The sequence below is a fragment of the Sphingomonas sp. dw_22 genome (assembly GCF_018449795.1).
Classification (GTDB): Bacteria; Pseudomonadota; Alphaproteobacteria; order Sphingomonadales; family Sphingomonadaceae; genus Sphingomonas.
Genome location: NZ_JAAVVE010000031.1, coordinates 1 through 50,018, shown reverse-complemented (window position 1 = coordinate 50,018; position 50,018 = coordinate 1). Strand labels below are relative to the sequence as shown.

The 50,018-nt window shown below is 66.8% G+C and carries 43 protein-coding genes, 1 tRNA gene and 1 pseudogene; 19 read left to right on the top strand and 26 right to left on the bottom strand.

Features of this window, described 5'->3' with window-relative positions:
- Both HB724_RS13860 and HB724_RS13855 read left to right on the top strand, forming a co-directional pair.
- A partial coding sequence (locus HB724_RS13860; protein WP_346344729.1) for a DUF6504 family protein occupies nt 1–677 on the top strand: 677 nt, incomplete at its 5' end.
- The gene (locus HB724_RS13855; protein WP_218625190.1) at nt 674–4,024 is read left to right on the top strand and encodes an error-prone DNA polymerase; all 3,351 of its coding nucleotides are present in this window, start codon (nt 674–676) and stop codon (nt 4,022–4,024) included. The genes HB724_RS13860 and HB724_RS13855, both read left to right, overlap by 4 nt.
- 12 nt (nt 4,025–4,036) lie before the next feature.
- Here the strand turns inward: HB724_RS13855 and HB724_RS13850 are convergent, their stop codons facing one another.
- Together HB724_RS13850 and HB724_RS13845 are read right to left on the bottom strand one after the other, a co-directional pair.
- Complete coding sequence (locus HB724_RS13850; RefSeq protein WP_213981531.1) at nt 4,037–4,870, bottom strand: GIY-YIG nuclease family protein; 834 nt, start codon at nt 4,868–4,870, stop codon at nt 4,037–4,039.
- A 6-nt stretch (nt 4,871–4,876) separates the two neighbouring features.
- Complete coding sequence (locus HB724_RS13845) at nt 4,877–5,881, bottom strand: fumarylacetoacetate hydrolase family protein (RefSeq protein WP_213981530.1); 1,005 nt, start codon at nt 5,879–5,881, stop codon at nt 4,877–4,879.
- Between the two features lie 233 nt (nt 5,882–6,114).
- Here HB724_RS13845 and HB724_RS13840 point away from each other — a divergent pair, with 233 nt between their 5' ends.
- A complete protein-coding gene (locus tag HB724_RS13840; protein WP_213981529.1) occupies nt 6,115–7,404 on the top strand; it encodes an adenylosuccinate synthase in 1,290 nt (429 codons plus the stop codon).
- A gap of 21 nt (nt 7,405–7,425) precedes the next feature.
- Here the strand turns inward: HB724_RS13840 and HB724_RS13835 are convergent, their stop codons facing one another.
- The 9 genes from HB724_RS13835 to HB724_RS13795 all read right to left on the bottom strand — a co-directional run bounded on the left by HB724_RS13835 (nt 7,426) and on the right by HB724_RS13795 (nt 18,573).
- Nucleotides 7,426–7,692 (bottom strand): hypothetical protein, encoded by a 267-nt coding sequence (locus HB724_RS13835; protein ID WP_213981528.1) that lies wholly within the window; start codon nt 7,690–7,692, stop codon nt 7,426–7,428.
- A 122-nt stretch (nt 7,693–7,814) separates the two neighbouring features.
- On the bottom strand, nt 7,815–8,885 hold the full coding sequence (gene aroC / locus HB724_RS13830) for a chorismate synthase (RefSeq protein ID WP_213981527.1): 1,071 nt from the start codon (nt 8,883–8,885) through the stop codon (nt 7,815–7,817).
- Between the two features lie 111 nt (nt 8,886–8,996).
- Nucleotides 8,997–9,800, bottom strand: a complete 804-nt coding sequence (gene fabI, locus HB724_RS13825) for an enoyl-ACP reductase FabI (protein ID WP_213981526.1) — start codon at nt 9,798–9,800, stop codon at nt 8,997–8,999.
- Nucleotides 9,797–10,759 carry a YhjD/YihY/BrkB family envelope integrity protein gene (locus tag HB724_RS13820; protein ID WP_213981525.1) on the bottom strand — a complete coding sequence of 321 codons (963 nt, stop codon included), beginning with the start codon at nt 10,757–10,759 and terminating at the stop codon, nt 9,797–9,799. Before HB724_RS13820 ends, fabI begins: the two co-directional genes overlap by 4 nt.
- 6 nt (nt 10,760–10,765) lie before the next feature.
- Nucleotides 10,766–11,698, bottom strand: a complete 933-nt coding sequence (locus HB724_RS13815) for a J domain-containing protein (RefSeq protein WP_213981533.1) — start codon at nt 11,696–11,698, stop codon at nt 10,766–10,768.
- A 99-nt stretch (nt 11,699–11,797) separates the two neighbouring features.
- Complete coding sequence (locus HB724_RS13810; RefSeq protein WP_213981524.1) at nt 11,798–12,688, bottom strand: transglutaminase family protein; 891 nt, start codon at nt 12,686–12,688, stop codon at nt 11,798–11,800.
- Entirely contained in the window at nt 12,688–15,168 is a 2,481-nt protein-coding gene (locus HB724_RS13805; protein ID WP_213981523.1) for a circularly permuted type 2 ATP-grasp protein, read from the bottom strand. Before HB724_RS13805 ends, HB724_RS13810 begins: the two co-directional genes overlap by 1 nt.
- Nucleotides 15,169–15,248: 80 nt before the next feature.
- Nucleotides 15,249–17,723 (bottom strand): DNA ligase D, encoded by a 2,475-nt coding sequence (ligD, locus tag HB724_RS13800; protein ID WP_213981522.1) that lies wholly within the window; start codon nt 17,721–17,723, stop codon nt 15,249–15,251.
- A complete protein-coding gene (locus HB724_RS13795) occupies nt 17,716–18,573 on the bottom strand; it encodes a Ku protein (RefSeq protein ID WP_213981521.1) in 858 nt (285 codons plus the stop codon). The genes ligD and HB724_RS13795 overlap by 8 nt, the downstream gene beginning before the upstream one ends.
- Before the next feature lie 94 nt (nt 18,574–18,667).
- On the opposite strand from HB724_RS13795, the gene pdxH reads away from it, so the two are divergent.
- The 3 genes from pdxH to HB724_RS13780 are packed head-to-tail and all read left to right on the top strand — an operon-like array spanning nt 18,668 to nt 20,945.
- Nucleotides 18,668–19,246 carry a pyridoxamine 5'-phosphate oxidase gene (gene pdxH / locus HB724_RS13790; protein WP_213981520.1) on the top strand — a complete coding sequence of 193 codons (579 nt, stop codon included), beginning with the start codon at nt 18,668–18,670 and terminating at the stop codon, nt 19,244–19,246.
- Entirely contained in the window at nt 19,243–20,157 is a 915-nt protein-coding gene (locus tag HB724_RS13785; RefSeq protein WP_213981519.1) for a cation diffusion facilitator family transporter, read from the top strand. The genes pdxH and HB724_RS13785 overlap by 4 nt, the downstream gene beginning before the upstream one ends.
- Nucleotides 20,154–20,945, top strand: coding sequence for a PhzF family phenazine biosynthesis isomerase (locus tag HB724_RS13780; protein WP_213981518.1), 792 nt, complete (start codon nt 20,154–20,156; stop codon nt 20,943–20,945). Before HB724_RS13785 ends, HB724_RS13780 begins: the two co-directional genes overlap by 4 nt.
- Before the next feature lie 27 nt (nt 20,946–20,972).
- On the opposite strand, the gene mnmA is transcribed toward HB724_RS13780, so the two are convergent.
- Nucleotides 20,973–22,082 (bottom strand): tRNA 2-thiouridine(34) synthase MnmA, encoded by a 1,110-nt coding sequence (gene mnmA, locus HB724_RS13775; RefSeq protein WP_213981517.1) that lies wholly within the window; start codon nt 22,080–22,082, stop codon nt 20,973–20,975.
- Between the two features lie 159 nt (nt 22,083–22,241).
- On the opposite strand from mnmA, the gene HB724_RS13770 reads away from it, so the two are divergent.
- The 3 genes from HB724_RS13770 (at nt 22,242) to HB724_RS13760 (ending at nt 23,328) form a co-directional block, all read left to right on the top strand.
- The gene (locus HB724_RS13770; RefSeq protein WP_213981516.1) at nt 22,242–22,469 is read left to right on the top strand and encodes a hypothetical protein; all 228 of its coding nucleotides are present in this window, start codon (nt 22,242–22,244) and stop codon (nt 22,467–22,469) included.
- A 104-nt stretch (nt 22,470–22,573) separates the two neighbouring features.
- Entirely contained in the window at nt 22,574–22,873 is a 300-nt protein-coding gene (locus HB724_RS13765; protein WP_213981515.1) for a DUF1153 domain-containing protein, read from the top strand.
- A 200-nt stretch (nt 22,874–23,073) separates the two neighbouring features.
- The gene (locus HB724_RS13760; protein WP_213981514.1) at nt 23,074–23,328 is read left to right on the top strand and encodes a GlsB/YeaQ/YmgE family stress response membrane protein; all 255 of its coding nucleotides are present in this window, start codon (nt 23,074–23,076) and stop codon (nt 23,326–23,328) included.
- Nucleotides 23,329–23,387: 59 nt separating this feature from the next.
- Here HB724_RS13760 and HB724_RS13755 read toward each other — a convergent pair whose 3' ends face one another.
- On the bottom strand, nt 23,388–24,107 hold the full coding sequence (locus HB724_RS13755; RefSeq protein WP_213981513.1) for an SIMPL domain-containing protein: 720 nt from the start codon (nt 24,105–24,107) through the stop codon (nt 23,388–23,390).
- Nucleotides 24,108–24,191: 84 nt separating this feature from the next.
- Complete coding sequence (locus HB724_RS13750; RefSeq protein WP_213981512.1) at nt 24,192–24,452, bottom strand: GlsB/YeaQ/YmgE family stress response membrane protein; 261 nt, start codon at nt 24,450–24,452, stop codon at nt 24,192–24,194.
- 232 nt (nt 24,453–24,684) lie between these two features.
- On the opposite strand from HB724_RS13750, the gene HB724_RS13745 reads away from it, so the two are divergent.
- The 3 genes from HB724_RS13745 to HB724_RS13735 all read left to right on the top strand — a co-directional run bounded on the left by HB724_RS13745 (nt 24,685) and on the right by HB724_RS13735 (nt 30,425).
- Nucleotides 24,685–25,866 (top strand): efflux RND transporter periplasmic adaptor subunit, encoded by a 1,182-nt coding sequence (locus HB724_RS13745; protein WP_213981511.1) that lies wholly within the window; start codon nt 24,685–24,687, stop codon nt 25,864–25,866.
- 10 nt (nt 25,867–25,876) lie between these two features.
- On the top strand, nt 25,877–29,035 hold the full coding sequence (locus tag HB724_RS13740; RefSeq protein ID WP_213981510.1) for an efflux RND transporter permease subunit: 3,159 nt from the start codon (nt 25,877–25,879) through the stop codon (nt 29,033–29,035).
- Between the two features lie 130 nt (nt 29,036–29,165).
- Nucleotides 29,166–30,425 carry a DUF445 domain-containing protein gene (locus HB724_RS13735; protein WP_256731515.1) on the top strand — a complete coding sequence of 420 codons (1,260 nt, stop codon included), beginning with the start codon at nt 29,166–29,168 and terminating at the stop codon, nt 30,423–30,425.
- 16 nt (nt 30,426–30,441) lie between these two features.
- Here HB724_RS13735 and HB724_RS13730 read toward each other — a convergent pair whose 3' ends face one another.
- Nucleotides 30,442–31,113, bottom strand: coding sequence for an HAD-IB family hydrolase (locus tag HB724_RS13730; RefSeq protein ID WP_213981509.1), 672 nt, complete (start codon nt 31,111–31,113; stop codon nt 30,442–30,444).
- Between the two features lie 61 nt (nt 31,114–31,174).
- On the opposite strand from HB724_RS13730, the gene HB724_RS13725 reads away from it, so the two are divergent.
- The 4 genes from HB724_RS13725 to HB724_RS13710 are packed head-to-tail and all read left to right on the top strand — an operon-like array spanning nt 31,175 to nt 34,719.
- Nucleotides 31,175–32,284, top strand: coding sequence for an ABC transporter permease (locus HB724_RS13725; RefSeq protein WP_213981508.1), 1,110 nt, complete (start codon nt 31,175–31,177; stop codon nt 32,282–32,284).
- Nucleotides 32,284–33,147 (top strand): ABC transporter ATP-binding protein, encoded by an 864-nt coding sequence (locus HB724_RS13720; protein ID WP_213981507.1) that lies wholly within the window; start codon nt 32,284–32,286, stop codon nt 33,145–33,147. Before HB724_RS13725 ends, HB724_RS13720 begins: the two co-directional genes overlap by 1 nt.
- Nucleotides 33,148–33,154: 7 nt before the next feature.
- A complete protein-coding gene (locus HB724_RS13715; protein ID WP_213981506.1) occupies nt 33,155–34,120 on the top strand; it encodes an MlaD family protein in 966 nt (321 codons plus the stop codon).
- 8 nt (nt 34,121–34,128) lie between these two features.
- Nucleotides 34,129–34,719: an ABC-type transport auxiliary lipoprotein family protein gene (locus HB724_RS13710; protein ID WP_213981505.1), complete on the top strand. Its 591-nt coding sequence runs from the start codon at nt 34,129–34,131 to the stop codon at nt 34,717–34,719.
- Between the two features lie 3 nt (nt 34,720–34,722).
- Here HB724_RS13710 and HB724_RS13705 read toward each other — a convergent pair whose 3' ends face one another.
- Nucleotides 34,723–35,586, bottom strand: a complete 864-nt coding sequence (locus HB724_RS13705) for a peptidylprolyl isomerase (protein ID WP_213981504.1) — start codon at nt 35,584–35,586, stop codon at nt 34,723–34,725.
- A 77-nt stretch (nt 35,587–35,663) separates the two neighbouring features.
- Here HB724_RS13705 and HB724_RS13700 point away from each other — a divergent pair.
- Nucleotides 35,664–35,754 (top strand) — tRNA-Ser (locus tag HB724_RS13700).
- Nucleotides 35,755–35,835: 81 nt separating this feature from the next.
- Here HB724_RS13700 and HB724_RS13695 read toward each other — a convergent pair.
- From HB724_RS13695 to HB724_RS13685, 3 genes are all read right to left on the bottom strand, one after another.
- Nucleotides 35,836–36,870: a LacI family DNA-binding transcriptional regulator gene (locus tag HB724_RS13695; protein ID WP_213981503.1), complete on the bottom strand. Its 1,035-nt coding sequence runs from the start codon at nt 36,868–36,870 to the stop codon at nt 35,836–35,838.
- 177 nt (nt 36,871–37,047) lie between these two features.
- Entirely contained in the window at nt 37,048–39,996 is a 2,949-nt protein-coding gene (locus tag HB724_RS13690; RefSeq protein WP_256731514.1) for a TonB-dependent receptor, read from the bottom strand.
- Nucleotides 39,997–40,379: 383 nt separating this feature from the next.
- A complete protein-coding gene (locus HB724_RS13685; RefSeq protein WP_213981501.1) occupies nt 40,380–41,489 on the bottom strand; it encodes a hypothetical protein in 1,110 nt (369 codons plus the stop codon).
- A gap of 933 nt (nt 41,490–42,422) precedes the next feature.
- Between HB724_RS13685 and HB724_RS13680 the strand changes: the two genes are divergently transcribed.
- Nucleotides 42,423–43,463 carry an oxidoreductase gene (locus tag HB724_RS13680; protein WP_213981500.1) on the top strand — a complete coding sequence of 347 codons (1,041 nt, stop codon included), beginning with the start codon at nt 42,423–42,425 and terminating at the stop codon, nt 43,461–43,463.
- A gap of 541 nt (nt 43,464–44,004) precedes the next feature.
- On the opposite strand, the gene HB724_RS13675 is transcribed toward HB724_RS13680, so the two are convergent.
- Nucleotides 44,005–44,160 carry a hypothetical protein gene (locus HB724_RS13675; RefSeq protein ID WP_213981499.1) on the bottom strand — a complete coding sequence of 52 codons (156 nt, stop codon included), beginning with the start codon at nt 44,158–44,160 and terminating at the stop codon, nt 44,005–44,007.
- A 93-nt stretch (nt 44,161–44,253) separates the two neighbouring features.
- Nucleotides 44,254–44,865: pseudogene (locus HB724_RS13670) on the bottom strand (UdgX family uracil-DNA binding protein); the annotation flags it as partial.
- Between the two features lie 115 nt (nt 44,866–44,980).
- Here HB724_RS13670 and HB724_RS13665 point away from each other — a divergent pair.
- Nucleotides 44,981–46,183 carry a glycosyltransferase 87 family protein gene (locus HB724_RS13665; protein WP_213981497.1) on the top strand — a complete coding sequence of 401 codons (1,203 nt, stop codon included), beginning with the start codon at nt 44,981–44,983 and terminating at the stop codon, nt 46,181–46,183.
- 9 nt (nt 46,184–46,192) lie between these two features.
- Here the strand turns inward: HB724_RS13665 and HB724_RS13660 are convergent, their stop codons facing one another.
- The 5 genes from HB724_RS13660 to HB724_RS13640 all read right to left on the bottom strand — a co-directional run.
- A complete protein-coding gene (locus tag HB724_RS13660; RefSeq protein ID WP_213981496.1) occupies nt 46,193–46,600 on the bottom strand; it encodes a hypothetical protein in 408 nt (135 codons plus the stop codon).
- A 61-nt stretch (nt 46,601–46,661) separates the two neighbouring features.
- On the bottom strand, nt 46,662–47,195 hold the full coding sequence (locus HB724_RS13655; protein ID WP_213981495.1) for a demethoxyubiquinone hydroxylase family protein: 534 nt from the start codon (nt 47,193–47,195) through the stop codon (nt 46,662–46,664).
- The gene (locus HB724_RS13650) at nt 47,192–47,677 is read right to left on the bottom strand and encodes a disulfide bond formation protein B (protein WP_213981494.1); all 486 of its coding nucleotides are present in this window, start codon (nt 47,675–47,677) and stop codon (nt 47,192–47,194) included. The genes HB724_RS13655 and HB724_RS13650 overlap by 4 nt, the downstream gene beginning before the upstream one ends.
- Nucleotides 47,678–47,680: 3 nt before the next feature.
- Nucleotides 47,681–49,012 (bottom strand): S41 family peptidase, encoded by a 1,332-nt coding sequence (locus tag HB724_RS13645; protein WP_213981493.1) that lies wholly within the window; start codon nt 49,010–49,012, stop codon nt 47,681–47,683.
- Between the two features lie 83 nt (nt 49,013–49,095).
- Nucleotides 49,096–50,018 (bottom strand): peptidoglycan DD-metalloendopeptidase family protein (locus HB724_RS13640; RefSeq protein ID WP_213981492.1); only part of this gene is annotated, 923 nt, incomplete at its 5' end.

Below are 50,018 nucleotides of genomic sequence, written 5' to 3'. Positions count from 1 at the left end.
GGGGCCGGCCCGGGCGGGGGCCGGGGGATTTGGCGCGCCTGCTCCTCCGCCGGATCGAGGAGATCGAGCCGGGATACGGCATCGACGTCATGACGCTGCACCTGCGCCGCGCCGATTCGCTGGGGCCGGAGCCGGTGACCGAGCGGCTGGACGAAGAGGCCGCGCCCGATCTTGCCCCGCTGGTCGATACGCTCGCCACGCGGATCGGCCTGCGGCGGCTGTGGCGCAATCGCCCGGTGGAAAGCGACGTGCCCGAGCGATCGGTGGCGCGCATGCCCGTGCTCGATCCGCCGGCCCGTCCGGGCACGCGCATCAAGGCCGACGATGTCCGCCAGCTCGATCGCCAGGGGCAAATGCCGGTCTGGCGCCCCGAATGGCCGCGCCCTGCCCGGCTGCTCAGCCGGCCCGAGCGCGTCGACGACGTGATCGCGCTGCTGCCCGATCAGCCGCCGCGCCGCTTCACCTGGCGCGGACAGACCCACCAGGTCGTGCGCGCCGACGGACCCGAGCGCATCCATGGCGAATGGTGGCGGCGCATGGCCGAGACGCACAGCGTGCGCGACTATTTCCAGGTCGAGGACGATTGCGGCCGCCGCTACTGGCTGTTCCGCCGCGGCGACGGCGAGCGCGCGGTGACGGGCGACCTCGGCTGGTATCTGCATGGGGTGTTCGGATGAGCCCCATCCCTTCCTACGCCGAGCTCCAGGTGACGACGCATTTCTCGTTCCTGCGCGGCGCATCGTCGTGCGAGGAACTGTTCGCGACCGCTGCGCTGATGGGGATGCCCGCGCTCGGCATCACCGATCGCAATTCGGTGGCCGGGGTGGTGCGCGCGCTGGTGGCGGCCGAGGCGACGGGGATGCGGATGGTCGCGGGCTGCCGGCTCGACCTGGTCGACGGCACCGCACTGCTGGTCTGGCCCGAGGACCGGCCGGCCTGGAGCCGGCTCACCCGGCTGCTGACGCTCGGCAAGGGCCGCGCCGATGCCCAGCATGGCGAGAAAGGCAGATGCTTCCTCCATTGGGAGGACGTGGCCGAACATGCCGAGGGGCTGGTCGGCGCGCTGGTGCCCGGCTTCGCCGATCCGGGCGACGCACTGGCGCTGCGCTGGATGGCGGACGTGTTCGGGGAGCGCGGCCATGTCTGCCTGACCCAGCATCGCCGGCCGGGCGATGCGATGCGGCTCCACCGGTTGAGCGAGGCGGCGGCGCGCTTCGGCCTGACGCCGCTCGCGACCGGCGACGTGCTCTACCACCATCCCGACAAGCGGATGCTCCAGGACGTGATGACGGCGATCCGCGAGAAATGCACGATCGACGAATTGGGCTTCCGCCGCGAGCGCAGCGCCGACCGGCATTTGAAGCCGCCACAGGAAATGGCGCGCCGCTTCGCCGATTACCCCGAGGCGCTGAAGGCAAGCGCAGCGATCGTCGAGCGCTGCACCTTCTCGCTCCGGGAGCTGAAGGAGGCGTATCGCTATCCCGACGAACGGGTGATGACGCGCCGCACACCGCAAAAGGCGCTGGAGCGGATGGCGTGGCAGGCGCTCAACCGCAAGTTCCGCGATGCGCCGCCCCAGGCCTATCGCCGGCTGCTGACCAAGGAGCTCGGGCTGGTCGAGCGCCTGGGCTATGCGCCCTATTTCCTCACGGTGCTGGCGATCGTCGAGTTCGCCAACAGCCAGAAGATCCTCTGCCAGGGACGCGGTTCGGCGGCCAATTCGCTGATCTGCTATCTGCTCGGCGTCACTTCGATCGATCCGGTCCGGCACGCGCTGCTGTTCGAGCGCTTCGTCTCCGAGGAACGGGGCGAGCCGCCCGATATCGACATCGATTTCGAGCATGAGCGGCGCGAGGAAGTGATCCAGTGGATCTACGACACCTATGGCCGCAGCCATGCGGCGCTGACCGCCGTCGTCAGCCGCTATCGTTCGCGCGGGGCGCTGCGTGAGGTGGGCAAGGCGCTGGGATTGCCCGAGGATCTGACCGCGGCGCTGTCGTCACAGGTCTGGGGCACCTCCAACGAGGTGAATGACGGCCATGCCGACGCGCTCAATCTCGATCGCGACGATCCCCGGCTCGCACTGACGCTCCAGCTTGCCCGCGAGCTGATCGATACGCCGCGCCATCTGTCGCAGCATCCCGGCGGCTTCGTGCTCGCGCGCGACCGGCTGGACATGCTGGTGCCGATCGAACCGGCGGCGATGGTCGACCGCCATGTGGTCGAATGGGAGAAGCTCGACATCGAGGAGCTCGGGCTGATGAAGGTCGATGTCCTCGGCCTGGGCATGCTCGGCTGCATGCGGCGCGCCTTCGCGCTGCTCGGGGAGCACAAGGGCATCGGGCTGGGGCTCGCCTCGGAGGAATTCCAGGGAACCGACGCGCCAACGTTCGACATGATCCAGAAGGCCGATACGCTGGGCGTCTTCCAGATCGAGAGCCGCGCGCAGATGTCGATGCTGCCGCGGATGAAGCCCGTGAACCTGTACGACATCACCATCCAGGTCGCGATCGTCCGCCCCGGACCGATCCAGGGCAACATGGTCCATCCCTATCTCCAGCGCCGGCAGAATCCGCATCTGGTCGAATATCCTTCCCCCCGGCTCAGGCAGGTGCTGCTGAAGACGCTGGGGGTGCCGCTGTTCCAGGAGCAGGCGATGCAGGTCGCGATCGTCGGCGCGGGCTTTACGCCGAACGAGGCGGACCGGCTGCGCCGGGCAATGGCGACGTTCAAGTCGAGCGGGGACATCGGCGAATTCGGCCCCAAGCTCATCAAGGGCATGCTGGAGCGCGACATCTCCCGGGAATTCGCCGAGCGCTTGGTCGCGCAGATCAAGGGTTTCAGCAATTACGGCTTCCCCGAGAGCCATGCCGCCAGCTTCGCCAAGATCGCCTATGCGTCGAGCTGGATGAAGTGCCATCACCCGGATGTGTTCTGCACGGCGCTGCTCAATGCGCAGCCGATGGGCTTCTATGCGCCCGCGCAGATCATCCGCGATGCCCGGACGCACGGCGTCGAGGCGCTGCCGGTGTGCATCAACGACAGCGACTGGGATGCGCGGATCGTGGCCGGCGCGCGCAATAGCCGACCCCGGCACGAAGGTTTCCGCGGCACCGATGCGGACTGGGATGCGCTCCTCCCGATCCGGCTCGGCATGCGGATCGTGCAGGGGCTGGCGAAGGAGGACGCCGAGAAGATCGTCGAGGCCCGCGACAAGGGCAGCCCCTTCGCCTCGGTCGAGGAGCTGTGGCGCCGATCGGGAGTGAAGCCAACGGCGCTGGAGCGGCTGGCGCGCGCCGATGCCTTCCAGGCGCTGGGGCTGAACCGGCGCCAGGCCTTATGGGCGGTGAAGGCGCTGCGCCAGGCGCCGCTGCCGCTGCTCGCCGCCGCCGATGCCCGCGAAGGCGCGGTCAGGCCCGAGGCGCGCGAGACGCCCGTCGCGCTCATGCCACTGACCGAAGGGCGCGAAGTGGTGGAGGATTATCGCGCGACCCAGCTCAGCCTGCGCGCGCATCCGGTGAGCTTCCTGCGCGACCGGCTCGATGCGCGGCGGATCGCACGCTGCGGCGACCTGCTCGGCATGAAGGACGGCGCGCACGTCGAGGTCGCGGGGCTGATCCTGGTCCGCCAGCGGCCGGGCAGCGCCAAGGGCGTGGTGTTCGTGACGCTGGAGGACGAGACGGGCATCGCCAATGCGGTGCTATGGGCCGACCGATTCGAGGCGAACCGCCGCACGGTGATGTCGGCGACGATGCTCGCGATCCGGGGCAAGCTGCAGCGCGAGGGGCTGGTGATCCATCTGGTGGCCGAGCACATCACCGATCTGACGCCCTGGCTGCGCGAGGTGGGCGAGCTCGAACTGCCGCGCACGACGATGCCCGGCGACGGCGCGACGCATGGCGGCGAGATCGATCCGCGCGACCCGCTTCCGCTATCCCGCCAACGCCCGGCCGATAGCTGGCCGCCGCGCCGCAGCCTCAAGGCGCCGGACCTGATCCCGGTTCGCTCGCGGGATTTCCACTGAAAGCACGGACGCCTATCGCAATCCCCTTTCAATCAGCACTTCCTCGCCAACCAGTCCGATCAGAATCTCGATCTGGCGACCATCCAGTTCGAAATGCTCATCCTTTGGATCTTGAGCGGACACCAGCGATGCCATTCCTGCCTTCAATATGTCGCGCGCAACGCCGTTTTCGATGATCCCTTCGATACCCTCGTAGAAGAAGCGCCGTGGGATCCAGCAATTTGGCACTAGCAATTGCCCAGACGCGACGGCTCCCGCCATCAGGGCATAAGCGCATCGTATGGTCGGCGAGCGCGCAGAAGAATGCGGTGTGGTGGGCAGGACACGTGCGATCTGATTGATCGGCTTGATCGGAACGCTCCCGACCGGACCGATACCTTGCAGGAATCGGTTAAGCGTGGTGCGCGCGGGGTTGTCGTCCGGCATTCCCGCCAAGGTAGCGGAATGCCGTTCGAGACTGAACGGTGCGGCACCCGACAGGCTACCCAACCCGCCAGCAAGATTGGTCAGGCAACCGCCCTCGTGCAGCCGACCATATTGGCGGATAAGTGCGGCCTCCCGTTCGAGGCAAGCGCTCTGGTCCACCGGATCATAGGTGGAATCTATCCGGTAGCGAACTGTGTGCCCGTCCCGGACGATCTTGCGGATTACATTGCATTTGAAAGGATTGCTCTCACCGACCGGATGATGGCGAAGCGCCTCCGCTTCATGGTCCAGAGCTCGCTTCTTCAGCCCCTTACCGACATAGAACGGCCGCCCATCCGGGCGACACAGGAGATAGACATAATATCTGCCGGTAAGGGATCGAAGATAGGCTTCAGCGTCGGTCCGGCTTCCTTCAAACACGCCTCTTCAGCCCCCGACGGTCTGCTCGATCACCCCGAAGATCGGGTGGTGCTTGTCGTCCTCCGCCCAGATGCGCACCGTGTCGCCGGCCTTGAGGAACGGCGTGACCGGCGCGCCGGTGCGGATCGTCTCGATCGTGCGGATCTCGGCGACGCACGAATAGCCCACGCCGCCTTCCGCCACCGGCCTGCCGGGGCCGCCATCGGCGTCGCGGTTCGAGACGGTACCCGAGCCGATGATCGTGCCCGCGCCCAGCGCGCGCGTCTTCGCGGCATGGGCGATCAGCGTACCGAAATCGAAGGTCATATCCTCGCCCGTCTCGGCGCGGCCGAAGGGCTCGCCGTTCAGATCGACCATCAGCTTGCGGTGGAGCTTGCCGTCGCGCCACCAGTCGCCCAGCGCGTCGGGCGTGACGAACACCGGCGAAAAGGCGCTCGCGGGCTTGGACTGGAAGAAGCCGAACCCCTTGGCCAATTCACCGGGAATCAGGTTGCGCAGCGACACGTCATTGGTGAGGCCGACCAGACGGACCGCGGCCAGCGCCGCGTCGCGGCTCGCCCCCTGCGGCACGTCGCCCGTCACCACCACCACTTCGCCCTCGAGATCGCAGCCCCAGGCCTCGTCGGCGAGCGGGATTGGATCGCGCGCGCCCAGGAAACCGTCCGATCCGCCCTGGTACATCAGCGGATCGTGCCAGAAGCTCTCGGGCATCTCGGCATTTCGCGCCTGCCGCACCAGTGCGACATGGTTCACATAGGCGGAGCCGTCCGCCCATTGATAGGCGCGCGGCAGCGGCGCGGCGGCCTGGCGCTCATGGAAGCGCATCATCGGGATCGCCTCGTGATCGAGATCGGTGGCGAGATTGCGCAGCTCGCTTTCCACCTGATCCCAGTCGTCGAGCGCAGCCTGGAGCGTCGGCGCGATCGCGCTGGCATCGGCGCACCAGGCGAGATCACTCGATACCACCACGAGCTTGCCGTCGCGCCCATGCTTGAGGCTGGCCAGTTTCATGCGTTCTCTCCTCTTTCCACCATCCATAGCCGCCCCGGCGGGCAAGTCGAGTTGCGTCGCGCCGGCCCCGATCGCTTAAGGCCTCAATCGCTTAAGGCCTTGACGTGCGGGGCCGGGGGCGTCATGCGCGCCGCGGCTTTGGGGCGTGTCCCGAATCCGATCGTACAGCCCGGCCGCCGAGTCCTGTCGAAGGGCGGCTTTGGGTCCGCCCCGGCAGGCGGAGACTCGCATCCATGGCAAATGTAGCAGTGATCGGCGCCCAATGGGGCGATGAGGGCAAGGGCAAGATCGTCGACTGGCTCGCCGAGCGCGCCGATGTCGTCGTGCGCTTCCAGGGCGGGCACAATGCCGGCCATACGCTCGTGGTGGGCGAGAATGTCTACAAGCTGTCGCTGCTCCCCTCGGGCATCGTGCGCGGCACGCCCTCGGTGATCGGCAACGGCGTGGTGCTCGATCCCTGGGCGCTCAAGGCCGAGGTCGAGAAGCTGCGCGACCAGGGCATCGACATCACCCCCGATACGCTCAAGATCGCCGATACCTGCCCGCTGATCCTGCCCTTCCACCGCGATCTCGACGCGCTGCGCGAGGATGCCAGCGGCGCGGGCAAGATCGGCACGACGCGGCGCGGCATCGGCCCCGCCTATGAGGACAAGGTCGGCCGCCGCGCGATCCGCGTGTGCGACCTGGCCCATCTTGACGATCTCGGGCCGCAGTTCGATCGCCTCACCGCGCATCACGACGCGCTGCGCGCCGGCTTCGGCGAGCCGCCGGTCGATCGCGCCGCGCTGCTGGCGGAACTGCGCGAGATCGCGGGCTTCGTCCTCCCCTTCGCCCAGCCGGTGTGGCGGATGCTGCACGAGGCGCGCGGGCGCGGGCGGCGCATCCTGTTCGAGGGCGCGCAGGGCGTGCTGCTCGACATCGATCACGGCACCTATCCGTTCGTCACGTCGTCGAACACGGTGGCGGGGACGGCAGCGGCGGGTTCCGGGCTCGGGCCGGGCGCGGTCGGCTTCGTGCTGGGAATCGCCAAGGCCTATACGACCCGCGTCGGGTCCGGCCCCTTCCCCACCGAGCTGGACAATGACGTCGGCGAGCGGCTGGGCACGCGCGGGCGCGAGTTCGGCACCGTCACCGGGCGCAAGCGCCGCTGCGGATGGCTGGACAGCGTGCTGCTGCGCCAGTCGGTCGCGGTATCGGGCATCACCGGCATCGCGCTGACCAAGCTGGACGTGCTCGACGGCTTCGACGAGATCAGCGTCTGCACCGGCTACACCCTGCGCGGCGAGACGCTGGACTATTATCCCGCCAATGCCGCCGATCAGGCCGCGGTCGAGCCGGTCTACGAGACCATGCCCGGCTGGCAGGAATCGACCGCCGGCGCCCGAAGCTGGGCCGAGCTACCCGCGGCGGCGATCAAATATATCCGCCGGGTCGAGGAGCTGATCCAATGCCCGGTGGCGCTGGTCTCGACCAGCCCCGAGCGCGAGGACACGATCCTGGTCCGCGATCCGTTCGCGGACTGACCCGGCGGAAGTTTCGCCGCGTTATCTGGGCTTCTTGTCCTTTTTCTTCTTGGGGGCATCGCCCGATTCAGCCGGCGGCGGCGCGCTCTGCGTGGCGCTGTCGTCAGGCCGGGTAGCGGTGCTGTCAGGCGCCGGCGCGGGATCGGGGGCAGGCGCCGGACTGGCTTCCGGTGCCGGCGGCGGTGTCGTGGTGGTCTGGTCTTGCGACGGCGGCACCGTCTGTTCCTGAGCGAAGGCAGCAGGGGCCACTAGGAACGCGGCGGCGGCGATCAGGGCTTTGATGTACATACTGGGCATCCTCTCCACGGTTTTGCCGGAATCCTTCGAGACCCAATATATTTCCGTTATGTTTCAATCCCGGAGGCGCCAACCGGGCCTTGCCACGGCTCGACCCCGAGCCGAGCCGGGAGTCAGCCGACCTGAGCCCGGTGAAGCAGCTTCTGGTCCGCCAGCACCAGCGCGACCATCGCTTCGACCACCGGCACGCCGCGGATGCCGACGCACGGATCGTGGCGGCCCTTGGTCATGATCTCGGCCGCCTCGCCTTCGCGGGTGACGGTCTCGACCGGCGTCAGGATCGAGCTGGTCGGCTTGAACGCGACGCGGACGCGCACCGGCTGGCCGGTGGAGATGCCGCCCGCGACGCCGCCGGCATGGTTCGCCAGGAAATGCGGATGCCCGTCATTGCCGGGGCGCATGGCGTCGGCATTCTCCTCGCCGGTGAGCGTCGCGGCGGCGAAACCGTCGCCGATCTCGACGCCCTTAACCGCGTTGATCGACATGCAGGCCGCCGCCAGCTCGCTGTCGAGCTTGGCATAGAGCGGCGCGCCCCAGCCCGGCGGCACGCCGGTCGCCTCGCAGGCGATCACCGCGCCCAGCGACGAGCCCGATTTGCGCGCGCCATCGACCAGCGCCTCCCAGCGCTTCGCGGCTTCCGCATCGGGGCAGAAGAAGGGATTGTTGGCGATCTCGGCCGCATCGAAATTGGCATAGTCGATCGCGTCGCCCCCGATCGCCTCGACCCAGGCGAGGATCATCACTTCGGGGATCACCAGCCGGGCAACTGCCCCCGCCGCCACGCGCGCCGCCGTCTCGCGCGCCGAGGAGCGCCCGCCGCCGCGATAGTCGCGGAAGCCGTATTTGGCGTCATAGGCATAATCGGCATGGCCGGGGCGATAGGCCTTGGCGACTTCGGAATAATCCTTCGAGCGCTGATCGACATTGTCGATGTGCAGCGCGATCGGCGTGCCCGTCGTCCGCCCTTCGAAAATGCCGGAGAGGATGCGGACCTGATCGGGTTCCTGCCGCTGCGTGGTGAAGCGCGACTGGCCCGGGCGGCGCTTGTCGAGGAAGGGCTGGATATCGGCCTCGGACAGCGTCAGCCCCGGCGGGCAGCCATCGACCACCGCGCCCAGCGCAGGCCCATGGCTCTCCCCCCAGGTGGTGAAGCGGAAGACGCGGCCGAAGGTGTTGAAGCTCATCTAAAGCCCTCTCCCCTCCGGGGAGAGGGTTGGGAGAGGGGGAGTTTTCAGCAGGGGCGCCCCACTGCCCCTCTCCCCGGCCCTCTCCCCGGTGGGGAAAGGGGGATATTTTCAGACTAAGGCGATGTCCGGCGCGTCTTCGGCCTTCATGCCGATCACATTGTAGCCGGCATCGACATGATGGATCTCACCGGTCACGCCCGAGGCGAGATCGGAGAGGAGATACATCCCCGCGCCGCCGACATCCTCGATCGTCACGTTGCGCTTCAGCGGCGAATTGAGCTCGTTCCACTTCAGGATCAGGCGGAAATCGCCGATGCCTGAGGCGGCGAGCGTCTTGATCGGGCCGGCCGAGATCGCGTTGACGCGGATATTCTCCTTGCCGAGATCAACCGCGAGATACTGGACGCTGGTCTCCAGCGCGGCCTTGGCGACGCCCATCACATTGTAATGCGGGATCACCTTCTCGGCGCCGTAATAGCTGAGCGTCAACAGGCTGCCGCCGTTCGGCATCAGCGCCTGGGCGCGCTTGGCGACCGCGACGAAGGAATAGACGCTGATGTTCATCGTCATCAGGAAATTGTCGAGGCTGGTATCGACATAGCCGCCGCGCAGCTCGTTCTTGTCCGAAAAGCCAATCGCATGGACAACGAAGTCGATCGTCGGCCAATGCTCGGCAAGCTCGGCGAAGGTGCGATCGAGCGAGGCCATGTCGGAGACGTCGCATTCGATCAGCTTGCCCGCCCCGATCTGATCGGCGAGCGGACGCACGCGCTTCTCGAGCGCTTCTCCCTGATAGCTGAACGCCATCTCGGCGCCCTGCTCGTGGAGCTTCTTGGCGATCCCCCATGCCAGCGAGCGATCATTGGCCAGGCCCATGATCAGCCCGCGCTTACCCTGCATCAATCCCGTCACGTGCCTTGCACCTCCTGTTCGTGGCGCCCGTCTAGACCTTCTTCAGGCGCTTCCGCCAGAGCCGCGTTGAGTTCCGCCCCCACGACCAGCCCCAGCCCGACCAGAAAGAAGAAGATCAGCGCGATCATCACCCCCGCAAGACTGCCATAAGTGAGGTCGTAGCTGCCCAATGTGGAGAGCACGCCGGGCAGCAGCGCGGTCACCAGCATCCACCAGCCGGCGGTGAAGGCCGCGCCCGGCCATTTGGGGCATCCGGACTTGCGGTATCGGCCCGGCGTCAGCGAATAGAACAGCATGTAGAGCGCGCCGAACAGCGCCAGGGCCGGCGCGATCCGGCTGAGCGCGACGATCTTGCGCGCATCCAGCGCCCAGGGGACGACGCGGAAGATGAACTGCTCGACGCCGGTCAGGATCACCTGGAAGCTGAATGCGGCCATGACGAGGATCACCGAGGCGAGGATCATCCCGATCGCGCCCAGCCGATAGCGCCAGAAGGGCGTGCGCGACTGGACGCCATAGGCCTGGCGCAGGATGCCGCGGATCGTCTCGATGAAGCCCGCCGTGGTCCACAGCCCGACGATCGCGCCGAACCACAGCAGGTTGCCGGTACGCGCGTGGAGCACGTCGAGCACCGGCTGGCGCAGCAGCGCGGCGACATCGGGCGGCACGGTGCGCAGGAAGGCCTCCAGGGTGCGGATACCCTCCCCGGTGCGCCCGAACAGGCTCGCCAGCGCGGCGGCGACGATGAAGAAGGGGAAGAGCGTGACCAGCGAGAGATAGGCCAGGTTGCCGGCATAGGTGAAGCCATCGGTGAAGGTGCCGATGACCACGCGCTTGAGCACGACGAGCACGCGCTGCGGCACGCCGAGATCGCCGAGCCGCTCATGGATCTGGTCCCCCAGCCCGCGTCGTCGCGCCTCGGGCGATTGCGGGGAAATCGGAAGGGGCTCTTGATCCACGCGCGTTCAGACGCCCATGCGGCCGCGCGGGTTCCCCTTGTCCCGCCAGCCCTTGGCGAATTCGATCAGCGCATCGTCATCCACCGGCAGATCGACCATCAGCGTGACCAGCAGATCGCCGCGGCCGCTGCCCTTCTTGTGGAAGCCGCGGCCCTTCAGGCGCAGCACCTTGCCCGAGCTGGAGCCCTTGGGCACCGTCAGCATCACCGCGCCGTCGGGCGTGGGCACGCGCACCTGGCCGCCGAGCACCGCCTCGGACAGGCTGATCGGCAGGTCGAGCCGGATATCGTCGCCGATGCGCTCGTAGAAACGGTGGGGCTGGACTTCGATCGTGACGATCGCGTCGCCGAAGCCGCCCGGCCCTTCCTCGCCCTTGCCGGCGAGGCGCATCTGGGTGCCGTCCTCGACACCGGCGGGGAGCTTGAGGTCGATCGTCTTCCCGTCGCGCAGCGTGATCCGCTGCGGGCTCAGCCGCGCGGCATCCTCGAACGGCACGGCGAGGCGATAGGCGACATTGGCACCCTTGGGGGCCGGCCGGCGCCCGAACCCGCCGAAGCCGCCGCTGAACCCGCCGCCGCCGCGCCGCGCCCCGCCGCCGAACAGCCCCTCGAAGATGTCGCCGAGATCGCCATTGGCCTCGCCGCCGAAATCGAACTGGCCGCCGCCGGGGCGGAACCCGCTCTGCTGGCCGCCGCCGAAGCCGAACGGCGCGGCGGGATTGCCGTCGCCGTCGATCTCGCCGCGATCGAACCGGGCGCGCTTGTCCTTGTCGGTGAGCAGGTCATAGGCCTGCGTCACCTGGCTGAAGCGCTCGGTCGCCTTCGGATTGTCCTTGTTCTTGTCCGGGTGCAGCTCCTTGGCGAGCTTGCGATAGGCCTTCTTGATATCGGCCTCGGTCGCTCCGCGCGCCACACCCAGAGTTGCGTAAGGATCGGCCAATGTATTCCCCAGTTTCGTCACTTCACCTAGTCCGCTCCTTATAGAACGGACGAACGCGGCCAAACATCGGCGTGCAAAGGCCGCAGCGCAAGGGCAGGATCAGGCGGAGACTTGCTCCAGCGGCTCGACATCGACCGAGACGTGCATCTCCTGCGCACCCGATCCGAGCACGATGCCGTCGATCGGCGCGATCTCGGCATAGTCGCGGCCGATCGCGATGACGATGTGATCCTCCGCCATCCAGATGCCGTTGGTGGGATCGACGCCGACCCAGCCGAGATCGGGGCCGCACCACAGCAGCACCCAGGCATGGGTCGCGTCCGCGCCGACCAGCCGGGGCTGGCCGGGCGGCGGCAGGGTGCGCAGATAGCCCGAGACATAGGCCGCGGGCAGCCCGGCGGCGCGCAGGCCCGAGATCATGATCTGCGCGAAATCCTGGCAGACGCCGCCGCGCTTGACGAACGCCTCGTGCGGCGAGGTATCGACCAGGGTCGCGGTGGGATCGAAGGCGAATTCGCCCTGGATGCGTCGGGCGAGCGCGATCCCCGCCTCCAGCACGCCGCGGCCGGGATCGAGTTCGGCGGCGCACCATGCCGCGATATCGCGATCGAGCGGGATCAGCGTCGAGGGGAAGATATAGCTGGCCGGGCTGACCGGCGTGGCGTCGCGGCTCGCGCGCGCCAAGCGGGCGACTTCGCCGAGCGTCGGGTCGCCGGGCTGCGGCACCGGGATCAGCCGGTCGACGCGCACCCGCGCACTGCTCTCGATCGTCAGCGACTGCGCGGGCGCATCGAGCACGAGGCGGACGACATTGGCGAGCCCGGCCTCGGCCCGGGCGGGCGAAGTCTCGCCTTTGGGGGTGATCGTCAGCCGATAGTCCTCGATCGCCTGGCCCGACCACAGGATCGGCTGGAGCCGCAGATTGCAGCGCGCGAACTCGACCGGCTGCGCATATTCGAACCGGGTGACGTGCCGGATATCGTACAGCATCAGGCGAGGACGAGCCCCGCGGCGCGCAGCGGCTCGGCGCCCTGGAGGAAATAGCGGCGGGCGATCGCATCGGAGAGATGGCCGAGGCGGTTTTCGAGGTCGCACAGCATCGGATCGTCGATCCGGGTGGCGCGCGCGGTGACCATCAGCGCGGCAAGCTCGCGCGCCTGCTCCTGCTGCGGCTCGGCCAGCCCGTCGTCGGAGAGCACCGGCAACTTGTTGAGATGGCCCGAGATCGCCGCCGCCTGGAATGCCACGGCGCGCGGATTGCCCGGATCGAGCGCGACGAGATCGAGCACCGGCACGCGGGCGATGCCGGTCAGATAGCGCTGGCGATAGCTGATCTGGCTGTCCGCCAGATCGAGCAGGGTGGAGAGATCGTCGCCGGTCGCCTCCGCTCCGCCGAAGAGGCGCAGGAAGCGGATCGCGGCGGCGGCCCGCTCGACGCGGCGGCCGATATCGTGGAAGCGCCAGGCATCGGTGCGCGCCATATGCTCGCCCGCCAGCCCCGCGAGCGCCGAATAGCGGCGCTGGAGCGATCCCGCCTTGTCGAGCAGCGAGCCGCGCTCGGGGAAGGGCGCATCGAGCAGGCGGATCATGTCGGCGGAGAGGCGCTCGCGCGAGACTTCGCCGATCAGCCGCGCCTGGGCATTGATCGCGCGGACGCTATAGGCGCCGTCCTCGCCCTCCAGCGCGGTGCGCGCGAGATGAGTGAGCTCGGCCCGCTTGAGCGCACGCGGCTCGGCCGCGGCGCCGCTCGCCACCACGAGCGAGACCAGCCGACGCACGGTATCGCCGGCGAGCGCGGCGCCGGTATCGGCGCTGATCGAATTGCCGAGCAGCACGCGCAGCACCGAAAGCAGCGCCTCTCCCCGCTCCAGATAGCGGCCGAGCCAGAAGAGATTGTCGGCGACGCGGCTGGGCAAAGTGCCCGGATTGCGGCGGAGCTGCGTCGAATCGCCCGAGGGCAGCAGCGACACCGGCGCCACCGGATCGGGGCCGTGGATGCAGACATCGGCCGACCAGATGCCCTCGCCCATCACCGCGGCGCGGACGTCGGGATGCTCGCCGATCCGCGCGAAGCCGCCGGGAAGCACGATCCACTGCCCGTCGCTCCCGCGCGCCGCGAAGACGCGCAGCGTGAAGGGGCGCGGCGCGATGGTGTCGTCTGCGACGACCGGCATGGTCGAGAGGCGCACGACTTCCTGGCCGACATAATCCTGCGGCCGGCGCGCCATGTCTTCGAGCAGCGCGGCGCGGGCATCGCCGGTGATCGTCGATCCCAGCGCGGCCCTGCCATCCGGCAGGCCGAGCGGCGGGCTGCCAAAGGCCGGCGCGATCAGCAGCGAATCGAGATTGGCGGCGACATAGTCGCGCTCCAGATCCTGGCCGCACCACCAGGTGGCGATGTTGGGCAGCTTGAGCGGCTCGCCCAGCAGCAGCTCGGACAGGCGCGGCAGGAAGGCGGCGAAGGCGGGCGCCTCGAGCAGCCCGACGCCGGGCGCGTTGGCGATGACGACATTGCCCTCCGCCATCGCGTCGATCACGCCGGGCACGCCGATCGTCGAATGCGAATCGAGCGCGAGCGGATCGAGCAGGCGCGGATCGAGCCGGTCCCACAGCGCGTCGACGCGCTTCAGCCCGGCGATGGTGCGGACATAGAGCCGATCGTCGAGCACCGCGAGATCGGCCCCCTCGACCAGCAGGAAGCCGAGATAGCGCGCGAGATGCGCCTGCTCGGCATAGCTGGGATTGAGCCGGCCGGGGGTGAGCAGCGCCATGCGCGGCTCGGCGCGGCGGCACCGCTCCGCCAGCCCCTCGCGGAAGGCGACGAAGAAGGGCGCATGCCGCTCGATGTTGAGCCGTGCCTGGAGCCCGTCCAGCGTGCGCGCCATTGCCAGGCGGTTCTCCAGCGCATAGCCGGCGCCGGCGGGCGCGCGAAGATGATCGGCCAGCACGCGCCACTCGCCGCTGGGTCCGCGGCACAGATCGGCCGCGACGAACTGGAGGTGATAGCCGCCCGGCGGGATCAGCCGTTCGAGCGGACGAAGAAAGAAGGGGCTGCCGGTCACCAGCGCGGCGGGCACGTCGCCGTCGGTGACCAGCCGGGCGTCGCCATAGAGATCGCGGAGCAGCGCTTCCATCAGCTCGGCGCGCTGGGCGATACCGTCGGCGATGCCGCGCCATTCGCCCTGCTCGATCAGCAGCGGCACGGGCGACAGCGGCCAGGGGCGCTCCTCGCCCTCGCCGGCGATGCGGAAGCCGGTGCCGATATCCTCGGCATTGCGCTGGGCGCGCTCGCGGGCGAGCTCCAGGCTCTCGCCGGAAAGGCCGGCCAGTTCCTCGAACAGGCAGGGCCAGGCGGCGTCGCTCGCGGCGCAGAGCACGTCGCTGGCGGGGACGTGCGCGCGATAGTCCGCGATCCACCGGTCGGCGATCAGGCCGGCATCGAACAATCCGGTCGCTGCACGGCTGGCCAAAATCACTTTCCTCAAGCTTTCGGCGACGATGCGGCAATCGATGCTGCCTTGCAACAATGGAGATGTGCGCTGGCTATGCCCTAAAGATCAGGCAATGCCTGCGCGGCCTCGCCCCAGCCCCGAAGCGCACGCGAATCGGCACGCTCGATCAACGTGGCGGCATCGCGGATCGTGAAATGCCGGGGGCTGTCGATGTCGCGCAGCTCGGTCCAGGTGACGGGCGCGGCCACCGGCGCATTCTCGCGGGCGCGGGCGACATAGGGCAGGACCGCGGTGCTGCCACGCTGGTTGCGCAGATAATCGATGAAGATCCGGCCCTTGCGCTCGAGCTTCTTGAGGTTCGCGGTGAAGCGATCGGGCTCGGCCTGGGCGAGCGCGCGGGCGAAGCGCTCGCAGAACGACTTCACCTCGGGCCATTCGGCCCTGGGCACCAGCGGCACGACGATATGCACGCCCTTGCCGCCCGTGAGCATCGGCCAGCTTGTAAGCCCGATATCGGCGAGATGGTCCTTGAGATCGGCCGCCGCCTTCTTCACCGCCCCGAAATCGAGCCCCTCGTCGGGATCGAGATCGAACACCAGCCGATCGGGCTTCTCGATATCCGCCACTCGGCTGCCCCAGCCATGGAACTCGATCGTGCCCATCTGCACGCAGGCGAGGATCCCGTCGGCATCGTCGACATAGAGATAGGGCTGGATCGATCCGTCCTTTTCGCGAATATCGATATGGTGGACATGCTCGCCGAACGAGCCGGCGTCATGCTTCTGGAAGAAGCATTGCTTGGCCCGGCCCTGCGGACAGCGGACCAGGCTGATCGGACGGTCGGCAAGCCAAGGCAATGCGATCGGGGCGACCGCGACGTAATAGTCGGCGAGCTGGCCCTTGGTGAGCCCGGCTTCGGGATAGATCACGCGATCGCGGCTGCTGATCCTGACGGTCGTCGCTGGGCTCCCCGGTAGCGGCGCAGGCTTTTCCGCGACGACATCGCCTGCCTTCTTGTCCTCGCGCAAGCCGAGGAAGCTGGCGTGGCGGACGACATTGTCGGCGGTGAACTCGCTGAAGGCGATCTCGGCGACCAGCTTCGGCTGCACCCATTTCGCGCCACGCGCTTCGACACGGGGAACCTGCGCCGGCGGATCGTCCGTCGCGATCGCATCTAAACGTTCGCGCAGATCGTGGAGCGTGGCCGTGTTGAAACCGGTGCCGACCTTGCCGGCATAGACCAGTCCGTCCGCACCATTGAGCGCCAGCAGCAAGGAGCCGAAACCACGCCCCTTGGCGCTGCTCGGCGTCCAGCCGATGATGACGAACTCCTGGCGGTGGATGCACTTCACCTTGAGCCAGCTCTTGGTCCGCGTGCCGCGATAGAGCGCGTCGGCGCGCTTGGAGACGATTCCCTCGAAGCCTTGGCGGCACATTTCCTCGAACAGCTTTTCGCCGGAGCCGAGGATATGTTCGGAGAACTGGATGCGTTCGTCGACACCCTGGAGGAGGGTACGCAGCCGTTCCTTGCGAGCCAGTTGGGGGAGCCTGGTCAGATCCTGACCGCCTTGCGAGAGCAGGTCGAAGGCGAACATCGTCAGCCCCTCGCCGCCGTTTGAAAGCGCTTCCTGGAGCGTCGAGAAATCGGGCTTGCCGTTCTTGTAGGCGACGATCTCGCCGTCGATCAGCGCGGGGCCGGGGATAGTCGCGGCAGCTTCGGCGATGCCGGGAAACCGGTCGGTCCAGTCTAGGCCGGTGCGGGTGTAGATTTTCGGTCCCCTGACGCCGAGCGCGAGCAGCGCACGATAGCCGTCATATTTGACCTCGTGGAGCCAGTCGTTGCCGGCAGGCACCGTGTCGACCAGCGTGGCGAGCTGAGGAACGTGGAAGGCGGGCAGCCTTTCCACTTTTCCGTCATCCCCGTGCAGACGGGGATCCAGGGTCGCGGGCGATACACTTTTGGCCCTGGATCCCCGCCTGCGCGGGGATGACGGTTTGAGGCCCTCGGCGATCTCCTGCATCGTCCGGCCGGTCTTGACGCTGGTGAGCGCGGTCTCGACCAGCAGGTCGGTCGGCCCCGCATATTCGTCGTCGATCTTGCGCAGCAACCAGTTCTCGGCCTTTTCGCGCCCGCGCGGCTTCAGGCGGATCAGCAGCCATTCGCCCTTCATCCGCTCGCCCTCCAGGCGGAAATGGAGATGGCCCTTATCCAGATCCTTGGCGCTCTTGCCCTCGACGGGCTCCCACACCCCGTCGTCCCACAGCATCACCGTGCCGCCGCCATATTGGCCCTGGGGAATCGTTCCCTCGAAATCGGCATAGGAGAGCGGATGGTCCTCGGTGCGCACCGCCAGCCGCTTTTCGGCGGGGTCGAGGCTGGGACCGCGTGTCACTGCCCAGCTCTTGAGCACGCCGTCAATCTCCAGCCGGAAATCCCAATGGAGCCGGGTCGCGTCATGCTTCTGGACGATGAAGCGATTGCCGCCAGTGCGCGCGATCCTGCCGGCGGGCTCGGCGGTCTTCGCGAAGTCCCGCTTGGCGTTGTACCGGGCGAGGGGATCGGGCTCAGGCACGTTTGCGCGCCGGGGCTTTCTTCGCGGGCTTGGTCTTCACCGCCGCGCTTGCCTTCGCGCCGGGTTTCTCCAGCGATTTCTTGAGCGCCGCCATCAGGTCGACTACGTTCGATCCGCGGCTGGGGGTGCCGCTCTCCGCCTCCTCGATGATCTTCTTCCCCTTGGCCTTCTTCTTCCGCTCGATCAGGTCGCGCAGCGCATCGACATAGCGATCGTGGAATTCCCCGGGATCGAACTTGGCGACCTTCTTCTCGATCAGCGTCTCGGCCAAGCCGAGCAGCTCGGGATCAGGCGCATCGTCGGGAATGTCGCGGAAATAGCCCTGCGCCCGGTTGACTTCATCGGCATAGCGCAACGTCTCCAGCACCATACCGCGCCCGCACGGCTTCAGGCTCACCACATATTCGCGGCCGCGCAGCGCCAATTGCCCGAGCCCCACCTTCCGCGTCCGCTTCAATGCCTCGCGCAGCACGATGAACGCTTCCTCGGCGAGGTCGTCGGCGGGGACGACGAAATAGGGCCGCTCATAATAGAGCACGTCGATCTCATCGGCATCGACGAACTGGGTGAGCTCCAGCGTCTTCTTCGATTCGAGCTTCACCGCATCGATCTCATCCTGCTCGAGCAGGACATATTCGCCCTTCTCGACCTCGAATCCCTTGACGATCTCATCGGCATCGACCGGGCCGACGCCGGGCGCGACCTTCTCGTACTGGATCCGCTTGCCGCTCGGCTCATGGATCTGGTGGAAGCTGATCTGCGCGCCCGATCGGGTCGCGGTGTAGATCTCGACCGGGATCGAGACCAGCGCCAGCCTGATCTGTCCCTGCCAATAGGCCCGCGCCGCCATGCGTAATCCTCCTCGTTGCGAGGCCGATTCAATTCCCCAATAGGCCCAACGTTCCTCGACACCAAAATGGTGCCGCAGTAGAGGCCTTGAAACCATGTCCACCGATCCCTTCGAGCTCTTCCAAGACTGGTACGCGCAGGCGCGCGAGACCGAGATCAACGATTCGAACGCGATGGCGCTCGCGACCGTGGCGCCGAACGGCCAGCCTTCGGTGCGGATGGTGCTGCTGAAGGGGCATGGGCCGGACGGCTTCGTCTTCTACACCAATCGCGAGAGCCGCAAGGCGCAGGAACTGGGCGACGGCAGCAAGGCCGCACTGCTGTTCCACTGGAAATCGGTGCGGCGGCAGATCCGGATCGAGGGCCCGGTCACCCGGGTCAGCGATGCCGAGAGCGACGCCTATTTCGCGACGCGCCACCGCGATTCGCAGCTCGGCGCCTGGGCGTCGGACCAGTCGCGCCCGCTCGACACCCGCGAGACCTTCGAGGCGCGGTATGAAGAGATCCGCGAGCGCTTCGAGGGTGGCGATGTGCCCCGGCCGCCGCATTGGGGCGGCTATCGCGTGACGCCGCTGCGCATCGAATTCTGGCAGGATCGCGAACATCGCCTCCATGAACGCCGCGTCTTCACTTGGCTGGGCGACAGCTGGAGCGAAGGGCTGCTGTACCCGTGACCAATCTCGCCCGCCGCGCCGCGCTGGCGAGCGTCGCCAGCGCCGTGCTGCTGGGCAGCCTCAAGGCCTATGCCGCGTGGCGCACCGGATCGGTGGCGGTGCTGGCGAGCCTTGCCGACAGTTTGCTCGATCTGGTCGCATCGCTGGTGACTCTGGGCGGCGTCCATTGGGCAGCCCAGCCCGCCGACGAGAAGCACCGATTCGGCCATGGCAAGGCCGAGGCACTGGCGGCACTGTTCCAGGTCGGCGTGATCGCGGTTTCCGCCTTCGCGATCCTGTGGCGCGCGGTCGAGCGGATGTTCGCTGAGCAGGCGAGCGTCGATCCCGAATATGGCATCGGCGTATCGATCGTCGCGATCGCGGTCACGCTGGCACTGACCCGCTATCAGCGATCGGTGGTCCGTCGCACCGGATCGATCGCGATCGGGACCGATCGCATCCATTACAGCTCGGACCTGTTCCTCAACGCCGCGGTGATCGCGGCGCTGGTACTGGAGAATTATGCCGGCATCTCGGGCGCCGATGCGCTGTTCGGCGTGCTGATCGCCTTCTGGCTGCTGTTCGGCGCATGGCGCGCCTCGGTGACGGCGATCGACCAGCTGATGGACAAGGAATGGCCCGAGGCGAAGCGCCAGCGCTTCATCGAAGTCGCCGCCGGCCACCCCGAGTTGATCGGCCTGCACGACCTGCGCACCCGCACCAGCGGCACGATGGACTTCGTCCAGTTCCACATCTGGATGGACCCGAAGATGACGATCGCCGAATCGCACGATGTGGTGGAGAGGCTCGAAGCCGAGCTCGGCGCCAAGTTTCCGGGCACCGAGATCCTGATCCATGTCGATCCCGAAGGCCAGGTCGACGAGCCGGGCAACCCGCTGGCCGAAATCAATTTGCTGGAGGATCGCACGTGAAACTGCCCTTCGCCCAGATCGACGCCTTTGCCGACAGGCCCTTCACCGGCAATCCGGCGGCGGTGATGCCGCTCAATGCCTGGCTGGCGGACGACCTGCTCCAGCGCATCGCCGAGGAGAACAACCTGGCGGAGACCGCCTTCTTCCTGCCCGATGCGAGCGGAGAGGCGGATTACGAGCTGCGCTGGTTCACGCCGGCGGTGGAAGTCGCGCTGTGCGGCCATGCGACGCTGGCGAGCGGGCATTTCGTGCTGGGCGCCGACTCGACGAAGGAACGCGTCACCTTCCGCACGCGCCAATCCGGCGTGCTCGAAGTGCGCCGCGACGGCGAGGGCTATGCGATGGCGCTCCCGGCCTATCCGCCCGAACCCGCACCCAATGCCGATCTACTCCGCGCACTGGGTATCGATACCGGCGAGACGCTGCACCACCCGCGCGGATACGATCTGACCGTGCTGGAAAGCGCCGAGGCGGTGCTGGCGCTCACGCCCGATTTCCGCGCGCTGGCCGCGCTCGGCGACACGCTCAACATCGTGACGGCATCCGGCCGCGATACCGACGTCATCAGCCGCGTCTTCGCCCCCGCCGCCGGGATCGACGAAGATCCAGTGACCGGATCCGCGCATTCGGTGCTGACACCTTATTGGGCAAAGCGGCTGGGCCGCGAGTCGTTCAGCGCCTATCAGGCATCGCAGCGCGGCGGCCATGTCGCCTGCACGCTGGCGGGCGACCGCGCGATCCTGGGCGGGAAATGCGTGACGGTGATCGAGGGCGAATTTACGCTCTGACCGTCATCCCCGCGAGATGACGGTTACCTATGCGGGCTGGAGTTCCGCCCGCTCGGTCTCGGCGATCCAGCCGCCGCCGAGCACGCGGTCGCCGGCATAGAGCACCGCCGCCTGGCCCGGTGCCACGCCATATTCGGGCGTCTCGAATATAACGCGGTCGCCTTCCCTGCGCGCGGGCACCGGCTTGGCGAGCGAGCGGACCTTGGCGCTCATCGGCCCCGCATGGTCGCCGGCGAGCCAGTTGACGTTCTCGATCCGCGCGGCGCGCACCGCTAGCGCACGCTTCGGACCCACCACGACGGCGCGAGTCGCAGGATCGAGGCGCAGGACATAGAGCGGCTCGGGGCTGCCGCCGATCTCCAGACCGCGGCGCTGGCCGACGGTGAAGTGGATCAGCCCCCTGTGCTCACCCAGCTTGCGCCCGCTCTCGTCGACGATGTCGCCGCCCGCCTCGGCCTCGGGACGCAGCTTCTTGACCAGCGCAGCATAATCGCCGTCGGGGACGAAGCAGATGTCCTGGCTGTCGGGCTTGCCGGCCACGCCCAGGCCCAGCTCGGCGGCAAGCGCGCGCACGTCCGGCTTGGGCATGCCGCCCAGCGGGAAGCGCAGGAAATCGAGTTGCGCCGCGGTGGTCGCGAACAGGAAATAGCTCTGGTCGCGCGCGGGATCGAAGGCGCGGTGGAGCTCCGGCCCTTCGGCGCCCTCGACCCGGCGGACATAATGGCCGGTCGCCAGGCAATCGGCGCCCAGGTCGCGCGCGAGCGCGAAGAGATCGGTGAACTTCGGCCCCATGTTGCACTTCACGCAGGGGATCGGCGTGCGGCCGGCCATATATTCGTCGGCGAAATCGTCGATCACGGTCTCGCGGAAGCTGCTGGCATGATCGAAGACGTAATGCGCGATGCCCAGCCGATCGCACACCGCGCGCGCATCGCGGATGTCGCGGCCCGCGCAGCACGAGCCGGCGCGGCCCACCGCCTCGCCATGATCGTAGAGCTGGAGCGTGACGCCGATCGTCTCCGCGCCCGAGCGCGCGGCGAGCGCGGCGACCACCGACGAATCGACTCCGCCGGACATCGCGACGACGATTCGCCGCCCCGCCATCGGGCCGCTCAACTGGAAATCTCCGGGGTTCATCGCGCTCGCACATAGGGGCGACTGCCCCCGTGTTCCACCCGGAGCCGCACCTAAAGATTTCGGGAACCGAGGTTAAGCGCGCCTTTTCGACGTCTTTACCGTGCCTTCAGGTCTCTTGGCTAAGAGTGGTCCGCCTCAGAGACGAACAGGTGCGCGGACGTGGATTTGAGCTTTGCCAGACTGGAACGCGATGTGGCGGTCACCGCCATGCCGACCCGTCTGGCGGTGCTGCTGGTGGGCATCGCCGCCCGCCAGGCCGCGAGTCCCACGGCGCGTATCCAGGCCCGGATCTCGTATCCGGTTCCGGCCGAATCGTTGCTGGCGCCTGCGCACGGCGCCTTCCACCGCAACGGCGCGCAAGCGCTAACGCGATGGAAAGATGAATGAACCGACTGTTTACCGTGCCATTTTAGCCGATGTTCAAATGGTTGGTTTATTGGTCGTTTCAGAGTTTGAGTAACCGGGGACCCCCCGCCCCAATGAGGTTGTAGATGATTGAGAACCAGAAGATCCGCCCCGCAAAGGTCATCGGTCCGCTCGGCGAGCCGCTGACCCTGGAAACCCTGCCCCCGCCCGAAACCACCCGCTGGGTGGTCCGGCGCAAGGCGGAAGTCGTGGCTGCGGTCAACGGCGGACTGCTGAGCGTGGACGAGGTCTGCGAACGCTACAACCTCACCGTCGAGGAATTCGCGAGCTGGCAGCGCGCGATCGATCGATCGGGCATGCCGGGTCTGCGCGTGACGCGCATCCAGCATTATCGCTCGCTCTACGAGCGCCAGCAGAAATACTGATCGCCTCCCGCATCGAGGGTCCGTCGCGGCCCGCTCTCCGCAGGGGCGGAGGGCGGGCCGCGCGCGTTTCCGCCCGCGTGGCCGAGCCGCGCGAAAGTTCCGCCTTCGCATCGAAATTTCGGTACGGAACCAATATGAGCGGCGCGGATTAGTCCATCGTCTGCCCGGTTGGCCGGGCTAGCACGGAGGACGGAAAAATGGTGAGTCTGATCGTTTGGCTCGTCATCGGCGGCGTGATCGGCTGGCTGGCGAGCATTGTGATGCGTACCGACGCCCAACAGGGCATCTTCCTCAATATCATCGTCGGCATCGTCGGCGCGTTCATCGGCGGGCTGCTGTTCGGCGGCAACATCAACAGCGGCGTCATCACCCCGACGACCTTCCTGGTGTCGCTGGTGGGCGCGATCATCCTGCTGGCGATCGTCAACCTCGTCCGGCGCGGCGCCGTCCGCTAGGGAACGCGGGTTCAACGACAAAAGGGGCTGCCCCATGGCGGGGCGGCCCCTTTTTCACGTCATTTGAGCAGGAAGCGCACCGTGATCGTGGCGTTCACCTGCTGCTCGCCGGGCACGACTTCACTCTCCGCCTTGTCCGCCACCATGCGACGCATCACGATCGGCCGCGGGGGCAAGGGCGCCGCGTCGCCTTCGGAGATCGACAATATCCGATCGACATGCAGGCCGGCCGTCTCGGCATAGAGCGTCGCGCGCGCCTTGGCCTTGGCGACGGCATCGCGCCGCGCCTCGTCCATCGCCGCTTCGGGCTTGTCGATCGTCAGCGTCGGGCCGGAGATGTTGTTCGCGCCCTGCTGCACGAGCAGATCAAGCACCGGCCCGCTCTTCGCCACGTCGCGGAAGCGGATCGTGACCTGGTTCGACGCCTGATAGCCGGTGACCACCGGCGCCTCGTTCTGGACATAGCGATATTGCGGGCTGAGCGAGATCGCCGAGGTCTGGATGTCGCGCTCGGCGACGCCCGCCTTGCGCAGCGCGGCCAGCACGGCGCGCATCCGCTCCGCATTCTGGCTCATCGCCGCGGCGGCGGTGGGCGCGGTGGTGACCACTCCCGCCTCGATCGATGCGATATCGGGCGTGCGCGTCGTCGTGCCCGTCGCCGATATGTCGAGGATCGTGCCGTCGAGCGGCGCGAAGGCCGGGCGCGCATCCTGCGCCAGGGCGGGCACCACCGAAAGCGTCAGCGCCGCCAGCGTGGCCGGCAATAAGGTTCGCATCATCTGTTTCTCCCGAACATGCTTGTCCTGCCGGCGCCATGCCGGACGCCGGGCAAATGCGACATGAACGCCCCGGTCAGCGCAGCGTCAGGTTCGCCGCGCGATCACCAGGCGATAGAGCGCGAGCAGCACCACCGCGCCGACCGTCGCCGCGGCATAGGCCTGCCATGTGCTGTCGACGATATTGATGCCGATAAGCGGCGCGAGGAAGCGCGCCACCAGCGCCCCGGCGATGCCGAGCAGAATCGTGACGATGATCCCACCCGGATCCTTTCCCGGCATGATAAGCTTGCCGAGCGCGCCGGCCACGAGACCGATCAACAGCCATCCGAGCAGCCCGTTGGGCATCGTTCATCTCCTGTTACGGCTCCCTGGCGGAACCTGTGCGAGAACTTGCGCGATGCGCCCGCCATTGCAAACCGTTTCTTAGGGACAACAAGCACACATGCTTGCGAAACATATGCGAAACGGGCATCTGGCCGCCGCGGGGGAAACGGCTCTTGTAGTCGGTGCCTTATTCAGATAATACAGTGCGACCTTGGGGGCAGCGAATATCGCGGCCGGATCGGAATTGTCGCACATGAACTATGAGGCAAAGATGTTGGGACGGCAGGAGCGGCTGGAGTTCGCCGGGGACGAAACCGCGCGGGGCAGCCGTCGCTGGATATGGATCGCGCTCGCGGTGGTGATCGTGGTCGGCGTGGCGGCATTCTTCCTGATGGGCAAGAGCGACGGGGCGAAGACCGCAGCGGCGCAGGGTCAGTCCCAGACCCAGATCCCGACCGTCACCATCTCGGTGCCCGGCCGCCAGACGGTCCAGACGGTCGTCACCGGCACCGGCAGCCTTGCCGCGCGCCGCGAGATGCCGGTGGGCGTCGCGGGCGAGGGCGGCGTGGTGACGCGCGTGCTGGTGGATGCGGGAAGCTGGGCGGAGAAGGGCCAGGTGCTCGCCACCGTCGATCGCTCGGTGCAGGTGCAGACCGCCGAGTCGCTCGCCGCGCAGATTCGCGTCGCGGAGGCCGATGCCAAGCTCGCCCAGGCCAATCTCGATCGCGCCCAGGGTCTTGTCGCCGGCGGCTTCGTCTCGCGCGCCGATATCGACCAGAAGACCGCCACGCGAGACCAGGCCCTGGCCCGCGTCCGCGTCGCCAAGGCGACGCTCGCCGAGACCCAGGCGCGCAACCACCGGCTCGACATCCGCGCGCCCGAGGCCGGGCTGGTGCTCTCGCGCCAGGTCGAGCCCGGCCAGATCGTCTCGTCCGGCTCAGGCGTGCTGTTCCGCATGGCGATGAACGGCCAGATGGAGCTGCGCACCCAGCTCGCCGAGGGCGACATCCAGAAACTCCATGTCGGCGACGGCGCCGAAGTGACTCCGGTCGGCACCAGCCAGGTCTTCCGCGGCCAGATCTGGCAGGTCTCGCCGGTGATCGATCCGAACACGCGCCAGGGCATCGCCCGGATCGCGCTCTCCTACAATCCGGCGCTGCGCCCGGGCGGCTTCGCCAGCGCACGCATCCTGGCCGGGACGCTGGCCGGGGTCACGCTGCCGCAATCGGCGGTGCAGAGCGATCCGCAAGGCAACTACGTCTATATCCTCAACGAGAAGAATGAGGCGGTGCGCCGCAACGTGACCACCGGCGAGGTCTCGGAAGCGGGCGTGTCGATCACCAGCGGCCTGAGCGGCAACGAGCGGGTGGTGCAGACGGCGGGTGCCTTCCTCAATCCCGGCCAGAAGGTCATTCCGAATCCGTTGAAGAAATAAGGGCGCTGCCATGAGCTTCCGGAACATCTCGGCCTGGGCGATCCGCAATCCGGTTCCGCCGATCGTCTTCTTCCTGTTCCTGACGATCGCGGGATTGGTCAGCTTCGCGCGGATGGACATCAACAACGATCCGGACATCGATTTCCCGATCGTCTGGGTTTCGATCAGCCAGCCCGGCGCCGCGCCGAGCGAGCTGGAGACGCAGATCACCCAGAAGGTCGAGGCAGCGGTGCGCAGCCTCCAGGGCATCGACGAGATCAATTCGACGGTGACCGAGGGCAATACGCAGACGGTGGTGCAGCTCGCCATCGGTACGCCGATCGACCGCGCCGTGGAGGACGTGCGCAGCGCGATCCAACAGATCCGCGGCAATCTGCCCGACGGCATCCTCGAGCCGCAGGTCGGCCGCGTCGACACCGCGAGCGACAACGACATCGCCAGCTTCACCGCGGTCGCGACCGACATGACCGTGGAGGATCTGAGCTGGTATATCGACAACACGGTCTCGAAGGAGCTGCTGTCGATCTCCGGCATGTCGGCGGTCAGCCGCAACGGCGGCGTCGATCGCGAGATCAGCGTCGTGCTCGATCCCACCAAGCTCCAAAGCTTCGGCCTCACCGCGAGCCAGGTGAACAACCAGCTCCGCCAGGTGAACCTGAACGCCGCGGGCGGCCGCGCCGAAATCTCCGGCTATGAGCAGTCGGTCCGCGTCATCGGCAACGCCAAGAACGCCTATGCGCTCGGCCAGACCCAGATCTCGACCGGCGCGGGCCGCACCGTGCGGCTGGCCGACATCGCCGTCGTCAAGGACGGCTATGCCGAGCTGCGCAGCCTGGCGCGATACGACAACCATCCGGTGATCTCGTTCGACATCCAGCGCGCCAAGGGCGCATCGGACGTCACCATCTATCACGAGGCGGACAAGAAGCTCCGCCAGCTCGAAAAGACCAATCCCAAGGTCCAGTTCAAGCTGCTCGAGAACAACAGCAAGTACGCCGAGGAGCAATACGCCACCGCGATGGAGGCGATGATCGAGGGCGCGGTGCTCGCCGTCATCGTCGTGTTCATCTTCCTGCGCGACTGGCGCGCGACGGCGATCTCGGCGCTCGCCATCCCGCTCTCGGCGATCCCCAGCTTCTGGTTCATGGACATGCTGGGCTTCACGCTCAACCAGATGACGCTGCTGGCGCTGAGCCTGGTGGCGGGCGTGCTGGTGGACGATGCGATCGTGGAGATCGAGAACATCGTCCGCCACATGCGCATGGGCAAATCGGCCTATCAGGCGGCGATCGACGCCGCCGACGAGATCGGCGTCGCGGTGCTCGCCACCACCATGTCGATCGTCGCGGTGTTCCTGCCCGTCGGCCTGATGCCCGGCATCTCCGGCCAGTTCTTCAAGAATTTCGGCCTTACCGTCGTCGCCGCGGTGCTGATGTCGCTGGCGGTCGCCCGCATGCTGACGCCGATGATCGCCGCCTATTTCCTGAAGGCGAAGGGCCATGCCTCGCACGGCGAAGGCCCGATCATGGACGCCTATGTGAAGCTGCTGCGCTGGACGCTGACGCATCGCTGGGCGGCCGTGCTCGCCTATTCGGTATCGCTGGGCGCGACGATCTTCCTGTTCGCGACGATGCCGCAGACCTTCCAGCCCGCGCAGGACCAGGACAGCGTCGTCGCCAATATCGAGATGGTGCCCGGCACCACGCTGGAGCAGACCGAGCGGGTGGTGCACCAAGTCGCCGGCATCCTCCAGGGCGAGCCGGTCGTCGACCATACCTATGAGCGCGCGTTCGTCGGCAATGGCCGCGTGACCGCGCAGTTCAAGGAAAAGCGCGACGAGAAGAGCACCGCGTTCGAGAAGCGCCTGGCGCCGAAGCTGCTGGCGATTCCCGATGCGCGCGTCACCTTCCGCTCGCAGTTCGGCTGGGGCTCGTCGGGCCGCGACCTGACGATCACCCTGGGCGGCGAGGATCCCAAGCTGCTCACCGATACCGCGCTCCAGCTCGTCAAGCAGATGGAGGGGCTGAAATCGGCGGTCGCGCCGCGCATCTCCGGTGACCTCCAGCGGCCCGAGATCGTCATCACGCCGCGGCTCGATCTGGCTGCCGATCTGGGCGTCACCACGGCAGCGCTCTCCAACGCGATCCGCGTCGCGACCTTGGGCGATATCGAGCAGAACAGCGCGAAATTCTCCTTGAGCGACCGCCAGATCCCGATCCGCGTCGCGCTCCAGGAGGATGCCCGCGCCAAGCTGGCGACGATCCAGAACATGCGGGTGCAGACCGAGTCCGGCGAATCGGTGCCGCTGTCGGTGGTGGCGGACATCGGCTTCGGCGCGGGGCCGACCAAGATCGAGCGGCTCAACCTCCAGCGCCGCCTGGTGGTGGGCGCCGACCTGGCGATGGATCCGAGGACCGGCAAGCCCTATGTCTCGGGCGACGTGATGAAGGAGATCCACAATCTCCCGATCATGAAGAACCTGCCCGTGGGCGTGAACGAGATGACCGTCGGCCAAGCCAAGTGGCAGGGCGAGATGATCGCCAACTTCATGGTCGCGCTGGCATCGGGCGTGTTCCTGGTCTTCGCGGTGCTGGTGCTGCTCTATCGCCGCTTCATGTCGCCGCTGGTCAACATGGGCTCGCTGCTCAACGCGCCGCTGGGCGGTCTCATCGCGCTGCTGTTCCTCGGCATGCCGCTGTCGCTGCCGGTCTATATCGGCATCCTGATGCTGTTCGGCATCGTCGCCAAGAACTCGATCCTGCTCGTCGATTTCGCGCTGGAGGAGATGTACAAGGGCGTGCCCAAGGTCACCGCGATCATCGATGCCGGGCACAAGCGCGCCCAGCCGATCGTGATGACCACCATCGCCATGGTGGCGGGCATGGTGCCGACCGCGCTCTCGCTGAACGGCGACTCCTCATGGCGCGCGCCGATGGGCGTGGTCGTGATCGGCGGCCTGATGCTCTCGACGGTGCTGACGCTGGTGATCGTCCCGGCGCTGTTCAGCCTGGCGGTAGGCCTGGAGCAGTGGCTCGGGCCGCGGCTCGGCCGGCATCTGCTCACCTATCGCCCCGGCGACGACGGCAGCCATGTGATCGGCCCGGTGCACGGCGGCGGCGCGATCGACCACAAGCCCGGCGACGGCAACCTGCCGCAACCCGCGGAGTAACCCCCTCTCCGCTTGCGGACGGTGTTGGGGACAGGCATGGAGGGGCGGTGCTGAAAAGGCATCGGCCCCTCCTTTCCTTTTTCCGCCAGGCGGGCGCGGAGCCGTCGCCGCCCAGCAGCGTTGCATCCGCATGACCCGGCCCATTCCCCGCACCATCGAGACAATACCCTCCGGCCTGCGCCGCATGCGGCTCGTCGCCACCGGGTTGCTGGTGCTGATGGCAGCCGTGTTCCTGGTCGCACGGCAATTCCAGGATGCGCACCCCGCGATCCCGTTCGTCCGCGCCTTTGCCGAGGCGGCGATGGTCGGCGGGCTGGCCGACTGGTTCGCGGTGACCGCGCTGTTCCGCCACCCGCTGCACCTGCCGATCCCGCACACTGCGATCATTCCGCGCAACAAGGATCGCATCGCCGCCACGCTCGCCCAGTTCCTGCGCGACAATTTCCTGATTCCCAAGGTCGTCGCGCGGCGGATGCAGCGGCTCGATCTGGCGGGCGCGGCGGGGCGCTGGCTCGCCAATCCGCAGCACGGCAACGGCCGGATCGGCGCCGGCGCCTCGCGGCTGGCGGCCGACCTGCTCGAATCGCTCGATCAGGAACGGCTGGGCGCCATGGCCAAGGGCGCCATCGCGGCCCGGCTGCGCGCGATCGACGTTGCGCCGCTGTTCGGCCGGGCCCTGGCCGCCGCCATCGCCAATGACCGTCATCTGCCGCTGCTCGAAGGCATGATCCGCTGGGCCGCGCGGGTGCTGGAGGCGAACGAGCATCTGATTCGCGAGATGGTCCATGCCCGATCGGGTGCGGTGATGCGCTGGACGGGGCTCGACGAGACGGTCGCCAACAAGATCATCGACGGGCTGCACAAGCTGATCGCCGAGATGGCCGACGATCCCACCCATCCGCTGCGCGCCAAGGCCGAAGAAGGGCTGGAGCGGCTGGCGCACGATCTCCAGGAAAAGCCCGAGCTGCGCGAGAAGGTCGAGGCGTTCAAGGCCGAGATGCTGGAGAACCAGGCTTTCCAGCGCTGGATCGACGGGCTGTGGGAGCAGAGCCGCACCGCGCTGCTGCGCCTCGCCCGCGATCCCGAGCGGGCGCTGGGCGGCCGGATGGGCGAGGCGCTGCGCCAGTTCGGCGAGACGCTCCAGACCGACAAGAAGCTGGCCGACACGATCAACCGCTTCGCCCGCCGCACCGCCGTCGGCGCCGCATCCGATTATGGCGACGGTATCGTCCGGCTGGTCTCCGACACGATCCGCGGCTGGGACGCGCGCACCGTGACCGGCCGGCTGGAAAATGCCGTGGGCCGCGACCTGCAATATATCCGGATCAACGGCACCGTGGTCGGCGGGCTGGTCGGCGTGGCGATCCACGCCGTCGACACACTGCTTTGAACCTCCACGCGGCCGCTCAGCGCCAATCGAGCAACGGCCAGCCTCTCTCCACCGCCAGCGCCGCAAGCGGGCCATGCGCGTTGACCGCGAAGGGTTCGTCCGCCCATTCGAGCAGCGGCGCATCCGATACATGGTCCGAATAAGCGCGCACATGCAGGTCGCCGCGCACAAGCCCCTGGCCTGCCATCCAATTTTCGATCATGCGGAGCTTTGCGGGTCCGTAACAGTTCTCGCCTTCCAGTCCGGAGAGAATATGGCCTTGGGCATCACGCTTCGCATTGGTGGCGATGACCACATCGAATCCCAGCCGATGCGCGATCGCAGCCGCGTAATAGCGGTGCGAGGCCGTGGCCATCACCAGCCGGTAGCCGGCGGCGCGGTCCGCCTCGATCCGCGCGCGGGCACCGTGGAGCACGCCGGTCTCCAGCTCGATATCGGCAAAGGCTTCGGCGACGCGCCCCATTTCCTCCGGCGCCAGCGCCGCGCCGATCATCAGCCGCTGCGAAATCCGCTTCAGCCCGGCGCGGTCGGTAAGCTTGAGCAGATAGCCCAAAGCGACCACGCTCACTGCCGGCAGCAGCGCCAGGCGCCACGGGCTGCGCATCCGCGCCGCGTGGATCAGGAACCGCGTCCAGGTCGGCTGGGCGGTGATCGTCTTGTCCATGTCGTAGATCGCAAGGTGCTGCATTGATGCATCTAGACGCGCCGCTCCTTGCCGTTCCACCCCAAATCGCGGAAAGGTGGCCGCGATGAAGGCACGGACCGAATTCGAGCGCAGCGATACCGGCGGCGAGGCAGTGCTCCGCTTCACCGGCAGCCTGTCGCTCGCCTGCATCGGCGACCTGCCCCAGCGGCTGGAGCAGGTGGACGGCGCAATCGCCCGGATCGACCTGAGCGATGTCGATCGGATGGACACGGTCGGCGCCTGGGTGATCCACCGCTTCGCCCGCGAGCGCGGCGCCCGAATCGAGGGGCTGGACGCCGATGAGCAGCACCTGCTCGATCAGGTCGCCGGCGCCGAGCATCCGATCGAGCTCCCGCCGCGGCTCGCCGATCCCTTCACGCGGATGCTGAGCGAGGTGGGCAGCGCCGTCGTCGTCGCGGGGCAGACGCTCTACGGCCTGCTGGGCTTCATGGGCGCGACGGTGGTCGCCTTCTGGAACGTCGCCCGGCATCCGCGCCGCTTCCGCTTCAACGCCACCGTCCATCGTTTCGAAGTGGTCGGCGTGTCCGCGCTCGCCATCATCGGGCTGATGAGCTTCCTGATCGGCGTCGTCATCGCGCAGCAGGGCGCAGTGCAGCTCCGCCAGTTCGGCGCGGAGGTCTATACGATCAACCTGGTCGGCCGCATCACCCTGCGCGAGCTCGGCGTGCTGATGACCGCGATCATGGTCGCCGGCCGCTCCGGATCGGCCTTCGCCGCGCAGATCGGCACGATGAAGCTCACCGAGGAGATCGACGCGATGCGCACGATCGGCGTGTCGCCGATGGAGGCCCTGGTCGTGCCGCGCACGCTGGCGGTGGTGCTGATGATGCCTTTGCTCGGCTTCTATGCCTCGCTGGTCGCGATCTTCGGCGGCGGGCTGCTCTGCTGGGTGTCGCTCGGCATCCCCCCGGTCACCTTCATTCAGCGCATCCGCGAGGTCGTGCCGCTCGCGGACCTGTGGGTCGGCCTCATCAAGGCGCCGGTGTTCGGCGCGATCATCGCGATCGCCGGCTGCTTCCAGGGCATGCAGGTGGAGGGCGATGCCGAGCAGGTCGGCCACCGCACCACCACCGCCGTGGTCCAGGCGATCTTCCTGGTGATCGTGCTCGACGCCTTCTTCGCCGTGTTCTTCAGCAACATCGGATGGATATGATGGCGCCGCGCGACACGGGCGAGACCGTCATCTGCGTCCGGGGCCTCAAGAACGCCTTTGGCGACCAGATCGTCCATGAGGACCTCGACCTCGACGTGCGCCGCGGCGAGATATTGGGCGTGGTCGGCGGATCGGGCACCGGCAAATCGGTGCTGATGCGATCGATCATCGGGCTCCAGATGCCGCTCGCCGGCAGCATCGAGGTGTTCGGCGAGCCGAATATCGGCCGCGAGGAGACCGAGGCGATCGAGATCCGCAAGCGCTGGGGCGTGCTGTTCCAGGGCGGCGCGCTCTTCTCCACGCTGACCGTGTCGGAGAACGTCCAGGTCCCGCTCAAGGAATTCTATCCCGCGCTCGACCAGGCGCTGCTGGAGGAGATCGCCGCCTACAAGGTGGTGATGACCGGCCTGCCGCCCGATGCTGCGCCCAAATTCCCCGCCGAGCTATCGGGCGGCATGCGCAAGCGCGCCGGGCTGGCGCGCGCGCTGGCGCTCGATCCCGAGCTGCTGTTCCTCGACGAACCGACCGCCGGCCTCGATCCGATCGGCGCCGCCGCGTTCGACGAGTTGACCGCTGCCATGCAGAAGACGCTGGGGCTCACCGTGTTCCTGATCACCCATGATCTCGACACGCTCTACGCGATCTGCGACCGCGTCGCCGTGCTCGCCGACAGGAAGGTGATCGCGGTCGGCACCATCGACGAGCTGCTCGCGTTGGATCACCCGTGGATCCAGGAATATTTCAGAGGGCCGCGCGGCCGTGCCGCGACCGCCAGCGCCGAACGGCAGGAAGCCCAGGCATCTTCCAGTCAGGCGGAACCGCCTGGCGACTCGGAAAATGCGGAAAGCGCAAATAGGACATGAGGGGCTGATGGAAACGCGATCGAATCATGTGCTGGTCGGTGCCGTCGTGCTGATCCTGCTCGCCGTGCTGGCGCTGTTCATCGTCTGGCTGGCCCGGCTGGGCGGCGGCAACGAGCGCGAATACGACATCTTCTTCAAGCAATCGGTCGACGGGCTCAATCCCGGCTCCTCGGTCAGCTTCTCGGGCGTGCCCTCGGGCCAGGTGAAGGACATCCAGTTCTGGAAGCCCGATCCCAGCCTGGTGCGGGTGCGCGTCAGCGTGAAGCCCGACGTGCCGATCCTGGAGGGCACCACCGCATCGATCCAGGGCAGCTTCACCGGCCCCAGCACCGTCCAGCTCGACGGCGCGGTGAAGGGCGCGCCGCCGATCGCCTGCCCGGTCGAGCATCCGCGCGCCGCCTGCCCGCTGGGCGTGCCGGTGATCCCCACCAAGCAGGGCGGCCTGGGCGCGCTGCTCAGCTCGGCGCCGCGGCTGCTCGAGCGCATCTCGACGCTCACGGAGCGCCTGTCCGACCTGCTCAACGACAAGAACCAGACCTCGATCGCCGGCATCCTGGCGAACACCAACCGCCTGACCAAGTCGCTGGCGGATCGCGGGCCGGAAATCGCCGCGACGCTGGCCGAGACCCGCGACGCAATCGAGAAGGCGGGCACCGCCGCGCAGCAGATCGGCGACCTCGCCCAGACCACGAATGGCGTGCTTTCCGACAACGTCAAGCCGACCATCGCCAATCTCAACCAGACGATCTCGGCGGCGAAGAAGAGCATGGAGACGCTCGACGCGACGATCGGCGACGCGCGGCCGGGCCTCCAGGCCTTTTCGAGCAAGACCGTCCCCGAAGTCGGCCAGCTCGTCCAGGATCTGCGCGAGATGGCGCTGTCGCTCACCTCGGTCGCGCAGAAGCTCGATACGGGCGGCGCCTCCAGCCTGATCGGCGCGCCCAAGCTGCCCGACTATAAAGCCAAGAAGTGAGGCCCCGGATGAACAATCGCATATCGATCCTGGCCGTGCTGCTGGCCGCGCCCCTCGCCGGCTGCATCTCGCTCAGCGCCAAGCCGCCGGCCTCGCTGCTGACGCTCACCTCCGCGGCCGCGCTGCCGGTGGGCGAGACGCAGAAATCGAGCGCCTCGGGCACGATCACCATCGGCGTGCCCGCCATATCGCAGGAGCTGTCGAGCAATCGCGTGCCGGTGCGATCGGGCGGGACCGCGATCGCCTATGTGAAGGATGCCCAATGGGTCGAGCCGCCTTCGCGGCTCTTCGCGCGCCTGCTCACCGACACGATCACAGCGCAGACCGGCCGGGTGGTGCTGAGCTATCGCCAGTCGCGGATGGACCCCGGCGCCCAGCTCAGCGGCGAGCTCCGCGCCTTCGGGATCGACGCAGAGACGCACGAAGCAGTGGTCACCTATGACGCGGCGCTGCTGCGCGGCACCGATCCGGTCTTCGAGAAGCGCCGGTTCGAGGCGCGCGTGGCGGTGCCCAGGATCGATTCGGAGAATGTCGGCCCGGCGCTCAATCAGGCCGCCAACCACGTCGCCGCCGAAGTGGCGGAGTGGGTCGGGAAATAAGGCTCAGGGCCGGCGGCGCACCGCCACGGGCAGGTCGCATACTTCGGCACCCGTCGCCACGGTAGGCGCCGCAGGCTGCTCGCGCTGCTGGATCAGCGCGGCATAGCGGGCATTGTCGGTCGCGCGATACTGGAAGCGCGGCCGCTCGTCCTCGGGGAGCTGGCTGGCGAGCCGCACCGAGGCGATGCCGGTCCGCTCCGCCGCTTCCTTGTAGACGCCCATCGCCGCGCTGCTGCGCGGGAGCGCGGAGAAATAGGCCATCCCCTCGATCACGCGGCCGACCACCGTGTAGTTGCGGTCGAGCCGCCGCGCCGACTGGCCGATCGGCGTGAACAGCTCGGCGCCGGTGCCGGTATCGGGCAACTGGTCGCGCGCGACGCCGACCGAGCCGTAGCAATGGGTGAGCCAGCCGGTCTTGCCGTCGCTCGCGATCGGCCAGCCATCGGCGGTGACGCCCGATGCCGCCGAATAGCCGTCCGGCTTCGACAGGCGCTGCGCGGGTGCGAAACTGCCGATCTCGAACTCGGCGGCCGGGCGCGCCAGAATCTCGGGCGGCAGCGGCTTCTTCTCGGTCGCGTCGCCCCATTGCGCGACCCAATTCTCCTGGACGCGATAGATGCTCTCGCCGTCCCACCAGCGCGCTTCGGTGAGCTTGCGGATATTGGCGACATGCGCCGGCGAGAAGCGCGCGGCGAGGCGGATGAAGGCCTGGCGCCCATCCTGCAACGTAATCACCATGATCTCGTTGTCGGGAATATCGTGCCAGTCGCTTTCGATCGGATCGGCAGGCGAAGGCGCGCTTTGGGTCTGCGCGGTTAGGGGAACCGAGGCGGCGAGCGCGAGCAGCGCGAACAGGGGCTTGAGCATGGCACGAAAGGTGCCACGGCCCAGGCGGCTTGCCTAGCCCCAACGCAGGCGCTAGGGCACGCCCCTTCCTGGTATGCGGAGCGGTGGCCGAGTGGTCGAAGGCGCTCGCCTGGAAAGTGAGTATACGTCAAAAGCGTATCGAGGGTTCGAATCCCTCCCGCTCCGCCACCCAAATGCAAACTACTTCTTGGAAAGATCCCCCGAGACGCCAGGGCGATGCCAGCGCATTTTCCGCAGCGCTCCGATACCCTATCGCGGCGCTGGTCCGCAGGATTCTCCAACAAGCAGTTGCAAGGTCGCGCGGCTCGGAATGCTGCGATCCTTGCCTTCGATAAGGTCGATCAAGCGACAGGTCGCCCATTCTGCGACATCCCCCAACGGCCGCGATACGGTCGTCAAGGCGGGGGTTGCAACTTGTGCAAGCAAGCTGCCGTCGAAACCGACGATCGACAGTTCATCCGGAACGGAAATGCCGCGACCGGCTGCAACCTTGAGCAGGGCCACGGCCATCAGATCGTTGGCGGCGAAGATAGCACTAGGCCGGGGATCCGCGGAAAGAAGTCGTTCCGCCGCCACAATTCCCCCCCTGAAGCTGTAATCGCCCTCGACCTCGTTCAGCAGTTCCACGCCGCTCTCTTGCAGCCCCGAGAGGAATCCAGCCCTGCGCTCGCATGCGGACAGGATCTCGAGCGGACCGTTGACGAGACCGATGCGCCGATGCCCCAATCCCAGGAGATAGCGCGCGACATTCGCAGCAGCGGCCCGCTCCTCCGTGACGATAACCGCAGGGAAGCCGTCGATGGACACCGAGGATTGGGCCACCGCAGGGATGCCTTCGGCGGCCAGCGCCGCTCCCAGCCCTTCGGCCCCGGAAACGGGCGCCATGACGACCAATCCGTCCACACGCGATCGGTGGACGAAATCCAGCACATCGGCCACGGACTCCGCCCCGCCCCCGGGTGTGGGATGGACGACCATCTCATATCCTCGACGAGTAGCCTCCGCCACGATCCCGCGCTGAAGGAGGTCAAGGACCAGCCCGTTGATATCGTCATGGATGAAGCCGACCAGATAGGATCGTCCGGTAGCCAACCCGCGTGCCCTCGGACTCGGAACGAACCCCAGTTTCTTGATCGCGGCGTCGACGCGCTCTCGCGTGTTGTTGTTCACCTTGGGCGAGCGATTGAGCACCCGCGATACGGTACGAATGGAGACCGCGGCCTCCTTCGCGACATCGCTGATCGTTGTTTGCGTCCCCATGCGGAACGGCGCGCCATCACCCATGAAACGATGTGCTATCCACCCACGCCGCGCGTCAAGCCCAGCGGGGACGTTGGCTGGGCCACAGCCGGCCTCGCGCGGGCCAAGCAAAGAAGACCGGGGAATAGCGATCGAAGCACAGTCATGTCCCTTCTGGAAGAAGGGCTGCCCGCGCAAAGCGGGCAGCCCGGAAGTGTTCGATCAGAAGCGAACGTTCACGCCTGCGGTTAGCGTGCGTCCAACGCGGCTCAACAGCTGCTGATCCTTTCGATTGCCGTCGATGTAGAGCGAGATGCGCTCATCGGTCAGGTTCTGGCCCTCGACGATCAGCTTGATATTGTCGGTCACATTGAACGATGCGGATGCATCGACGAATGTCTGCGCGTTGGTACCAAAGGAATCGCTGCCGGGAGAGGCAGGGATCTGGCGCATATACGGATCACGATAGTTGATCGTGCCGCGAATGCTGAAAAGCTTGTCCTCGTAATAGACCGTACCCGACGCAGTATTCTTCGACAGATTGACCAGGCTCGCCGTCGTGGTGACGGTGGGAACGCCGTTCGCGCTGGCAAGGATGTACGTAATCTTGGAAACGACGTGGGTATAATTGCCCAGCACGCCGAAATTCGCGAGCGCTCCCGGCAGGAAGGTGAAAGGAAGCTGGGCGTTGAGCTCTATGCCCTTGAGCTTGCCTCCCTTCGTATTGAGCGGCTGGGTGACATTGAACAGCTCGGTCGGCGCGGTCTGGCTGCCAGCCAGCAATGCATCCGGAAGGCCGAGCTGGTTGAACGGAACAAGGCTTGTTATGTTCTGGATGAAGGTTTTGATATCCTTATAGAAAAATCCTGCCGAAAGGAGGCTCCCGGGCCGGAAATACCATTCCACGGCCGCATCGAGCGTGTTGGCGCGGATCGGATCGAGCAGGGGATTGTTGACGTTGCCGTTACGAATGACGGCGTTGACGGTCGAGGTAGGAACGAGCTGGCTGAGATCCGGCCGCGCAAGCGTCTTCGCCGCGGCGAAGCGAAGAACGAGATCCTTCACAGGTTCGATGACGATATTGGCCGATGGCAGCCAGTCGTCATAGTCGCGATGCGCTGAATTGTACTGCCCGACGACGCCGGTTGGCGACGTGACGCCGGCCGGGGCCGCTACACTGATATAGCCGGAGGAAAATTGCTCGGTATGCACGTAGCGTACGCCGATGTCGCCGCGCAGGCCGAAGCCGACCCCATCGGTAAAGTCGAACGCCGCCTGGCCATATCCGCCGAGAATGTCCTCGCGCACGCGCGACGGGCCTATGCCGCATTCGATCCCGCAGGTCGCGAGCTTGTCGAGACCAAAGGCCTGGACGAACTTCTCAGGATCGATGCTGGCCCAGCTTGCGGGCGCGCCATTGCCGTAAAGGCGGTCCAACCCGGTCACCTGTTCGGTGATCGAGGCCAGCGAGGTGCCGGCAGGCAACGCCTTGGTCGACAGGTCGGCCGATGCGTAACCCGTATTGACCGTCTTGTAATCATTCTCGCGGAACTGGCCGCCGAATTTGAAGCTGAACTGGTCGGAAAATTTATAGTTGAAGTCGAATTGGCCGAGAGTGCCGATCTGCGTGGTATAGCTCGGCTTGCTCCCCAACGAGAAGCCGCCGAAAACGGTGCCGTCCGAAAGCCCTGGCGCATACCGGAAATTGTTCGGGTCCGAGATATCGAAGCCGAAATCGACGCGCGGCGCATCGCCGCGCATGTCGATCGAGAAATTGTCCGTGTCGATCGCATCCATCTGGTACTGCATGCGCTGCTTGTCGACATATTTGGATTCATTCCGCCCGAAGACGATGGTCACGCCCAGCCTGTCGTCGAACTGATGCGACAAATTGAGGCTGCCCTGCTTCAACGTCGAGTAATAGGAGTCGCGAAGCCCTTCGGAGCGAACGTCCACCCCGTCCCACAGGCCATATTGCAGGCCGCCGAGGCTCGTCAGCTCGATCTGGCGGATCGACGACATCGGCTGGCCATTGTTCGAGGCCGATCGCGCGAACGAAATGCCCTCGATGAACTTGTCGTCACGAGTCACATCGAAGCGAGAGTAGAGCAGGTCCAGCGAGATGTCGGTGTTTTCATCCGGCTGGAACTGGAGCGTGAAGCTGCCGCCCACCCGTTCCTGGTGGGAGTCGCTGCTGAAATAGCGGGGCGTGCGCGGCAGGAACGCGCCGCTGCCAGGCGTATTGGGAGCGTCCGCACGCCGCGCCGCCAGGATCGCCTCATACGCATCGACGTTGCTCGTGCGCGGGTTCCCGGTGCTGCAATCGGTCGCGCTCGTCCCGCGCACGGGATCGATCGCGGGATAGATCGGCGCATATCCCAGCGGTGCGCAGAACAGGCCATTGGTATCGGTGGAAATGATGTCGCCCGACTGATAGCCGACCTCGCGCAGGTGACGCTTCGAATAGGCGACCGATCCCAGCACGCCGAAACGGCCGTCGCCGAATTTCTTCGAAACGAGCAGCGAGCCGCGCGGCGTGACGTCCTCTGAAACCTGATTGTAAACCCCGCGAGCCGTGGCGGTGAAGACGAAGTCCTGCTTCTGATCGAGCGGCTTCGGCGCCATCAGATCGACGGTCGCGCCGAGCGAGCCTTCCTCAATTTCCGCGGAACCCGTCTTGCGCACCGTCAATTGCGAGAAAAGCTCGGTGGGAAACGCATTGAAGTCGAAGCTGCGCCCCGTCAGGCCGGATCCGAACACGTCGGACGAGCTGCCGCGCGATGCGCCCTCCATCCCGTTGAGACGCACGCGGCTGAATTGCGGGCCAAGGCCGCGGACCGAAATCTGACGCCCCTCGCCGCCGTCGCTGCGCTGCAAGGCCACGCCCGGAACGCGCTGCATCGATTCGGCAAGGTTGGAATCCGGGAACTTGCCGATGTCTTCGGCGACGATGCTATCGATGGCAGCATTTTCGCTACGCTTCTGGTTCAAGGCACTGTTCAGCGACGCACGAAAGCCGGTCACGACGATTTCAGTGCCCTCGGCCTGATCGGGCACGGCCCCCGCGGAATCCTGCGCGCCCTGCTGAGCCTCCTGCGCATGCGCGACATTGCCCGCTGCCGCGAGGAGCGCGACGGTCGAAACCCCGATAGCCCAAGAAATCTTTCTCATGTTCATTCATCCTCCCAATTCTCGATCAGCAGTTGCCCGATCCGTACGAGATACGGACGGGGGCACCGGAGAGTGCAAGCGCTGGCAAAATTTGAAGCATGACGAATGCCTCTCCCATTTTCGCGCGAACGGCCGATTCAGGCTCTCTTGGCGCGTCTCAGCTTATGACACGGTGTCTTATATTTTGCCACAAGGTAAATATGATAATTCAGACGCGTGTGATCCGAATGCCACACCGCGCCTTCGACGCGGACCAGCCCTTCAAGAATTCCTTCTGAAACAAATCCACACGCGCCTCCCGGCGAGAAGAACCGAGCGCAAAAGCGCTCGCCTCCGCCGCAGCCACGCCGGATAAGCGTGGCTGCGACTTGATCGCTTCTCGCCTATTCCTCGGTCAGCTTCACCCGCACGCGCCCGATCGCCCAGAACGGCTTGTCCCGCATCTTGCCAGTGTAGAGGAGCGTGTACGTCCCGTCCCCTTCGGACACCAGGCCAAGCGGCGTGCGCAGATCCGACGACCAATTGCTTGTTTCAGTCGTCTGCACGACCAGGGAACGGCCCTGGTGCCAGTGGATGCCATCCTCGGAAATACTGTACCCGACCGAATTGGTCGATTTCACTGGAACATCGGGCTGCGTCGGCGCGAAATGGTTGGCGTCGTAAACTGCCATGTAATGGCCGTTCGGCAGCCGCTCGACGATCGGATTCTCGATGAAAAGGCCCTCGATCGGGGAAGGCTGCTCGCTCGGTACGCGCGTCCACTTTGTCGAGGTAAGGCTTGGCGCGGTCGCCACGCCCACCTGCCAGGGCGCGGCCGGTATGTGGTTATGGCTGCCATGCAGCGCGACCCACTTGTCACCGACGGGATATGCGAAAAAGGAGTCCAATCCCTGCTGTCCTTCCCAAAGCGCCGCATCCTTGCCTCCCGGCGCCATTACTGGCCCGGCATCGTCGAAAGGCCCGTCGATGCCCTGCTTGCCCGGCACGCGAGACACGGCACGGCGCGCCACGCCCTCATAGTCCAAGTTCAACGACTCTCCGTGCTGGGTGCTGCCGCCGCGATAGGCGATGTAGAACAGGTTCCAGCGATCGGCCTTCGCATCGAAGACCATTCCCTGCATCCACACCTCGGAAAAGGGATTCTCCGCCGACCGGCCGGGCTTGCTTTCCATCAACGTGCCCTTGCGGGTCCAATGCACCGCATCAGGGCTGGTCCAGTGCGCAATGCGCAAGTCGAGATGCGGGCGCCCGAACATCTCGGAGATGAAAAGGTGATAGACGCCGTCCACCTTCAGCGTCATGCCGTTTTCGAAGCCTGACTTGTTGCCGGCCAATTGGGGATCGTCCGGCCCGATCACCGGCACCTGCGCCTCTTCGATCAGGGTGAGCCGCTCACGGAAATTGGAATCTCGCCGGTCGAGTCCAAAATTCTGCGCGGTGGCCGAAGTTGTCGCCAGCAAACTCACGCTAATGGCAATCGCGTATCGCAGCATCGGTTTTCCTTTCATATGCCCGTGTCGGTCCGAGATAAGCTCGATGTCATCCCGGCATTTTCTTGCGCTGATGCCACCCTGGGATGGCGCCGCATTCCAGCATCGCCAGCCATAGATCAGGCGAGAACCCGGCACCGCGAGCGGGCCGTGCCTTTTGGCGCCGGAGCGCGTCCCTGCAATTTGATCGCGCCCCGACCGAGACCTTGCGGCCGCCACATCTGCTGTGGGGACGAGTCCTTGCGGATCCAATCCTCGTGGAAGCCGAGCTCTGGTCGGTCAGGTTCCGCGCGGAGCTGGATCGCCATGGTGTTCCGGTACGACGCGGTGGCACGCAGGAAGAAGCCGGAGATATTGCCTGGACGTCGCCGCCCGCACAGCGCAGGCGGCCCGGCCCGAAGTCGCGTCCACACAAGAAAGTGCTATCGCTGGCACAAATTATGCCAATAACCGATATGCCTTGATCCACCTCGGCCAGCCACGCCGCTTGCAATTCTGGGCCAGCGCTGGCAACAATCTGCGCAAAGGACAGGTTGGGGAAGGTGAGGCTGACCGTCAGCCGCGTTGCCGAGATCGGCTCCCGCGCGAAAATACTACGCGAAACCACATCAAATCCTCCCCATCCGTTATTTTTTCGAATTCTGGGATGAGTGAGATACACTCCTCTGATTTATCCGACAAGCAAAACTTACCAAAGTGAAGGTTTCTTTCAAATATGGCCCCTGTGGGCAAATAATATATCTCCGCCCTCTCTAATTTGGATGGGCGGGGGACTGCCATCGACCATGCGGGACCGCCACCGCCGAAGTTGGCTCGGTATGGCGGCGACATTGTGCGGGGATCACGTGGCGGCAGATGTCACGCCCCAAAATGTGAGCTCACGCGCAACGTTGCAAACGAGATTGCCAATTCAAAGGCTGCTTAGGAGAAGATTGGATGATCAAAGCGGGAGTGATCGGTTACGGGCTTGGCGGGATGGCCTTCCACGCACCGCTGATCGACGCGGCGCCGGGACTGGAACTGGCCGCGATCGCCACTTCTCGAGTCGATTCGGTGCGAGAGCGCTACCCGGATGTGACCGTGACCAGCACAGAGGCGCTGATCGCCGATCCTTCCATCGCGCTGGTGGCGATCTCGACCCCGAACGACACGCACTTCCCGCTCGCCAAGGCTGCGCTTGAGGCGGGGAAACATGTCGTCATCGACAAGCCTTTCGCTACCAGCGTCGCCGACGCAGTAGCGCTCGATGCGTTGGCCCGGGAAAAGAAGCTTGTGCTGGCCGCCTTCCACAATCGGCGTTGGGACGGTGATTTCCTGACCATCCGTGAGGTGCTGGCCAGCGCGGTTCTCGGCGACGTCATGCTGGCCGAGCTGCGCTGGGATCGGTTCCGGCCGGAGATCGCGGATATTTGGAAAGAACGCGAGGAGTCGGGCGCGGGCATCCTGAACGACCTGGGGCCGCATCTGATCGATCAAGCGATCCAGCTTTTCGGCGTGCCGGAGTCCATCGCCACCGACGTACTTATTCAGCGGCCTGGCGCGCAGACAGATGATTATTTCGAGCTGACCTTTCACTATGGCGTGCGGCGCGTCGTCGTTTCGGCATCGCGGATGGTCACGAGGGCTCGCCCGCGTTTCGCGATCCATGGTTCGAAGGGCAGCTTCGTAAAGCATGGCCTTGATCCGCAGGAAATGCAGATGAAGGAAGGAATGCGCCCCGGAACAGCCGGCTTCGGCGAAGAACCGGTGGCGCAACGTGGATCGATCTACCTCGCCAACGGCACCGTTGAGATAGTGCCGACCCGGCCCGGCGACTATCGCAACTTCTATGCGGGCATGGCGGCGGCAATTACCGAAGGGACGCCACCACCGGTCACCCCGGCGGACGCGATCCTGGGGCTGAAGATCATCGAACTTGCCCGGAAGAACACCGGGCAAGGCTGCGTCAGAATAAATGCCCCTCTAGTTGGGGAGTAGGTAGCACCCAAGCATGTCCCGTCCGCGCAGCCAGCTTCGCCCGAAGTGATCCGGCTGGTGGTGGCGATACACGTGCGCTTCCCGCTGTCGCTGTCGGAATGGCCTCGCCCCACACGCCGTACTGAGGATCAGAACACTGTCGCCGTTCTCGGCCTCGCCCCCCCGCCCCGGCGGTGATGGTGACGTTCCCACCGATGACCGACTGGATCCCGTTCGCGCCCTGATAGCGGCCGACGGCGCTCGGGTGCCCGACGCCATCGTATCAGGCGCGCTTATCCAGTGCGACGAACAAACGGTGCCTGCAGGAGAAGCTCAGCAACGGCATGTGCGCCGGGAATATGACCTGCCTGCATGGTCCCCCTTCCCCTCAGAAGAGAGGAAAACATATGGGCAGACATCTTCAAGATTATCAGTGATATGCTCGCGGAACTTCATTCCATGCCGAATTCGGACCCCTTCGACTGGAATGGCCGCACTGAATCGTTGGAGGCCAAGTTCAGCCTCGCGAGCATCCAAGGATATTCGCGAGGCCGAGTGCCGTTCAATCGTGCCGGTCGCGGTCCCCATGCCGGTCATGCTTCCCGTGGCCATGGTGATGGTCGCTCGCCGAGCCCGGGCGGCCATGGCGATCGCCGTAGCAGGCCGACAGCGCTACCGAGGCGGCCAGCAGGACGCCGATGATCTTCGCGGTTCGCATTTTTTATTCTCCTGGTTTCGTATCGACTGAACGGACGAGAAGTCGGCACGATCCAGCTTAATCTTCACTGACTCGCGTTATCGGCGGCGACATTCAGGGGAGACTTGCCCTGGCCGCCTTCAGATCGTCCACGAAGCGGCCGAACTCCGCATCCGCCTCACCATGATCCCGGATGCGCAGCAGATAGCTGGGATGGATGGTGATCCAGGCAATGCCGCCGTCGGGCAGCGCGATCGGCCGGCCGCGCTCGCGCCCGATCGTCACCGCCTTACCCATCAGCGCACGCGCCGCGGTAGCACCCAGCGCGACGGTGACTTCGGGCTTCACCAACAGGCTCTCCTGCTCGATCCACCAGCGGCATGCCGTGATCTCCCCCGCATCAGGCTTCGAATGGATGCGGCGCTTGCCGCGCGGCACGAACTTGAAATGCTTGACCGCGTTGGTGACGTAGACGCCGTCGCGCGCCACGCCCGCCTCGGCCAGCGCGCGATCGAGCAGCTTCCCCGCCGGGCCGACGAACGGATGGCCCGCCCGGTCCTCCTGGTCGCCCGGCTGCTCGCCGACCAGCATCATCCGCGCATCCACCGGCCCCTCGCCGAACACGGTCTGCGTGGCGTGCCTGTAGAGGTCGCAGCGGGTGCAGGCGCGCGCCGCTTCGCGAAGGGCAGCCCAGGCCGCCTCGCTGTTGCCGCCGATCGCCTCTCGCACGGTTCGAGCCATCATCGTCTCCGCGCCACCAACGCGCCTCCGGGCATGTCTTTCCCATGATGGACGCCCGGCATCCTGCCCCCTAAACCCCGCGCGAGAAAGGGGTGGGACGATGCGGCGCGCGATCGATCGGCAAGGGGTCTGGCTGGCGCTGGCGCTCGCCATGACCTGCACGCTCGGCTGGCTGTTCAAGGCGCATTGCACGCCCGGCGGCTGGATCGGCGGCGAGCAATATACCACCGGCTGCTACAGCGACGCGATGCCCTTCTGGGCCATGCGCGGCGTCGACAAGGGGCAGATCCCCTATCTCCAGGCGCGGATGGAATATCCCGTGCTCACCGGCGCGCAGATCTGGGCCGAAGGAGCGATCACGCGCACCCTGTTCGGCGCGAACGCCCGCGATTTCGAATTCCTGGGCGTGGTGAGCGCCGTCAATGCGCTGTTCGCCGGGCTGATCCTGTGGCTGTTCCGGCGGGGCGGCATGGACCGGCGGCGGCTCTGGGCCTGGGCGGCGGCGCCACCCCTGATCCTCTATCTCGGCCATAACTGGGATCTGGGCGCGGGCGCGCTGGCGGTGGCGGCGATGCTGCTCGCGCGCAGCGGCAGGCTGGTGCCCGCAGCCGCTACGGCCGCGCTGGGCGCCGCGGCCAAGCTGTTCCCGGTGCTGATGCTGCCGCTGATCGGATTGGGCGCGCTGTTCGGCGAAGGCAATTGGCGACAGCGCTTCGTCCGCGCCGCGGCATGCACCGGCGCAGCGATCGGCGCCTGGGGGGCGGTCAACCTGCCGGTCGCGCTGCTCGCGCCGGAGAACTGGTCCGAATTCTATCGCTTCTCGCAGGAGCGCCCGGGCACGGCGGCATCGATCTGGGAAATCGCATCGAACCGGGGCTGGTGGATCACCGGAATCGCCGATCGCAACCTCCATGCCGCGATCCTCTTCGTTGCCGGCGCCGCGGCGATCGTCGCGCTGGGCTGGCGGCGGCACCGCGCGCATCCCTGGGTGTTGTTCACCCCGGTGCTCGCCTGGTTCATGCTGAGCAACAAGGTATATTCGCCGCAATTCGACCTGTGGCTCTATCCGGTGCTGCTGATGACGGCCCCGCGGCTATGGCCGGTGGCGCTGTTCGCGATCGGCGACGTCGCCGCCTATTTCGCCGAATTCTGGTGGTTCGCCGGCATGGAGGGGGCAAGCCCGAGCGCGAGCTATACCGACATCATGATCGCGGCGGGCCTTCGCGCCGCCGCGATGCTGGTGCTCATCGCCGATGCGGTGCGGCGCGATCCGCCCGAATGGATCCTGCGCCGCGAGCCCTGACGCCGCGCCTCAGGGCAGCGGCAGCTCGGCCTCTTCCTTCTTGCGCGCCTTGACGTCAGCCTTGGCCTTGGTCGCCTGGCGGACGAAGCAGCCGGTGCCGCCGCCGGCCCCCACCGCCGAGCAGCTTCCGGTGCCGGTCGAGCCCGCCTCCAGCGCGTCCTGCGAGCGCACCGCCCAGCTCTCGGTCTTCTGCGGCGCGCCCGGCTGGTCGCGCAGCGTCTTGGGAATACGGAAACGCTCGGCCTCGTCGAGGCGCTGGCAGACGACGATCTCCTCGCCATTATCGTTGGTCGGGCATTTGTCGTTGCCATAGATGACCAGCACGCCGTTCTGCGTGGCATTCTGCGCATGCGCCATGGCGGGCATCAGCATCGGCAGCGCGACGGCGCCGGCCATGAACGCGATCCTCTTCAGCATCGGTCTTCTCCTCGAAATCCGTACCGGGGCAATTTGCGCGCCCGAGCTTGAACGCCGCCTGTCATATCCGTTTCGACAGCGCAATCGCGGCGCGGCAGCCCGCCCGGATCATACCAGACAATAACGGATAGCCCGGCATCGTCTCCGCACCCGCGGCGATCGCCGTGTCGCGATGCTCCAACTCCTCGTCGCGGAACTCGGCCACGGCCCTGCGCAGCTCGGGATCGTCCTCGCCCAGCAGGTCGAGCTGGCTCAGATAATGGCGGTCGATCTCGGTCTCCACCGCCGCGGTGCACGCCATCGCCGCGCGCGGCCCCATCGCCGCCGTCACGGCGCCCAGCGCGAAGCCGGCGACGTCCCAGAAGGGCTGGAGCGCGGTCGGCCGCACGCCGCGCCTCGCGATCATCGCGTCGAAGAAGGCGCGGTGCCGCTCCTCCTGGCTGGCCATGCCCGCGATCGTCCGCGCGGAGGGCGTGCGATCGCCCATCACCGCGAGCTGCCCGGCATAGATGCGCGTCGCGCCATATTCGCCGGCCTGGTCCACCCGGACCATCGCGTCGCGCGTCTCGCGGGCGTCGCCGGGCTTCCAGCTCATCGCCGGCCCCTCCGCACCGCCAGCGCGAAGATCGCCACTGCCCCAGCGAGCGAGAAGATGGCGTTGAAGCCCGCCAGGCTGATGCCGAACAACTGCCATTGCGGCACGTCGCAGCGCACCAGCGGCTTGCGCAGCGCCTCGTTCAATATCGCCATCGGATCGCCGGCGGTCAGGTTGGTGGTGCAGGCGGTGATGCCCTGCCACCATTTATACTCCACGCCGGCATGGAAGACGCCGATCGCACCGCTGAGCGCGATCAGCACGCCCGCGACCAGCACGAACAGCATCGTCACCGGGCGCGGCCGCACCACGAAGGAGAGCAAGGCGACCACGATCGCCGCGACATGCGGCCAGCGCTGCCACACGCACATCTCGCACGGCACGAGATGGCCGATGAACTGCGATCCCAGCGCCCCCGCCATCAGCGCGAGCGGCAGGAACAGCGCGATCAGGCGCGCGGTGCGGAGGCCATCGGTACGCATCGCCTACTTGCCCTTGGTCGCGACTTGCGGCTTCGGCCCCAACCGCGCGATCGTATCCAGCGCATAATGGAGCTGGAAATCGTCGATGCCCTGCTTCTTGAGCTGCTCCGCCGTCGCGGCGAAGCGCGGATCGGCGCGCGCATCCTCTTCGAGCACGCTGTCGTCCACCTTTTCCTGGTTTATCAGGTGGCGGCGCAGATCGGCCTCGCGCACCACCGGCCGGTCCTTGTAATCGGGATCGGAGATCTGCGGCACGAGGATGTCGGGCTTGATGCCGCCCTCCTGCACCGAATGGCCCGACGGGGTGTAATAGCGCGCCGTGGTGAGGCGCAGCGCGGCGCGGTCGCCCATCGGCAGGATCGACTGGACCGAGCCCTTGCCGAAGCTGCGCACGCCCATCACCAGCGCGCGGTGATGATCCTGGAGCGCGCCCGCGACGATCTCCGACGCCGAGGCCGTGCCCGAATCGACCAGCACCACCACCGGCAGCCCGCGCGCGAGATCGCCCGGGAACATCGATTCGGCATAATAGCGCTCGATGTCGTTCTTCTCGCGCCCGCGCTGCGAGACGATCTCGCCATGGCTCAGGAACACGTCGGACACGCCGATCGCCTCGCTCAGCAGGCCGCCGCCATTCTCGCGCAGGTCGACGATATAGCCGAGCGGCTTGTGGCCCAGCTTCTTGTCGATCGCCTGGATCGCCAATGCGGTGTCGCCGCCGGTCTGGGCGGTGAAGGTGTTGATGTTGATGATGCCGACGCCGTTCTTGATGTCCCACTTTACCGGCTTCTGGACGATCACTTCGCGGACCAGCGTGAACTGGAGCGGCTTCTCGGCGCCGGGGCGGACCACGGTGAGCGTGATCTTGGTGCCCGGCGCCCCGCGCATCTGCTCGATCGCCTCGTCCAGGCTGCCGCCGACGATGAACTTGCCGTCGAGATGGGTGATGAAGTCGCCCGACTTGATGCCGGCGCGCGCGGCCGGGCTGTCCTCGGTCGGCGCGATCACCTTCACCGCGCCGTCGACCTGGGTGACGGTGAGCCCCAGCCCGCCGTAATTGCCGTCGGTCTGGATCTTCAGATTGTCGAATTCGAGCCCGTCGGCATAGCTGCTGTGCGGATCGAGCGCGGCGAGCATCCCCTCGATCGCGCCCTTCACCAGAACCTTGTCGTCGACCTTGTCGACATAGTTCGCCTTCACCTGGTTATACACCTCCATGAAGGTGTCCAGCTCGCGATAGCTGTTGGTGTCGACGCCCGCCATGGCGCCCGAGGCGATCGGCACGAGCGCGAGCGCGCTGACGGCGGCAGTGACCTGAAGGAACGAACGCAGCATCAAGGGGCTTTCCGGAAAAACGCTTACTCAATTTAGTGCAGGATAGCGGCTTTTCCACGGCGGGCAAACGGGAAGCCCGTCGCTCAATCGAGCAGCCGGGTCAGGTCCATCGGCGCGCCGCGGCGGCGCAGCTCGACGGTGACGCGCGGGGCATCGCCGCCGGAGGCGCGGCCGATCGCGCCGCCCTGCGCCACGCGGTCGCCCACGCGCACCGCGAGCGTCCCCCTGCCGGCCACCAGGCTGGTCCAGCCCTGGCCGTGATCGATGATGACCACGCCGCCATAATCGCGGAAGCCGGCGGCATAGACGATCGTGCCGCCCGCCGGGGCCACCGCCTGCGCATCGGCCGCACAGGCGAGCGTCACGCCGCGGGCGCGCACGCCGGCATTCGAAAGCTCGCCCAGCCCGATGACGACATGGCCGGCGACGGGCAGGCGATAGGCGGCAACGCGGCGGGGCAGCGCCGGGCCGGTCTCGCCCGCTTGCGTCGGACGCGGCAGCGGGCCGGGCAGCGCCGCGAGATCGGCCTGGACCTCGCTCGCCACGCCCGCCGTCTCCATCTGGTCGACGATGTCGCGCGCGCGTTCGCCGAGTGCCATCGCGCGATCGGATTCGACCATCGCGCTGCGCCCCAGCTCGCTCGAACGCAGGCGGTGCCGTGCTTCGAGCTGCACCAGTCCATCGCGCTCATCCTCCAGCCGCGAACGGCTTTCGCGCAGGCTGGCGACGGCGGCCTCGGTCGCGATGCGCAGCCGCCGTACCCGGCCAAGCTCGGCACGGACGGCGGCGGTGCGCGCGGCCACCACCGGCATCGCCGTGCCCAGCACGGTGCGGACATGCACCATGCCCTCGGTCGAGTCCGGCGTGACCAGCCCGAGTACGGGCGGCCGCGCCGCACCCACTTGAGGCGCCCGGCGAAGCGCCCCGCACGGCCCCGGCGTCCTGGCCCCCCTTTTCGTCGTGCCCCCGCCCGCGCCCGCGCCCTGGCGCTTGGCGGGCCCTGCCC

Coding starts and splice junctions, on each gene's coding strand:
- HB724_RS13855 (WP_218625190.1), top strand. CDS start 674: ATGAGCCCCATCCCTTCCTACGCCGAGCTCCAGGTGACGACGCATTTC.
- HB724_RS13845 (WP_213981530.1), bottom strand. CDS start 5,881: ATGAAACTGGCCAGCCTCAAGCATGGGCGCGACGGCAAGCTCGTGGTG.
- HB724_RS13840 (WP_213981529.1), top strand. CDS start 6,115: ATGGCAAATGTAGCAGTGATCGGCGCCCAATGGGGCGATGAGGGCAAG.
- HB724_RS13835 (WP_213981528.1), bottom strand. CDS start 7,692: ATGTACATCAAAGCCCTGATCGCCGCCGCCGCGTTCCTAGTGGCCCCT.
- aroC (WP_213981527.1), bottom strand. CDS start 8,885: ATGAGCTTCAACACCTTCGGCCGCGTCTTCCGCTTCACCACCTGGGGG.
- HB724_RS13810 (WP_213981524.1), bottom strand. CDS start 12,688: ATGCTGTACGATATCCGGCACGTCACCCGGTTCGAATATGCGCAGCCG.
- HB724_RS13795 (WP_213981521.1), bottom strand. CDS start 18,573: ATGGCGGCGCGGGCCTATTGGCAGGGACAGATCAGGCTGGCGCTGGTC.
- pdxH (WP_213981520.1), top strand. CDS start 18,668: ATGTCCACCGATCCCTTCGAGCTCTTCCAAGACTGGTACGCGCAGGCG.
- mnmA (WP_213981517.1), bottom strand. CDS start 22,082: ATGAACCCCGGAGATTTCCAGTTGAGCGGCCCGATGGCGGGGCGGCGA.
- HB724_RS13765 (WP_213981515.1), top strand. CDS start 22,574: ATGATTGAGAACCAGAAGATCCGCCCCGCAAAGGTCATCGGTCCGCTC.
- HB724_RS13755 (WP_213981513.1), bottom strand. CDS start 24,107: ATGATGCGAACCTTATTGCCGGCCACGCTGGCGGCGCTGACGCTTTCG.
- HB724_RS13750 (WP_213981512.1), bottom strand. CDS start 24,452: ATGCCCAACGGGCTGCTCGGATGGCTGTTGATCGGTCTCGTGGCCGGC.
- HB724_RS13745 (WP_213981511.1), top strand. CDS start 24,685: ATGAACTATGAGGCAAAGATGTTGGGACGGCAGGAGCGGCTGGAGTTC.
- HB724_RS13740 (WP_213981510.1), top strand. CDS start 25,877: ATGAGCTTCCGGAACATCTCGGCCTGGGCGATCCGCAATCCGGTTCCG.
- HB724_RS13735 (WP_256731515.1), top strand. CDS start 29,166: ATGACCCGGCCCATTCCCCGCACCATCGAGACAATACCCTCCGGCCTG.
- HB724_RS13730 (WP_213981509.1), bottom strand. CDS start 31,113: ATGCAGCACCTTGCGATCTACGACATGGACAAGACGATCACCGCCCAG.
- HB724_RS13725 (WP_213981508.1), top strand. CDS start 31,175: ATGAAGGCACGGACCGAATTCGAGCGCAGCGATACCGGCGGCGAGGCA.
- HB724_RS13720 (WP_213981507.1), top strand. CDS start 32,284: ATGGCGCCGCGCGACACGGGCGAGACCGTCATCTGCGTCCGGGGCCTC.
- HB724_RS13715 (WP_213981506.1), top strand. CDS start 33,155: ATGGAAACGCGATCGAATCATGTGCTGGTCGGTGCCGTCGTGCTGATC.
- HB724_RS13710 (WP_213981505.1), top strand. CDS start 34,129: ATGAACAATCGCATATCGATCCTGGCCGTGCTGCTGGCCGCGCCCCTC.
- HB724_RS13705 (WP_213981504.1), bottom strand. CDS start 35,586: ATGCTCAAGCCCCTGTTCGCGCTGCTCGCGCTCGCCGCCTCGGTTCCC.
- HB724_RS13695 (WP_213981503.1), bottom strand. CDS start 36,870: ATGGGTGATGGCGCGCCGTTCCGCATGGGGACGCAAACAACGATCAGC.
- HB724_RS13690 (WP_256731514.1), bottom strand. CDS start 39,996: ATGAGAAAGATTTCTTGGGCTATCGGGGTTTCGACCGTCGCGCTCCTC.
- HB724_RS13685 (WP_213981501.1), bottom strand. CDS start 41,489: ATGCTGCGATACGCGATTGCCATTAGCGTGAGTTTGCTGGCGACAACT.
- HB724_RS13680 (WP_213981500.1), top strand. CDS start 42,423: ATGATCAAAGCGGGAGTGATCGGTTACGGGCTTGGCGGGATGGCCTTC.
- HB724_RS13675 (WP_213981499.1), bottom strand. CDS start 44,160: ATGCGAACCGCGAAGATCATCGGCGTCCTGCTGGCCGCCTCGGTAGCG.
- HB724_RS13665 (WP_213981497.1), top strand. CDS start 44,981: ATGCGGCGCGCGATCGATCGGCAAGGGGTCTGGCTGGCGCTGGCGCTC.
- HB724_RS13660 (WP_213981496.1), bottom strand. CDS start 46,600: ATGCTGAAGAGGATCGCGTTCATGGCCGGCGCCGTCGCGCTGCCGATG.
- HB724_RS13655 (WP_213981495.1), bottom strand. CDS start 47,195: ATGAGCTGGAAGCCCGGCGACGCCCGCGAGACGCGCGACGCGATGGTC.
- HB724_RS13650 (WP_213981494.1), bottom strand. CDS start 47,677: ATGCGTACCGATGGCCTCCGCACCGCGCGCCTGATCGCGCTGTTCCTG.
- HB724_RS13645 (WP_213981493.1), bottom strand. CDS start 49,012: ATGCTGCGTTCGTTCCTTCAGGTCACTGCCGCCGTCAGCGCGCTCGCG.